The sequence below is a fragment of the uncultured Chloroflexus sp. genome (genome assembly GCF_937951745.1).
Classification (GTDB): domain Bacteria; phylum Chloroflexota; class Chloroflexia; order Chloroflexales; family Chloroflexaceae; genus Chloroflexus.
Map to the genome: position 1 here is coordinate 55,074 of NZ_CALFBQ010000014.1, position 57,671 is coordinate 112,744.

Below are 57,671 nucleotides of genomic sequence, written 5' to 3' on the forward strand. Positions count from 1 at the left end.
CATTTGGTCAGGATCGTCACGGCCCATGGCGGGGATGTGATCAAATTTGCCGGCGATGGCCTGCTGGCCCTCTGGTATGGCGACGAGTCATTGGAACAGCTCACGCGCCGCGCCGTGCAGTGCGGTCTCGCGATCCAGATGATTATGTCACCCGCGGTTTGGAGCACCGCAGTGGTGGATGAAGCGGCGCGGGGGCTACGGGCACGGGTAGGGATTGGGGCTGGCGACGTAACGGTGATGCATCTGGGTGGCATTTTTGACCGCTGGGATCTCTTGATCATCGGTGAGGCCGTGCGTGAGGCCGGCGCAGCTGAAGCGACAGCGCCGCCGGGAGAGGTCGCCTTAACTGCCGCCGCTTGGCAGTTCGTGCAACCATGGTGCAAAGCTGAGCCACTCCCCGGCGGCTACTGGCGGCTCACCGCATTGCTCGATGACGTACCGATGCAGGCGCTTTCGCCACCCCAGATCGACCTCGAACAAATTGAACTCCTACGCTCGTATGTGCCTAAAGCGATTTTGTCCCGCATTGACGCCGGGCAAACCGGGTGGCTCGCCGAACAACGCTATGTGACGGTCTTGTTTGCTCATCTTGGCGATCTAACTGCTGACATCCCATTGCCGGTAGCACAGGCGGCGCTGCGCGCTATCCAGACTTGTATTTACCGGTATGAAGGCAGCATCAACCGGCTTGGCACCGATAATAAAGGACCGACGCTGCTAGTAGCGTTTGGGTTGCCGCCGTTCGCCCATGAAGACGACGCGGAGCGCGGCGTCTTAACTGCCCACGATATTGTCAACACTCTCGCCGATCTGGGGTTTACCTGCACGATCGGCGTCACCAGCGGACAAGCGCTCTGTAGTTCGGTCGGAGGGCAAGAGCGGCGCGAATACACCATGATGGGTTCGGTCGTCAATCGTGCTGCGCGGCTGATGCAAGTGGCTCGGCAGCAAAGCGCGCCCATCTTGTGCGATAGTGAGACAGCGGCAGCTTGCCGCGACCGGATCAGCTTTAACGCCTTACCCCCACTGTACCTGCGCGGGATCGCCGATCCGGTTCATATCTTTCAACCGCTGTTAAGCATCACTGATGGATACGATCGACGGTCGCCGATCACCAACCGCTACACCAACGCCCTCGTTGGGCGGGCCAACGAAATGGCGCTGCTCAATGATCGCTTCGAGCGATTACGGCAGGGCCAAGGCAACGGCATCGTGATTACCGGCGAAGTAGGCATCGGTAAATCGCATCTTGTCCAAGCCTTCATTGCCCAAGCGAGCAACCGTGGCGCAATCGTGCTCGCCGGCACGGCCCGGTTAATCGATCGCAGTCCGTACAATGTGCTACGGGCCGGCCTACCGGGGTTGCTGAATGATCCGCGACTCGGCGATCTGACGGATGCGATTGACACTATCATCCACGAACTCTGGCCAACTACCCTCATTGGCCAGCCACCTAACTTCGCCGCGCTGGCGCCAACCCATGCCGGACGCCTGCGCGACGGTTTGATTACGCTGCTCGTCAATGTGGCCGAACGTGCCTCCTTGGTGATCGCAATCGAAGACACGCAATGGCTCGATGAAACGACATGGACGTTACTGGCCGACCTACTCGATCGCCAGCCGCCCATCTTGCTTATCCTCACGGGGCGACCACCGCTGAATCAGACCGAAGAGCAGCGCCGGCTGCTCTACCATCCATTGATGGATCAGATCAAATTACAGGGACTACCCCCGCTTGCTATTCATGATCTTATTGCCCGGCTCTTTGAAGTTGAGCAAGTCGATGAAGCGATCTGGCGGCTGATTGCCGAGCAGACGCAGGGCCATCCCTTTTTTAGTCTTGAACTAGCCAAAGCCCTGCGCGATGCCGGATTGATTATGCGCCAACGCCAAATCTGTCGCTTCGTGCCGGGGGCAGTTAGCACCGCATTGCGAATGGTTCGTTTACCAGTCACTGTTCAAGGATTAATTACCAGCCGTTTTGACCAATTAACGCTAGAGCAGCAATTGACGTTGAAAGTCGCCAGCGTGATCGGGGTCGAATTTGATCCGGCGACGTTAGCGGCCATTCACCCCGCTCAGATCAATGAACAACAACTGACCAGTCAGCTTTTCGCCATCCAACAAGCCGGCTTGATCACCCTTGAGCGGTTTGAACCAACGTTGTCCTATGCCTTCTGGCCAGCGGCGGTGGCGGAAGTGATCTACAACCTGATGAGTTTTGCCCAGCGGCGACAGGTACATGCCCGCTTAGCCGAGTATCTGGAACAACGCGCCGGCGGCGATCCGCTGCAAGCAACGACCATCGCCTACCACTGGCAAGCTGCCGGTGAGCCGGTACGGGCACAGCCGTATCTCGACCGAGCAGGCGAACTCGCGCTCCACACCGGTGATTACGCGAGCGCGATCGACCTCTTGAGCAAAGCGAACCAGATCAACACCGATCAATCAAGCGTTACTATTGGCCGGCGCGAGCGGATGTTGGCTGAAGCGTTTTATTGCCAAGGCCGTCTTGGCGAAAGCTACCGATTGGTGCAAAACGCCTTTGCCCACCTTGGCCTGCCATTGCCGTCCGATCGCCGGGCCTTGCTCGCCCCAGTGCTGATCGAGAGTGTGCGGCAAATATTGGCGCTGCTTGGCATTCGCCCCCGCACCATACCAGCAGGGATTGATACGATGGAAATTACGCGCGCGGCAAATCTGCTAGTGCAACTCGACTATTACCAGCGCGACCCGCTGACGATGTTGCACAGCTTACTGCGCGCACTGAATCTGGCCGAAGCCGCCGGGTTGCCATTAGCCCGCGCCCGCGCTTATGCGCACATGGAAGTCGCGTTGAACCGGTTGCCAGTCTGCGCCGCGCTATACCGGCGCAAAGCGATGCGGCTAGCGCACGAACTGGGTGATCCCGCCACCATTGCGTGGGCCGCCCAAATGCAGGGTCTCGCCGCCTTGGGCCGAGGAGACTGGCAACGGGCGCAGGCAGCCTTGAATCTCGGCTTGACGATTGCCCAGCAGCATGGTGAAACCCGCCGTTGGGCCGAATGCCGCGCCCTGCTCTGTATGGCACAGGCGCGGACGGGCAATTTCGCGGCGGCGCTGGTCGGTGCTGCCGAAGTCGTTGCTTGCGGCGAGCGAACACGTGACCATCAGGTGCAGGTATGGGGCCGTCTCAGCGCGGTTGAGATTCATCTCGCCGCTGGTGATGTGAATGCAGCGATGGCCGAATGGCAAGCGGCGAGCAACCTGTTTACCGATTCGAGCCGGATCAGCCGCGCCGATCAGATCTGGCATACGCTGTTGGCAGCGCGGATGGCCCAAATCAGCGGCGAGCTGCAACAGGCGCACGAGCTGGCCCTGCAAGCCTTGCACCAGATTCACGGCGCGCCGCCGTTGGCGATTTACTTGCTGCGCAGTTATGAAGCGTTAACCCAGATGCCGTTACCATGGCGGCAACATTGGGAGGCGCGCTTCATTCGTTGGCACGTGGGGTTGATCTTTCCGGTGGTGTTGCGCTCGCGCCAGCAGCGGCGACGATAGCGTGGGATAGATCGTAGGAGGAGAAGCGGTAAGGGCGGGTTGTAAACCCGCCCTTACGCTACCGTTGAGAGGGTGCCGATCAGTTGACCGTATACTCGCCTTCGACGACGCCATCATCCTTGCGACCACCGCTGCTGCCAGCCCCCGGCGCAGCGCCATCACCGTAGGCAGCCTGCGAGATCTTGAACATCGCCTGCTGCAACTCGTTTGAGAGTTGCTGGATGCGGTTGCGATCCTCTTTGGCGATCGCTTCGCGCAGATCCTTGATCAGGCCCTCGATCCGACCGCGCTCGATGCTGTCAATCTTATCGCCCAGCTCGTTGAGCGACTTCTCGGTCTGATAGGCGAGGCTATCAGCCTGATTCTTCAGCTCAACCAGCTCGCGACGCGCCTTGTCTTCGGCGGCATGGAGCTGCGCTTCGCGCACCATACGCTCAACCTCTTCTTTCGAGAGGTTGGTGCTGGCGGTAATCGTGATGCGCTGCTCTTTGCCCGTCGCCTTATCACGCGCGCTCACATTCAAGATGCCGTTCGCGTCAATATCGAACGTCACCTCAATCTGCGGCACACCGCGTGGCGCCGGCGGGATGCCCTCAAGCCGGAAGCGACCGAGCGTGATGTTGTCAGCCGCCATCTCGCGCTCACCCTGCAAGATGTGGATGTCAACCGCCGTCTGGCCATCAGCCGCAGTCGAGAAGATCTCGGTCTTGCGGGTCGGGATGGTCGTGTTACGCTCGATCAGCTTGGTCATCACACCGCCCAGTGTCTCGACACCGAGCGAGAGCGGCGTCACGTCGAGCAGCAGCACATCCTTGACTTCACCGCCGAGCACGGCAGCTTGGATCGCCGCGCCGACCGCCACCACCTCATCGGGGTTGACGCTCTTGTTCGGCTCTTTGCCGAGCATCTTGCGCACCAGCTCTTGCACGACCGGCATACGGGTCGAACCACCGACCAACACCACTTCGTCGATCTGGCTCGGCTGCAAGCCGGCATCTTTCAGCGCACGCAACACCGGATCGCGCAGGCGCTCGGTCAGATGCGTGGTCAACTGCTCGAACTTGGCCCGCGTCAGCTTCATCGCCAAGTGCTTGGGGCCGCTGGCGTCAGCCGTGATAAAGGGCAAGTTGATCTCGGTCTCCATCATCGAGCTGAGCTCCATCTTGGCCTTCTCAGCCGCCTCTTTCAGACGTTGCAGGGCCTGTCGATCCTTGCTCAGGTCGATGCCCTGATCCTTGCGGAACTCATCGATGATCCAGTTGACGATCGCGGCGTCGTAGTCATCACCGCCAAGGTGGGTATCGCCGCTGGTCGCCTTGACCTCGATCACGCCATCGCCGACCTCAAGGATGCTCACGTCGAACGTACCGCCACCAAGGTCGAAAACGAGGATCGTCTCATCTTTCTTCTTGTCAAGGCCATACGCCAGCGCTGCGGCAGTCGGCTCGTTGATAATGCGCAGCACTTCCAAACCAGCAATCTTACCGGCGTCTTTGGTTGCCTGCCGCTGGCTATCGTTGAAGTAAGCGGGCACCGTGATCACCGCCTGCGTCACCGGCTCGCCAAGGAAGGCCTCGGCATCAGCTTTGAGCTTCTGCAACACCATCGCCGAGATCTCTTGCGGCGCATACTCTTTGCCGGTCTGCGGCACGTAAATGCGCACATCGTTGCGCGGGCCCTTCACCACCTTAAACGGCACTCGATTGCGCTCTTCAGTCACTTCATCAAAGTTGCGCCCAATAAAGCGCTTCACCGAGTAGAGGGTGTTTTCAGGGTTGATTGTCGCCTGCCGCTTGGCAGTCTGGCCTACCAGCCGCTCGCCATTCTTGGCAAATGCGACCACTGACGGCGTGGTGCGGTTGCCTTCCGCGTTGGGGATGACGACCACATCACCGCCTTCCATAACTGCAATGCACGAGTTAGTCGTGCCAAGGTCAATTCCTACAATTTTGCCCATAGTGCTGGCCTCCGTTGCAAAATGTTGTTGTACCCATACGGGCATGTTGTATCTGTGTGTAGTGTACCGGTTTTCTAGCAATGATACACTAGCGGGATGTTAGAGGTGTGTTTGAATCTGGCGGTTGCGCAGGAGGATCGTCCGCGCAGCCCGCCGCCCAGTCTCAAGCGCGCCATGCACGGTCGCAATTTCAGCGCCGGTGACGGTGGCTTCGCCAGCGAAGAACAGCGGGCCAACCGGTTCGGCGAGCGCAACTCGCGCCGCTGCCGTGCCGGCGGCACTGTAGGTGTACGCGCCCCGGCTCCACGAATCGTGTGACCAATCGACCAATCGGCCAGCGCGATAAGCGGCTGCCGCATCAACGCCAAATAACGCGTTGAGTTCGCGCAACGCGACTGCAATCGCTTCGGTTGCACCGAGTTCAGCTACCGCGAGCGCCTGCCGGCCACCCATATAGCCCATCAAGGTGGGCACGCGGGCGCTCGTCACCGGCCACCACGTTGCGATCACGCCATCAGTACTGAGCACGGTAAACTCTGGCCAGAATTGGCGATCGAACCAGAGCGCTAGCTTAGTAACATGGCCCCTTGGGATAGCTGCAATGGCGGCTTGCTTGGCCGCTGGGAGCGGCGGATCAAACGCCGGCTGGCCGGCCTGCAAAAGCGAAACCGGCACCGTTATGACAAGCTGGCGCGCTTGGAATCGGCGGCCATCGGCCAGCTCTACGGCAACGTGCTGCTCATCCCAGCGTACCAGCGTGACCGCAGCGTGCAGTTCGATCGCTAACCCGGCACACAGCGGCGCGAGCAGATAGCGATAGCCGCAATCGATATGAAAGTTATCCTCGCCGATCGTGCTCAAGCGCCGTTCGCGGGCCAATGCTACCGCACTGAGCCGGTGCAAGTCGGCCCCTTCAATATTGGCTAGCCAGCGTCCGGCTAGGGTGCGCGCTTCAGATGATGGCGCGAGCCGGTCGAGCAATTCGGCCACTGTCACTTCGGGGCCGCGATACTCGCAGATCTGCTGGTAGAGCGTATGCACGGCTGCCCCAAGCGGATGATCAGCGGCCAATATTCGTCCGCCGAGCGCGAACTGGCGATCGCGCCCCCAACGCGAAGTGGGTAAGCCGGCGCGCCTGACCAATTCCCACGTGGCGGCACGGTGGCCGTGAATAAATTCAGCCCCAAACTCGACCGGGCCATACTGCTCGTCCGTCCAAATACGGCCACCAATCCGATCCCGCGCTTCGAGGACGAGCACCTCATAACCCGCGGCGTGGAGGGCATTTGCCGCCGCTAAGCCGGCTATGCCTGCGCCAATCACTATGACATCGTGCATACAACCTCGGTCATTCTTCAAAAGCCTTGCTTGGCGTAACGACCACCAACCTTAGCCGGGAACCCGGCCCTGAAGGGCTGGGCTATGCTTACGAAGCCCGCTGCGCGAGCTGGTGGCCCTCACCCTCTACCCCCTCTCCCGGTTGGCCCGTACCCCCCCTTAGTCCCACCTCTGCTAAGGGAGGGGTAAGACGGTCCCTCCCGCTGGGGGACGAACGAAAACTTACGAGGCCCGCTGCGCGAGCAAGTGACCTCACCCCCCGGCCCCCTCTCCTGCCGAGCGGGCGGAGAGGGGAAGTCGCGCGGTGAGCAGGTACGGCACGCGCTCCTCTCCCGCACCAGTGAAAGAGGGGCTAGGGGTGAGGGTGAACCGGTGCATTGCAAAGCCATCAACCACACCTACGCTCATGCGTTCTATCCGCCCTTGAACCCCGCTGAGGAGGGGAATGACGGAAGCGCTACGTCGCCAACCCCAACCGCAACAACGTCGATCGGGCCTCGTCACCCAACAATGTCTCGTAGAGCAAATCGACTACGCGGGCCGGCGCTCGTTCGCGCAAGCGGACAAGGTGCCATTCATACGCCAGCGGCTGCCCGGCCAACGTCACGATCCCCATCCGTTCAAGCCGCGCCGGCAACACACTGGCCGGCAAGAAGGCCAACGCCAACCCCGCCTCCACCGCTGACCGCAGCAGCAACGGACTGTCGGCTTCAAGCGTCACGCGCAGATCGGCGGCATTGACGCCCCGGCGACGCAAACCATCCTCGATCACACGCCGCAATGGATGTCCCACCTGCGGTAAAGCCAACGGGTAGTCACGCAAGACGCCGGGAGGCGCCTGCTCTTGCTGCAAGAGCGGATGACCGGCTCCTGCAGCCAGCGCCAGCCGCTCACCGGCCAGCAAGCGCGTCTCAAAACCACGCCGACGCGGCGTATCATTGACAAGCACGACCTCACAGCGCCGCTCGGAGAGGTGTTCCAACAAGCGATCGGCGCTTTGCACCTCGACCTCAACCGTCACCGCCGGGTATTGGCGTTGCACGATAGCGAGCAGCGCCGGTAGAAACGCTTCGGCGCCACCAGCTAGACAACCAATTGTCACCCGCCCGCCAATCTGGCCGCGCAACGCGCTTACCGCTTGCACCGCCCGTTCGGCCATTACTACCAATTCTCGCGCATGGTTCAATAACTGCTCGCCGGCCAACGTGAGCACCATCTGCTGCCCGCTTCGCCGGAACAAGCGTACCCCACCGACCTGCTCTTCCAGCGCCCGGATCTGCTGGCTGACCGCCGGCTGCGACATATGCAACCGCTTAGCTGCCGCCGAGAACGAGCCGGTCTCGACGACGGCGAGAAAGGTTTGCAAATGGACGGTATTGAGCATAGGGGGCTAACGACTTAGTTTCGTCGTATCGTAACGTTGGTGCAACTGCACCGGCTGTCGCGCCTTGGCCTTTGCGGCTACTCGCAGATTGAGTACCTCAACCAGTACCGAGAAGCCCATCGCAAAGTAGATGTAGCCCTTGGGGATGTGCAGCTCAAACCCTTCGGCCACTAGCGAGAAGCCGATCAGCAACAAAAAGCTGAGCGCCAGCATTTTCACCGTTGGGTGATCATTAACAAACTTGGCAATCCCTTCGGCTAAGAAAAGCATGACGCCTACGGCAATGATAACCGCTGTCATCATGACCCACAACTCGTTCGCCATACCAACTGCAGTTATCACCGAATCGAGCGAAAAGACAATATCGAGCAAGATGATCTGCACCACCACCGTTTGCGTTGTCGTTACTGCCGCTGATCGCTCGGTATGCTCAGCACCTTCTAGCTTCTCGTGAATCTCGGTTGTGGCTTTGTAGATCAGGAACAGACCGCCACTGAACATAATCAGGCTGCGCCCGGTGATATGCCACGACCCCAGCTCGAAGAGCGGCTGGGTAAGACTAGCGATCCAACTGATCGAAAAGAGCAGCAACAGGCGTGTGATCAGCGCGAGACTGAGGCCAATCTGCCGAGTCGGACGCTGCTGCGCTAGAGGCAGCTTACCGGCCAGAATGCTGATGAAGATGATGTTGTCAATCCCTAACACGATCTCCATCACCGTTAATGTCACGAGCGCCAGCAGATTCTCGACTGAGAAGATGGCTTCCATAACCGTCTGTATCCCTTTCTGTCGCCGGGAGCGTCACACACAGCGCTAATGGTAGCACTCGCCAGCAAGCCGGTCAATGGGAAGAGAGGAATTGGTATAATGAGCATGGTTCGCCTGCACCTGATGGTGTTTCTATGACATGGCAACTTGCTCACCGCAGTCCTGATCAGCTCACTGTGCGTTTCATTCCATGGCTGACGTGGAGTTTTGCCGCAGTAGTGATGTATGGCGTCGGCACGATTGCGCAGCCATTCCTTACCGGCGTGCAGAGTATGACCACCGGCGAAGTGGTGGCGATTGCACTACTCGCTGGTCTGATGCTGTTTACACTTATCACTGGCGGCCAGCTCGGCGTTTGCCGGATCGACCATCGCAGCGGCAAAATTACCGTCACCTCGTATGGCTTGCTGGGCCGCGCCCGCCAAGAACGCCCGCTGGCCGATGTCAAAGGGCTTGAGGTGCGCGTCTTGCGTCGCGCCCAGTATCGCTTGCTGGTGGCGTTGCGTTCAGGCGAACGCTTGCCGCTAGCGCCGTTTTATTTGGTCAGTTTCAACGATCGCGGTATTCGCCGCATCGCCGAAGCCCTCGGCGTCGAACCAGAAATGATTCAAGAGCAGCGCACGTTCCGCTGAGGGCATTACCGTGCTCCCTTCGCATCGTGACATTCATCGAACCCTATGATTCCACTGCAACTTGCCTTACGCAACTTTATGTGCTATCGCGCCGGCGACGACGGCGCGCCGCTCCGGCTTGACCTCGACGGCCTGCACGTACTCTGCTTGTCGGGCGAAAATGGGGCCGGCAAATCAACCTTGCTCGACGCGATCACGTGGGCCTTGTGGGGTGAAGCGCGCAGCACCGACGATGAGTTGATCGCGCAAGGCGAGACCGAAATGATGGTCGAGCTAGTGTTTGCCCTCGATGGCCGGAAATATCGCGTGATTCGCCAACGCCAACGCGGGCGCAGCACCGGCAAAGGCACGAGTTCCGGCAAGACATGGCTCGATGTGCAGAGTTTCGATGGCGCGGCTTGGCGACCGATCGGCGAAAACACCATCCGCGAGACACAAGCCAAAATTAACGACCTGCTGCGTATGTCATACCGCACCTTCATCAACGCCTCGTTCCTCTTACAAGGCCGGGCCGATGAGTTTACCAGCACGACGGCGGCGGAACGCAAAGAGGTGCTGGCCGAGATTCTCGATCTGGCCGAGTATGCCGCGCTCGAACAACGCGCGCGCGAGCGGGTGCGCAGCCTTGAGGCCGAAGCGATTAAGGTGCGCGGCCAGCTTGAGTCGCTCCAACCCATTGCCGCGAAAGTCCCCTTTTGGCAACAGGCGGTCGCCGACGCCGCACAACGGCGGGAGCAGTTGCAAACGACCCGCGCTGCGCTGGAAGCTGCCTACACCGCTGCCTTCACCCGTCTGCGCGAACTTGAGGCACTGGCCCAGCGCCACCGCGAGCTGCAAAGCCGGCTCACCGCGCTGGCCGGCGAGATTCAGCGCCACGAGCGCGATTTGGCCGAACTTGCTCAGCGGATTGCCCACGCTGAACAGGTGATCGCCAAGCGGCCTGTGATCGAGCAGGGGTTGGCTGCATTGGCCGCTGCCCGCGCCGAACTCGACCGGCTGGAAGGGTTACGCACCCTCTTCGATGAGCTGACGGCGCGCAAAAACGAGCTGCGCGAAGCGTGGCGGACCGAACGCGATCGCTTGAAAGAGGAGCTGGGCCGGGCCGAACAGACCCGTGACCGCCTGCGCGCTGAGGTGGCCCGCTTGGCCGAGCTGCGTGAGCAAGAGGAGGGGTTGCAGCAACGGTTGCGCGAACTGGCGCCGTTGCACGCGCAATTGGTGCGCGTGCAGGAGCAACGCACCGAGCTTGAGCAACAACTGAACCAGATCCGCGATCTGACCACGCGCCAAACCATTCTGCGCAATCAGCTCGAGCAACGTACAACGGCGCTCTCCACCGAATTGACCCGCTGCCAGCACGATCAGCGCCGGTTGGCTGAGCAGCTCGCCAAAGCTGCTCAATGGCGGGCCGAACTCGCTGCCGCCCAAGCCGCCCGCACGATGGCCCGCGAGCTGGAAGAGCAGCAACAGGCGCACCGCATCCAAGAGCAAGCCACTGTTGATACGCTCAGCGCCGCCCGCGCTACCGCCGAGCAGGCCCGGCTCGCAATCGCCAAACTGCGCGAACATCAAGCCCTACTCGCCACTGCCGGCGGCGCATGCCCGGTCTGCCGCCACCAACTCGATCCCGCCGAGACCGAGCACGTCATTGCCCATTACCAAACCGAGCTGGCCGAACTGCTCACGCGCCTTACCCAAGCCGAAGCTACGGCTCAAGCTGCTGAGCAAACGCTGGCCAACCTCCGCGCCGCCATTGCCGCCGGCGAGCAAGAGTTAGCCAAGCTACGCCAGCAGGCCGCCGCCGCCGAAGCGCTTGAACGCCAATTGGCGCACGTCGCCGCGTGGGAAGCCGAGCAATACGAACTGTCCCGCCAGATCGCCCTGCTCACCGAACGGCTGGCTGCCGGCGAGATCGAACCGGCCATCCAAGCCGAACTGGCGGCGCTGGAAGAGCAGCTCGCTGCCCTGAGCGATGAAGCAGGCCTGCGCCGCGATCTCGCGATGGCGCACGACGAAATCAGCGCGCTCGAACGCCACTTGCGCGAACAGAGCCGACTCGAAGGCCAGCTTGAGAGTTGCCGGCGCGAGATGGCCCGCTTGCAAAGCGCGCCAGACGCCTTGCCCGCTGCCGAGGCAGCCGTGGCCGAATTAGCGCGCCAGCTCGCCGAGAACGACTTCGCCCACGAGATTCAGACTGCTGGCCGGCAAATAGCCGCCGAGATTGAGGCACTTGGCTACCAGCCAGAGTTGCTCGAAGCGGCGCGAGCGACGGTACGAGCGCTGGCCCATTGGGAACACGAGGAGCGCGAGCTGCTGCTGGCCGAACAACGCTACGCCAGCGATACCAAGCTCCGTGCACAGACTCAATCCCTGCGTGATCACGCCGAGCGCGAACGGTATACGGTGCAGAGCGAAGCCGATGCGCTGGCCAGCCAAGTCACGGCGCTGCCGACAGTGAAAGCCGAAGCAACCCAATTGGCGCAGCAGCTCAACGACACTGATCGCGCCTTGCAAGCCGCTGAGCGCGATCTCGCCGAAAAGCAGGCCTACCTCCGCCAAGCCGAAGCCGCCGCTGCTGAGTTAGAAACCTTGCATGCGCAAGAACAGCACCTGCGCGAACGCACCGCCCTATTTGCCGAGCTTGTTGAAGCCTTTGGCAAGAAGGGCGTACAGGCGATGTTGATCGAAACTGCCATTCCGCAGCTCGAAGACGAAGCCAACCGCCTGCTCACCCGCTTGACCGACGGCCAAATGCACCTGCGCTTCGAGATGCAGCGCGACACCAAGAAAGGCAATACGGTCGAGTCGTTGGAAGTAAAAGTCTCTGATGCGCGCGGCACACGCGATTATAAAGCGTTTAGCGGCGGTGAGGCAATGCGGATCAATTTCGCAATCCGGATTGCCCTATCGCGCCTGCTAGCCCACCGCGCCGGCGCCCGCCTCGAAACGCTGGTGATCGATGAAGGGTTCGGCACGCTCGACGCCGATGGCCGCGAGCGGATGGTTGAAGCGATCTCGGCGATTCAGCACGACTTCGCCCGGATTATCGTTATCACCCACATCGATGATCTCAAAGATCGCTTCCCGGCGGCGCTCGAAATTCGCAAGACGCCGCTCGGCAGCCGGTGGGAATTGCGGGCATGATGAAAGGCGGTTGGCATGCTCTCGCTGGGGAAGAGGGCGCTGTCTTTTCCCTCCCCCAGAGGAGAAGGACTAGGGTGAGGGCTGTCCCCCTGCTCTCTGCTTGTCATTGCGAGCCGAGCGGTCGGGGCCGAGCAACGCCCGCCCCGCCGTGAGGCGAAGCAATCCCCCACGAGCGCGGGATCGGTTTGCGCAGGCATTGCTGGCGCTAACGTAGGAGATTGCTTCGGTCGGGCGGCCCTAGTGTGGCTAGGGGTCGCCACTTCCTCGCAATGACAAAAGAGGCCGATGCGCGCTATCATGGCATGCGGCAGTGATACTGCCGCACCACATATCAGGACGGCGGTAGTGGAACTGCCGCACTCCACATAGCCAGAAAGGATCAGCCGATGGACATCATCCCCACTGTACTCAAGTACATCTTTGTCGCGGCGGTGGCGGTCGAAGGAATTCTGATCGTGCGCGCCATCATCACTCTCGCCAAAGAGAAGGCGCAGGCCGCCGCGCCGGCTGCTAGCGTAGAGGAGTAACGTCGTGACCTTCCGTATACTCCATATCTCAGACATCCATACCGGCCCGCCCTTTAACCCTGCCGCTGCCGAACACCTAATCACCAATGCGCACGCGCTCAAGCCCGATCTGGTGGTGATTTCAGGCGATTTTGTGCAGCGGGCTGACTTTGCGTCGCAGTGGCGCGCGGCCCGCACTCTGCGCGAGCGCCTGCCCCAACCGCAACTGGTGGTACCCGGCAATCACGATGTCCCTCTCTTTCTCTTGCACGAGCGCCTGTTTGCCCCGTTGCGCCGCTATCGCCAGCAGATCTCGCCCGACCTCAATCCCGTTTTTACCGCCCCCGGCATTGCCGTTGTCGGCGCATGCACGGCCCACGGCCTCACAGTTGACGGCGGCAAGCTGTATCCTTCCCAGATCGCTGCGCTGCGCGAGCGATTAGCCCGCTTCGGCCCCGATGTCTACAAAATCGTGGTCTGGCACCATCCGCCCGCGCTACCGCCTACCTACCGGCGCAAGCGCGTTACCATCACCAACGCTGCCGAAGCAATCGGGCTGCTTGATGAGTTCGCAGTTGATGTGCTGCTCTGCGGCCATCTGCATATCAGTTTCACCGGCAACACCCGCGACATCCTGCCCGATTTACGCCACGGTACCTACATCGTGCAGAGCGGTACCACCACCTCGCGGCGTGGCTATGGCGCCGAGCACGGCGCTAATACGTGCAACCTGATTACGATCGAAGCTAACGGCGCGCGGGTGCAACATCTGCGCCTCGATCAAAACAGCGACGGCTTTCGCTCGGTGGCCGAACATTGGTTGCCGCGGCGGGGTGTGGCGGTGCAGTAATGGCTTCAAGCTACGTGTAAGTGCTCGTTGGCTGCCAGCACGTAGGTGCGCTAAAACTGGCTCAACCCGCGCGCAATCGCCAGTGCCTCTTGGGCAAATCGTTGCACGTTAGCGCCAGCATCCAACTCGCCAACCTGATAACAAATCAGCCGCTGGCCATTGCCTTCGATATACCAACCACGATGATGGGCTAACACATTCAGCTTCTGATGGGTGAAAAACTAGCGCACCTGATCCTCATTGCTCCCCCGCAACAGATATGCCTTCGAGAAATCGGGATGGTGCGGAATATTGGTTTAGAGAAAGAGCTGCTTGATCTGATTGCAGATCCCTTCTGGCCGCAGAAAAAACGCCGGCGAGCGCAGGTGTTCCGCCTCGAACAACAGCACCGTTTGGCGATAAAACCGATCTGTAGAGCGGTAGATTTCTGGATCACGCCACTCTACATGAGGCACCGCGGTATATTCGCAGGTTGTTGCCTGCCCGCCAGCGACCACAAACGATACCCTCGGCCACGAAACCGCGCCGCGATCGCCAATCCGGCTGAGCGCAAATTGCGACAGATCCGGCGCCACTTCCCGATCACGCAGCACAAAGCCCATGTGCATCACCGCCTGCCGGATCTCCTGCCGCCGCTTCCGATCGCGCTGCTGTGACCACCGCCTCATGCCAATGCCGATCACCACCGCCAGCGCCAAACCTCCCAACGTCCACACCAGTTCGTTGCTGCCCATAACCCCCTCTGCTACGCATTGTGGCTCGACTCTCGGTTCGATTGCAGCGCAGCAGCGGGTCAAGCAACGAGTCTGTTTCTTTATTCAGTGTAAAAAATGGTCTATCGTTTACCACTGCACCCCGGCAAACAGATCATCTTCGCGCACATCACCCTCCACCGGCGGGTAGGCGCGCATAAAGGTGTCGGCGCTGCCAAGCAGGCCCAACACCTTGCTGAGTGGGCCACGGGCTAGCGGCCCACCTGCGCCCTGACTCACATGGGCTAGCGCCGCCGCCCGCGCCTGCTCGCGCACGGCGGTGGTGTCAATGCGGGCATGGGTGGGAAACTCGACCTCGGCCAGATTGGTCAGATCGATGTCGCGATTGCGGCCAAAGGCGCGTGGATCGCGGCCAAAAAGCGGCATTAACCGCACCAGCCAGCGCAATAACTGGCGCGAGAAGGTGGTGTAGTAGAGTTTTTGCGGCGCATACGGTGGCCCTGCTTCCGGCCATGCCGCCGGATCGCCGGCGGCATGAAAGGCGGCGACCGTCGCTTCATGGATCGCAATGTGGTCAGGATGGCGGTAGCCGCCGATTGGATCGAAAGTGATCACCACCTGCGGGCGCAAGCGCCGGATGTGACGCACCACCTGCACCACCACCTGTTCACGCGGTTGGTTGATCAACGCCGCCGGATGGCGGTTCGCTTCGGTGCCGGGCATACCCGAATCGCGATAGCCTAGCAGGGTCACGCTGCTCAACCCCAACGCCTCAGCGGCGCGCAGTAACTCGGCGCGGCGCAGCGCCACCACCGACTGGTAACCGTTGAGCAAGGCCGCATCGACGGTGCCCTCTTCGCCGCCAGTTGCGCAAATTAAATGGACTGCCACCCCCGACCACGCATAGCGGGCCAAGGTGCCTCCCGGCCCAAAGCTCTCGTCGTCAGGGTGGGCAAAAACCGCCAGCAGCACCGGGCGCGCGCCGGGCACCGCCGTGGGGCGGAGGATGATGGTTTCTTCGTTTGGTACCATAGTGTGGTGTTTCTCTCTCTATGACACGTCGTTGTTATTGCCTAGGGGCGCACCCCTATTGTCATTGTTGCGGGGGGGCTACGCCTCCGCAGCAATTCCCGCTTTGGCGCAGATGATGCCTCAGCGGGCTTCTTTCGTGCTCGCAGGGGATGATGTCGCCTCGCTCCGCTCGGCTCGCTCTGCCCCCGCTGCTTGCACGACTCCCGCCGCAATCTTGTCATCCTCTATGGTATCATACCGCACAGAACCGTTTATGTTGCCGGTCGCGCGATGGAACCGTGACCGGTTGCTTGCACAGGTGAGATCTATGCTCTCTGACTTGCCAATTGCCGTGATCGGCGCCGGTGCGATGGGTGAAGCCATTATCGGTGGTTTATTGCGCAACGAGTTGGTCGCCGCCGATCAGATTCTCGCTAGCCACCCCCGCGAAGAGCGGCGGCGCGACCTCGCGCACCGCTACCACATTCACACTACCCACGACAATCTCGAAGCGGCCAAGTGGGGCCGGGTGGTGATCTTTGCCGTCAAACCCCAGCAGTTGCGGCGGGTGTTGCCGCCGCTGCGCGGTGCGATCCGCGATGAGGATTTGGTGATTTCGGTGATCGCTGGCGCGACGATCGCCGCCTTCGCCGAGGCGCTCGACCACTTGGCAGTGGTGCGCAGTATGCCGAATACCCCTGCCCAGATTGGCTGCGGCATGACAGTATGGACGGCGGCGCCTGCTGTGACTGAACGCCAGCGCAGTTGGGCGGCGACGGTGCTGGGTGCGTTGGGACGCGAGCTGTACGTCGATAACGAGACCTATCTCGATATGGCGACGGCCATTAACGGCACCGGCCCGGCTTATGTCTTTTTGATGATGGAAGCAATGATCGACGCTGGCGTCCATCTCGGTTTGTCGCGCCGCATTGCCGAAGAGCTGGTGCAACAGACAATGCTCGGCTCGGTGCAGTATGCAATACAGAGCGGGATGCATCCGGCCCAATTGCGCAATGCAGTGACGTCTCCCGGCGGCACCAGCGCCGCTGCACTGAGCGAACTCGAACGCGGCGGCTTGCGCACCGTGCTGGCCGATGCGATCTGGGCCGCGTATCGCCGTTCGGTGGAACTAGGAAGGCAGGGGTAGATGGCGATCAGGTATGCGCGCGCACGGTTGACGACCGAAGACGACCGTCGTTACCAAGCTCACGTCGAGAAGTTTAAGCTGCAACGCAAGAACCAGAAGGCGATCCGTCCGCCACGCCAGCGCGATATCTTTGGCGGGCAGGCCGAAGCGGTGTTACGCGATTGGCTGGCGGGCCAGTTGCCGCTCGACGAGCGGCGCATTCTCGAATACGAAGAGCGTCGCCACCGCACGGCGCAGATCAAGTATCGCGAACTCGACGCTTTGGCGATTACCGATGGCGTGGCGTGGGTGTTTGAGATTAAAGCTAGTCGCACCGCCAGCGCCATTCGCCGTGCCGTCGCCCAACTCAACGAAACGCGCCAGATTCTGCACCTGCTCTTCCACCACGTCGGGGTGACGATTTTGCTGGTGGATACTGGCATTCCCGCCGATAGCGCCGCCGCCGACGCGCTGATGGTCAGCGACCGCCCGCCACCTCGCCGACCCGAACCGCTTGAGGAAGTGTTGACGGCGTTGCCGCAAGTGCAGCGGATTGAAGATTTGGCTGCGCGTTCAGCGAGTGACGATCGGGTGAATCTGATGCTGTTTCGCGTTGATGACATCATTGCACTGGCCGGCGCCGAGAATCTGGCGCTCAATTGGGAAGAGGACGATCTCTACGACGAGGCAGATGATGAACCGCCGCCGGAGGCGACCCTGTTTGCCAGCAGCGGCGATGATGAAGACGATGATAACCCGCTCGCTGCCGCGTTGCACAAGGCCGGGTTGAAGTAACGGCGTCGTAGAGCCGGACGACTGTCCGGTGCCACAGAGACGCAGAGGATTCAAACGCAAAGACGCGAAGGACGCAGAGGGTTTGGGGAATGTCGTCCCTACCCCAGCCTTCTCCTGCTGGATGAGGGAGTCTTCCACCTCTCACCAGCGGGGGAGGCCGCGAGGGGGCAATTGCAAGAAAGATACGCAGCCAGCAAACAACATCCAATCTATGCTGATTAACTCCCCACCGAACCTATGAACCAACTCCGCACCACTGCCGCCATCACCCTAGCCCGCGCCGCCGGCACTCTCTCGCGCCGTCTGCGGCTCGGCGGCGGCACCACCCTGCCCGGCCAAGTCGCCCGCTCGCTCGACCCGGCCATCTTGACCACAATCTGCGCCGCGTTGCCCGCCGGCGTCATCCTCGTCGCCGGCACGAATGGCAAGACCACCACCAGCCGCATGCTAGCAGCCATGCTTGAGCAGACCGGCGAACCGCTCTTGCACAATCGCGCCGGCGCCAACCTGCTGCCCGGCTTAACCACGGTTGCGATTGCCGGCGCTGATTGGCGTGGCCGCCCGCGCGCACGCCGCGCCCTGTTCGAGACCGATGAGGCAGCCCTGCCGCAAGCGATTGCCGAGACCCGACCCCGCCTCGTCGTGTTGCTCAATCTGTTCCGCGACCAGCTCGATCGCTACGGCGAGATCGACACCATCGCCAGCCACTGGCGCACAGCCTTGCAAACTCTGCCCACCACAACCACCGTGGTCTTTAATGCCGACGATCCGGCGATGGCCGCGATTGCCCGCAACCTGACCGCTCGCACCCTCGCGTTTGGATTGGAAGATAGCCGTCACGCCGCCGCCGCCGCTACCCACATCGCCGATTCGCAGTTCTGCCACGCCTGCGGCCATCGTTACGAATACCAGCATCTCTTCTACGCCCACATCGGCCACTACGCCTGCCCGCAGTGCGGCCAGCGCCGGCCTGATCCGCAGGTGGCGTTAACAGTGTTGGAACCAAAGGGGTTGGACGGCAGCGAACTGCAAATCGACCACCCTACCGGCAAGTTGAGTGTGCAGCTCCCGCTACCCGGCCTCTACAATGCGCAGAATGCGCTGGCCGCCACTGCTGCTGCCTTGGCGCTCGGCGTTGCACCGGCTGCGATCAGCGCCGCCCTCGCCGCCTTCCGGGCCGCCTTTGGCCGCATCGAGCGGATCAGCGCCGGCCCCGGCGGCCCGCCGATGCTGATTGCGCTGATTAAAAATCCGGTGGGAGCCTCAGAGACGGTGCGCATGCTGACAACAGCGACAACGAAACCGTTGCATGTGCTGATCGCGATTAACGACCGCTTTGCCGATGGCACCGATGTGTCGTGGCTATGGGATGCCGATTTCGAGCCGTTGGCCGGAAAGGTGGCCCGTGTCACGGTTAGCGGCACCCGTGCTGCCGATATGGCGCTGCGCCTTGATTACGCCGGCGTTGCTGCCGAGACTATGACCGTGATCGACGATCTCTCGGCAGCGCTCGATGCGGCGTTAGCGGCATTGCCCACTGGCGAAACCCTCGCCATTCTGCCGACTTACACCGCGATGCTCGACCTGCGAGCCGAGATCACCCGCCGCGGTTGGGCCAAACCGTTCTGGGAATCCTGAAGACCCACTAGAGCCGGACGGCTATCCGGCTCCGTAGAGAACGCTAAGGTTTTTGGAACGTGGCACAAACGAGCTAGCGGCCATCACAACAAAATTTGACTGCCCTTGGCGTTCTTCGCGCCTTGGCGTTTAAGAATCTGCGCGCCTTGGCCCCCGCTACGCCTTGGCGTTGATCACTCGCCCTCGCGCCATTCGCTGATGTTCCACGTAAACGGCGCCGTCGGATTCAGCCGCCAGCCTGCCAACCCCTGCCGGGCCACCAGCGCATCAACCCGTTGGAATAGCGGCAACACCGGCAACTCTTGCGTAAACAGTTGCTGTTGCCGGAGGTACGCACTCTTCTGCTCTTCGGGATCGAGCGAGGTGGTCGCCATATTGATCGCCTCATTCGCCTCGAAGAAACACCAGCCGGCAAAATTATTTCCCGTCCAATTGTTCGCTTCACTCGGCACACCTGCGCAACTCCACAACTCCCAGCCACGTGGGTGCGGCCCAGCGATCCAGCCAAACAAGGCCAATTGGAAGGTGCGCTGGTAGAGCGGGCCATCAGTGCTGTACAATTCGCTCGACGATAATTGCGCCACCTCAACCTGCACGCCCACCTGCTCCAGATCAGCCGCAATTCGTTGCGCGACCGCTTCACGCAACGGTGAATTGGCGCTCGTCACCAACGACAACAAAATCGGCAACCCATCGTACTCGCGCCAACCATCGCCATCGGTATCGATCAGGTTCGCTTCATCGAACAAACGGCGCGCCTCGTCGGGGTTATAGGGGTAGCGGGTAATCTGATCGAGCGGCGGGTAGCCAAGTTGACCCGGCAACACCCAACTCTCCAACACCGTACTCTTGTTACCCAACAACTGCTCGACCAATTGGGGCCGGTTAATCGCATACGCAATCGCTCGCCGTACTCGAATATCCTGTAACAGCGGCACATCAAGATTAAAGTCGAGATGCTCCCAGATCGTATTTGGCGAGGTGCTAAGCTGAATCTCTCCCCGTGCAGCGCTCTGCACAAGCTGCAAGAGCAATTCGGGCACCGGCTGTTCGATAAAGGCCAGATCAATCCCGCCGCCGCGCACCAATTCGACCAATTGCTGCGGATCTTTGCGAAAGGCCACAATAATCCGTTCAAACGGTGCCGCCGGCCCTGCGTAATGCGGATTGCGCACCAACTCGAGCGAACCGCCGTCAAAGGCGCTGACCATATACGGCCCATAGCTGACCGGCTTGCGGATAAATTCACTCTGCATCACCTGCTGCGAATCCATCTCTGCCAACACATGGCGCGGCAACGGCGTCCAAAAACTGGTCAGATAAGACGGATCGGTCACATCAGGCCGGAGCACTACCCGCGTGGTATGCTCATCGATCTGCTCGTAGCGTTCGATCATTGCCAGCCGGGTATTAGCCGCTTGACCAAGATCGATCTGCTGGGCGAGTTCGTAAGCAAACACCGAGTCGGCTGCCGTAACCGGCGTACCATCAGACCAGCGCAACGCAGGATTCCAGTGGAAAGTGACGCTCACCTGCGTCACCTCATCGGTCGTCTCGGTCGGCGTTTCACTGATTTGCCCCAACGCATCGCGGAAGACGGTGACCGTCGCCGTCACCACATCGCCGTTGGCAAAATCAGGCACCCGCGTCAACACGCCGGTCGTTTGCAAAGTGAAATCAACCGGCAACAACGGCGCGGGAAAGAGTAATTCAGTTAATGCGCCGGTGATGCGTTCGTCAGTCGGGGTGCTGTGGTAAGGGAACAGATCGGGTGGCTCATTCACCAACCCGATACGTAACACCTGTTCGCGTACAGTGGTGGGAGTAGTTTGGAGAATGGACATCGCTGCTGGGGCAGTTGGCGTCGGTTCATTAACCCGCACTTCACAGCCAGCAACGAGCACAAATGCAAACAGGGCCGTGAGGAAGAATATGAAACGCTTCATGGCGAGTACTTTACGGTTGATTGATAAGCTAACGTGTAGTAAAAGGCAAGGCCTCAGCGGGTTCCTCCCGCGCTCGCGGGGGATTGCTGCGCCGCCGCAGCCGACTCGCAACGACAAGCGGAGCGTGGTATGGCGTGCGGACATTCCACTGCCGCCGTCCAGCGCCTTCGTGATATGCGGCAGTATAACTGCCGCACTCCACAGATTGGGCGTATCGCACCTGTGCAGTCATTGTTTCGGCGCAAGCTATCCTGCAAAGCTGTTCCGCCTGCCCTCGCGGGGGATTGCTGCGCCTCGCTATGCTCGGCTCGCAATGACAAGCGAACAACGATGGCGCTCCCACCTTTTCATTGCGAGGGGGCGCAGTCCCCGAAGCAATCTCTCGCTTCAACGCGGGCCATGCCTCAGCGGGATCCTTCGCACAGGAAGTTGTTTCGCCGCTAAGGGTGAGTTCACAATGACTGGCGGAGCATTGTATAAAGTGTGAACGCTCCACTGCTGCCATCCAGAGCTATGGTGCTATGCGGGAGTATGACTGCCGCACTCCATAGATTGCACCAGCCTGTGATACAAACGAGCGTACCTTTTTACGCGCAATTTCATGGCATTGCTACATCGCGCGCCGCCGGAATGCCAGCCACGGCAGTGGCCATCTGCACAGCCCGTGCGATCGCGGTCGCCAACACATCTGCCGCCACCGCGCCAAGCGTAACCAACGGCGGCGCGTCGTAGACGCCGGTTGCCAGCGCAAACACGGTATCGCCATCGAACGGCGAGTGAGCCGGGCGAATAGCACGAGCCAAGCCATCTTGGGCCATCATCGCCAGCCGGGTCGCGGCAGCCTTATCGAGGCGAGCATCAGTAGCAACCACGGCAATAGTTGTGTTCTGGCCGGCGGCATCGGCAAACGACTGCCGGGCCACGCCACTGCGCAAAAGCGCGCCGGTGCCGATCAGTGACTGGCCGGGACCGCGCGCACCGGCCACCAACCTGCCTTGCCCGTCAACCACGTCACCGAAGGCATTAACGACCACCAAAGCGCCCACCGTCACCCCATTCGCCAGCGTCTCACTCCACGTGCCGACGCCGCCGCGCATCGCGGTGGCCATACCACCCACTTTACCGACCGTTGCGCCGATCCCGGCTCCAACACTACCCTCGGCCACATTGGTCTCGGCAGCCATACAGGCCGCATACCCCATCGTTGCATCGGGCCATACATCGGCCCGACCCACACCCAGATCGAAGATCACCGCCGCCGGCACAATCGGCACCTTGGTCAGGCCCACATCGAAGCCATAGCCACGCTCGTGCAGCCACGACACCACACCAGTGGCAGCAGCCAAGCCAAACGCGCTGCCGCCGGTCAAGACGACCGCATGAACCTGCTGCACCAGATTCACCGGATCGAGCAGATCGGTCTCGCGGGTACCGGGAGCGCCGCCGCGCACATCCACGCCGGCGGTAGCACCATCTGGCGTCAGCACAACCGTCACGCCCGTCAGCGCCTCTGCATCGGCGGCGTGGCCGACGACGACCCCTTGCACATCCGTAATTGCGGGAACTTTCATTGCCGGCTAACCTCTACCGGCGGCGCGATCGGGTACGCATCAGCGCGCACCGTCGGCACACTGCCGGCGTGGGAATGACCACAGTACGGACAAATCCGCCACGTCAGATCGATCACCTTCTGGCACGAGTCGCAGCGCCGGCGCAACTGAGTATGGCAGTGCGGGCACAGGATGAAATCAGGTTCGATGGGACGCTGGCATTCGGGGCAGACGAATTGCTCTTCGAGATCGCGGCGCAGGAACTCTTCTTCCAAGGTGCGTTCGTATTTCTCGGCCAGCGTTTGCGGCGGGCGCAAGATCAGATGCAGCGGAATACCGAGGAAGGGCAGCAACAGCACGATACCCACTGCGAGCACCTGCACCGAGATGTCTTCAGTGCGACGGCGAATATCGCGGTAAGCCCACAACACCGACGCTGCCCAGAGCAATACTGCATATGCGCCCAAAAAGATGGCGCCAAGGCGTACCAGCGGCAGAATATTCGCTAAAAATTCCTGTATTACTTCCATACGTTACAACTTGCGCGTCTGTGCGCGCAAGACAAACACTGTCGCCCCGCCCACCTGCACTTCTAACGGCGCCGGCGGGTAAAACTCACCCGACTCGGCGATCGGCGGCATCGGCGAGACGTAGCGCGTGCGCGTCGAACAATGCTCACGAATGATGTTGATCACCGGATTAACCTGCTGATCCTCGACGCTCAACAGCAAGGTCACGTTTCCTTCCCGCAAAAACCCACCTTGGCTACTCAGGCGCGTCACCCGATAGCCATGCTCGGTCAGCGCTTCGACGAGATTCGTCGCATCTTGGGACTGGACGACAGCCAGAATTAGGCGCATGCTCTTCACCCTAACGATGTCAATCCGCGCTTCCTTGCGCGGCAATCGGCATAATCCGAGCCAAGCGCGGCGTCACCGCTTGCCAGATCTGTTCGGCCAACACTTCGACCGGCTGGTCGGCATCGAGCGCATACCATCGCTCTGGCTCTTGGGCCATCAGCTCAGCGAACCCTTGGGCTACCCGCTGATGATAGGCCAGATCGCGCGCATCGAGCCGGTTCCATTCCAACGGCTGGCCGCTGCTAGTTTCCGGCCGCTCACGCCCGGCGCGCTTGCGCTGCAATCCGACTTCTACATCGATCTGCAAATAAAAGGTCAGATCAGGCTTCAGCCCGCCGGTTGCCACTGCTGTAATCGTGCGCAGCTCATCGAGATCGCGGCCAAGGCCGTACCCCTGATAAGCAAACGTCGAGTCGGCATAGCGGTCACAGACCACAATCCCGCCGGTGGCGAGATAGGGCCGGATCAGCTCACTCACCAATTGCGCACGCGCCGCCGAAAACAACAAGGTCTCAGTGGTAGGGGCCATTTCAGTATGGCGCAGATCAATCAAAATCCGGCGGATCAACTCACCGATCCGCGTCCCGCCCGGTTCACGGGTAAGAATCACCGGATAGCCCGCCGCTTGCAGGCGTTCATACAGACGGCGAGCTTGGGTGCTCTTGCCAGCCCCCTCTGTCCCTTCAAATGTAATAAACAGACCTTGATGCATGACAGCGCCACCAGCAATCTCGGTTTATCCTTCGCTAAGGATAGCCGATCTTTGCCAATCTGTCGATGAGCCATCGCATATTGGAACGGCGTTGTCCGCAATGCTGCTACCGATACCACTTACCGGAAGATCTTCACCCGCCGGTTCGGATCGTCGCCGCGGCTCTCTGAGCGCAAATTGTAGCGGTCGGCCATCTGATGCTGCAAGCGACGAATATAACTACTGCGCGGGGCCAATTCTACTGCATTGCGCTCACCGCTGATCACTTGGGTAATCGCCTGCTCAGTCTCTAGTAACGCCTCTTCGATCGTCGAATCGCCACGCAGCGGTTCGGGTTCCTCATCCACCACCTCGCGCAACTGGAAGACCTGCGCCAGTTGCCGTTCCATCTGGGTAATCGTGTTGTTGCGCAACACGTAGACCGGCACGCCCTGCTCTTCGGCTTGCCGCAGTTGTTGCGAGCTTTGCCGGTAGTAGTTCTTGAGCGTCATGACCAAGGTGGCGTCTTTCATATCACGCACAATCACTGCCGGCACCCGCAACCGTTCGATCGCGTTCTGCAACCGGTTCCGGCTGACGCCAAACGGGAAGATGCGCTGCGGCGGCATCGTAGTCGCTGCCGCGGCATTGCCGTTGCGGTCGCGCAAGCGCGGGCCGCTTGCCCCCATCTGCGCCTGATCGCGCCCACCGCGCCCCCGTCGCCCGCCAAACGCCGGCGCATCGATCGGCGTCCGCCGCACCGGTTCGCGCCGCACCGTTCCGTTCGGCTCGCGGAAGCGTTGCTCGCACGGCGGCTCTTCGCCGCGCAAGATCGCATCAACCGCCGCTGCCACATCCGGGTAGACGGTCACGCTATCCCACGATTGAATCTCAACCAGAATGCTAAAGGTCGGCGGCGCTTTTCGTTCCAGCACCGTCTTTTGCGTCCCGCGCCGGCGCGCCTCTTCGTCACCCAACGTCACCGCCTGAATCCCACCCACCAGATCGGAGAGGGTTGGGTTGACCATGAGGTTATCGAGGGTATTGCCATGGGCCGTACCCACCAACTGCACGCCGCGCTCGGCGATGGTGCGCGCTGCCGCCGCTTCCAGCTCGGTGCCGATTTCGTCAATCACAATCACTTCGGGCATGTGATTCTCGACCGCCTCGATCATCACATTATGCTGCTCGGCGGGACGCGGCACCTGCATCCGGCGCGCCCGCCCGATGCCGGGATGGGGAATATCGCCATCACCGGCAATCTCGTTCGAGGTATCAACGATCACCACTCGCTTGCGCAACTCGTCACCCAGCACCCGCGCCGTCTCGCGCAAGAGCGTCGTCTTGCCGGTACCCGGCTTACCCAGTAACAGAATGCTTTGCCCGGTTTCCACCAGATCGCGAATAATATCAACCGTGCCATACACGGCGCGACCCACGCGGCACGTCAACCCAATCACCACGCCGCGACGATTGCGAATGCCGGAAATGCGGTGGAGGGTGCGGGGAATACCAGCGCGGTTGTCCTCGCCAAACTCGCCGATACGCGCGATTACGTAATTGATGTCTTCGGCCGTCACTTCCCGATCGCTCAAGAACAACTCATGACCACGATAGCGCGCTTCCGGCAACCGGCCGAGATCCATCACGATTTCGAGCAGATTATCTTGATCGTTGGCTTTCTGGATCGCCTCCCGGATTGCCGGCGGCAGTGTCGCTAACAAAAGTTGAATATCGTTGGTCGTATCCGTCACAGCCATAACCGCTTAGCGCTCCTCCCGCACTGTTGGGGGCCATGCATACCGGCGCACCGACACCCGCGGCTCGAGTCCCACTTCCAACGAGGGGGCCAGTACCGTGCGGCGGATTGGCACAACGGTATGCTTAACAAGTAAGATTTGCTCACCCACTGGTTGAAAACCCAACCGCATCGCCGGTTCAAACAACTCTTGCTGGTACTCGCGCAAGATTAAATAGACAGGCCGGCTGTCACTGAGCTGGGCCAGACCGAACCGCAACACATCTACCGCCTGCTCGCGCGCATCAGGCCGGATCAGCACTGAAAAGACGTGACCGCTCGGCCCGCTGAGCAAGCGCAAGTAGGCAGCCAGATCATCATCCGGCCCCAGCACCCACGCCTGCCGGCGCACGAGCGAATAGGGCTGGTAGAGCGTCCAATAGCGCGCGTTACGCACTTCCGCCTGTTGCACGAGATGCGGCGCCACGATACCATAGAGCTTGTGGATCGCCCAATGGTCGCGCCGCGATTGCGCCCGCATCGGCGCCAATCGGGTACCTTGATCCCAATCCGGCCCCGAGAGGTGCAAAATCTGGCGATGGGTGTAGGCTTGAAAGCCGACTTGGCGAAAGATTTCGCGCAACTCGTTGTGTTGGCTCGGCAACGCCGCGTAGAGGCGCTGCACCGAATGCTGCGCCGCATCGGCACAGAGCCGGTGCAACAGGTGAAACCAGAGTTCGTAATCGCTAGGAGTCTGCTCGCTGCGCGTGCCGTTGGTCGCCAGATAGATCACATCTTGCTCGGGCCGGCCCAGCCGGCCCATCGCCTGCGCCAACGCAAACCCGCCCCGTTCGGCCAGCACCAGCGTCATCCGTTCGCGATGGTTGCCGGCCAGCATGCTCTGCAACGCAAACCAGAGCGGCCGGTGGCTATACGCCAACAGTCGTTCGGTATAGAGTACCTGTTGGTAGCGAGGTTTCCGCCGAAGCGACCAGAGATCGCTCGGCGTCACGGTTCGTATCATAATTCCAGAAAGAGCCGGTGAACCCGATCATCACCGGTCAACTCAGGATGAAACGTGGTCGCCAGCAAACGACCTTGGCGGGCAGCCACCACGCTGCCGTCCTCTAACCAACCAACCGCCTCGCACCCCTGACCGAGTGCCACGATGCGCGGCGCGCGGATGAAGACGCCGGGGAGCGGCGCTTCACCGATGATCGGCATCGTGATCGGCGCTTCAAAGCTATCGAGCTGGCTGCCGTAGGCATTGCGCTGAATCGTTAGATTCATTGCGCCAATCGCCGGCTGACCGCCCTGCTTTTGGCCAACCACCTCGTTGGCCAGCAAAATGGCGCCAGCGCAGGTGCCCCAAATCGCCAGATCGCGACCAGCCCGCTCGCGGATCGGTTCCAACATCTGGTACATCACCAACAGCCGCCCGATCGTCGTGCTTTCGCCACCGGGAATGATCAATCGTTCGACAAGGGCAAGTTGGTGCGGCAACCGCACCTCGACCGGCTCGACGCCGATCCGGCGCAAGACCGCGCAGTGTTCACGAAAGTCGCCCTGTAGGGCCAACACGCCAACTGTCATACGGTTTTGTACGCGGGCAGGCATAGCCCGCCCGCCTCCTGCTACCACCCACGCCGCGCCATCAACTGCTCGGCGGGAATCTGATCGATGTTGATGCCAACCATAGCCTCGCCAAGGCCCTTGCTCACCTCGGCGATGATCTCTGGATCGTTATAGTGCGTGGTCGCTTCGACAATCGCTCGCGCCCGCTTGACCGGATCGCCGCTCTTGAAGATGCCCGAACCGACAAAGATGCCATCTACCCCTAACTGCATCAGCAGGGCCGCGTCAGCCGGCGTGGCAATACCGCCTGCCGCAAAGTTGACGACCGGCAGCTTGCCTTCGGCGGCCACCTGCTTCACCAGCTCATAGGGCGCCTGAATCTGCTTGGCGTAGGTAAACAGCTCGTCTTCGTTCATCGACTGCAAGCGGCGGATTTCGCTGTACACTGCGCGGGCATGGCGCACCGCCTCGACCACGTTGCCGGTACCGGCTTCGCCCTTGGTGCGTAGCATCGCCGCGCCTTCGGCCACCCGGCGCAGCGCCTCACCTAGATTGCGGCAGCCGCACACAAACGGCACCCGGAATTTGTGCTTGTTAATGTGATGCTCTTCGTCGGCCGGCGTCAGCACTTCGCTCTCGTCAATATAATCGACGCCAATCGCCTCCAACACTTGCGCCTCGACGAAGTGACCGATCCGCGCTTTCGCCATCACCGGAATGGTGACAGCCTGCTTGATCGCCAGAATTAGCTCCGGATCGCTCATACGGGCGACGCCGCCCTGCGCGCGAATGTCAGCCGGCACCCGTTCGAGCGCCATCACCGCCACTGCGCCGGCCTCTTCGGCGATGCGCGCTTGCTCAGGGGTGACCACATCCATAATCACGCCACCCTTCAGCATCTGCGCCAGCCCTACCTTCGTCGTCCACGTCGATTTTTCCATACTGCCTCACTCAAGGTATGAAAGGTATGAATGTATTTCCTGATCTCGTCGAATCATTGTACCACGCTGTGACATGGCGGGCAATGCGTCGCATGGCGGAGACGGCTGCCGCCACCGAGCAGAGGCGCACATCTGTGCGTCTCTCCGCACGCCATTTGGTATGTTCAGAGGCGTTACCAACCGCTCCCGACCACCTTGGCCACCGCGCGCAGTTTCGGCATCAGGTTCATGAAGTTCTCGTGATTGAGCGATTGGCCGCCATCCGATTTGGCCCGATCGGGATCGGGATGCACTTCGATGATCACGCCATCGGCCCCTGATGCGATAGCGGCCAGCGTCAACGGCGGCACCAGATACCATTTGCCGGTACCGTGGCTGGGATCGACGATCACCGGCAGATGCGAGCGTTTCTTGACCACCGCGACCGCGTTGAGGTCGAGCGTGTTGCGCGTCGCCGTCTCGAAGGTGCGGATGCCGCGTTCGCAGAGGATGATGTTGGGATTGCCCTGCGCAATGATGTATTCCGCCGAGAGCAGCCACTCTTCAATTGTGGCCGATAAGCCGCGCTTGAGCAGCACCGGCATGCCGCTCCGTCCGGCCTCTTCCAACAATTGGTAGTTTTGCATGTTGCGCGCGCCAATCTGTAAGACGTCGGCGTATTTCGCCACCAGTTCGACATCAGCCGGCGTCATGACTTCGGTCACGATTGGCAGGCCAGTCTCGGCGCGGGCTTGGGCCAGCAACTGCAAGCCATACTCACCCAAACCGCGGAAGCTGTACGGTGAAGAGCGCGGCTTGAACGCGCCGCCACGCAACATGTTGGCGCCGGCTTCGCGCACCGCCCGCGCCGTCGCCATAATCTGCTCTTCGCTCTCGACCGAGCAGGGGCCGGCGATAATCGCCAGATGGCCGCCACCGACCTTCACATCCCCCACCTGCACGATGGTATCACTCGGTTTGACTTCACGCGACACCAGTTTGTAGGGCTGCGTGATTCGCACCGTCTCTTTCACGCCATCGAAATGCTCTAACTCTTCGCGCAGCGTCGGCGGGATGGCTGCTCCCACCACCGCCACTACCGTCCGCTCCTCGCCAATAGTTAAATGGCCGCGCAAGTTATGCTCGCGCAGCCGGGCCAACACCGCTTCGATTTGGCTCTGGTTCGAGCCAGTCTCCATCACGACAATCATGGAACGATCCTCCTCAGTGGTACAGGAATCTGAAGACGAAACGGGCAGAGGAAGCCCGGCGTCACAACGAGAAGAGCATTCGGTCACATCACCCAACGCCAGCGCGCGATGCGGCATCGCAAGCAGCTCAGTGACATCGGGCACGGTGCCTCGTTGCACCGGTTCGATCGCGTGCCGGCGGCTCATCGCCGATCCTCCGACGGCAGCGGCGTCGCGACGCGGAAGGCGTTCATCGCGGCGGCTCGTTCAGGGCGTAAGCCGCGCGCTTCGCGGATGTAGACGTGGACGATTTCATCGGCGCGTTTGGCGGTATTCCAGTGGATTAAGACGCGAATACAGCGCGGCAGGCTGCCCGGCACGGCCATTTCGTGGCCGCAGAGCAGGGCGGTGTCGATCCACCCAATCGCCCGTGCTGCCACTGCGGGGAATTCGGCATTGAGGTCGGGGGTAGTGGTGAAAATGGCGCTGGCGATGTCTTCCGGTTTGATGTCGTTGGCTTCGATTAACAACGTGAGCAATTCATGGGTCGCTTCCAGAATCGCTTCGCGTGTGTTCTCGGCACAGGTGGTCGCTCCTCGTACTCCGCGACAACGAACGTTCATTGCCTCTCCTCCGCGGCAATAACAGAGGGGGCGCGAGGTTTGTTCGCCTCGCGCCCCCTTGTGCTTGCTCTGTGCTTGCGTGCGTCTTCAGGAAATGCGAAGCGACCAGTCCAATTGTGGGCTGGTAAAGTAAAAAAAGTAGGTGTAAAAGCGCACACTATGCATGAGATCGCTTACCTTACTTTTGTCCCGCTTCGACGAGGGAAATATACCATGGTTGCAGCGGTTCGTCAAGCAGACGCAGAGGGGATTGGTAACCCCCACCTCAGCCCCTCTCCCACTGGTTAGTAGCCCCACCCCTGCTAGGGGCGGGGGGCATGATCCCTTTGCGATCTGTGCGTCCTCTGCGCCCTTGCGTTTGAATTGTTAGCGATCTTTGCGGAACCGAACAGCCGTCCGGCGCTACAACACTTTCCGATCACGAGCCAAGCAACTCTTCGGCCTCGATAATCGCCTGCGCAATATCCTTCATCTTGGTACGCTTATCACGAGCGCGCTGGCGGAGCCGCTCATACGCATCGCGCTCGCTCAGGCCAAGGCGCTGCATCAAAATCCCCTTCGCCCGCTCGATCAACTTGCGCGCCTCCAACGCCTCTTGCAATTCAAGATTTTCATTGCGCAGATTTTGCAACTCGCGGTGGCGGGCCAACGCAATCGAAATCGCCGGTGGCAACTCCTGCTCATTGATCGGCTTGACCAAATAGGCCAGCGCACCGGCTGCCTCGGCCCGCCGGACGGTATCCTTATCGGCAAATGCCGTCAACATCACCACCGGAATGCCGGTCTGATCACGGATACGGGCCGTCGCCTCGGTACCGTCCATCTCCGGCATGCGAATATCCATAATCACCAGATCAGGCTTCAGGCGGGTGGCAAGCATCACCGCCTCGGCGCCGGTACGGGCAATGCCAACCACCTCGTAGCCCAGCCCCTTCAACTGCTCTTCGAGAGTGAGCGATACGAGATCATTATCCTCGGCAATCAGGATGCGAATCGCGGCCACGGCTGCCTCCCGCTGCAAGCTTATGCGCCTAATGTGATGAGCTAGATCATACCACAAGATGGGCAAGGGTGTGATACAATTTAGTATGAGATGAAGTGTTTGCGTATGCAACTGACGCCATTGGGGCGACAGCCGCACACACCACCGCCAACATCGGGGTGAGGAGGGCGTGATGCGCTACGACATCACGAATATTGCAATCGAAGACTATCTGCACGATCTCATGCCACCGCGCAACGAGGTATTAGCCAACCTCGAAGCGCGCGCCAAACAGCAGGGTTTGTCGCTGGTCGGGCCGGTGCAGGGACAATTTCTCTATTTACAGGCGCTGATGATGAATGCCCGCAACGCGCTTGAAGTGGGCATCACCACCGGCTATGCTGCCACCTTCATTATGAAGGCGCTCCGCCAGACTGGCGGCAAAATGACGGCAATTGAGCGCAATCCAGAACGGGTCAAGCTCGCTAACGAAGTGATCGAAGCCGCCGGCTACCGCGATCTGATTACGATCCATTTCGGCGATTGGCGCGAGATCCTGCCCTCGCTCAATCAGGAATTCGACCTCATCTTCCTCGACGTCCTGCGTAATTCCTCCGACGACGAACAGGCAATGCAGGCACTTGAGCTGTGCGTTCCACTGCTCAGCCCCGGCGGCGTGCTCATCGCCGATAACGTGCTGTGCAGCGCGCAAGTGCTCGAAGAAGACGCCTCACCGCTCGTGCGCGGCATCCAGCGTTTCAACCGCGCCATCATGGAGCATCCGCAGCTCGAGTCGGTGATCATCCCGCTGCGCGATGGCGTCTCGATCAGCCGCAAAAAGCGTTAAAGAACGGCTGTTTATCAACGAATAGTCCTAGGTGAGGATGTGAGGAGCCGCACAGCCGGGCGGCTCCCTTAAACAACTCATTATCCCATTCATTGTCCTATGCCGCCTTCTGATCGGCGCCATAACCTCGCCGAATGGGCTGCGTTACGCGCATTCGCCCAAATCCTCAACCAAACGCTTGACCTGCGCACGGCGCTGGAAGCGGCGCTTAGCCATATTCTGGCGTTGACCGGCCTAGAGGCCGGCTGGATCTACTTGCACGATGAAGGCGATCAGTTTACACTCGCCGCGCGCCAGCACCTCCCTCCGGCGCTCAATTATCCCGGTTTGGCATGGCAAGGCGAATGCACTTGTCAAGAAACCTGCCGTGAGGGCCACCTGCGTGAACCAACCTTAATGGCATGTTCACGGCTCCGCAGCGCCGTCGGCGACAAGCGCGGCCTATCGCATCACGTCTCGATCGCATTACGCGACAACTCCCGCGTGGTAGGCATCCTCAATCTAGCCACCAGCCAGTGGGTGCGGCTCAAGACGCCCGATCAACACCTCATGGCCGCGATCGGCGATCTGCTCGGCATTGCCATCGCCCGTGCTCACCTCTACGAAGAGTTCAGCGTGCGCCGAGTGCAAGAACGGCGCGCCTTGCTGTCGCTCTCACAAGAACTGTTGGTCAGCGATAGTCTCGAACCGGCTTTGCAACGATTAGTGCGCGTCGGTGCGCGCCTGCTCGATGCCGATGCCTGCGCGTTCGTCGAAGCCGATGAAGAAGGCGGGAGAGCAGTGCTGCGTGCCTGTTATGGCTGGGCCTTGCCTGCCGGCAGTGCATGGCCGCTAACGCTCGACGAAGATCACCCGCACCTGTGGTACTTGCCCGAACGCAGCAACCAACTGCCTGCCGATACGTTGATGCGCCTGCCGCCGCTTTTGCGCCGGCAGAACTTTCAAGGCCACCTCGCCGTTCCGATTGAACTCGGCGGCGCGCAGCTTGGCTTGCTCTTGGTGAACACCATCACCCCCCGCGCATTTCTCGACAGCGAAACCGAGCTGCTCGGTCTGCTCGCTAGCCAACTGGCTCAGATGATCGACCGCGAGCGGCTCAACCAAGAGGCGCTCGCCCGCCAACGGCTCGAACGCGAACTCGATCTGGCCAGTGAGATACAGGCTAGTTTCTTGCCTAACTGTTGTCCCTTTGTGCCCGGCTTGCAGATCGAAGCCTTCTACCGCGCCGCCCGCCAAGTCGGCGGCGATTTCTACGATTTTATCGAATTGCCGCCGGCAACCCCCGCCAGTGCGCCCCGCCTCGGTGTCGTCATCGCCGACGTGACCGACAAAGGCGTGCCGGCAGCTCTGTTTATGGCCCTCTCGCGCACCTTGCTCCGCGCCAGCGCCATTGATGGCCGCCCGCCGGTCGCCGTGCTGCAACGCGCCAACCGGCTCATTCTGGCCGATTCACGGGCCGGCCTGTTCGTGACCTGCTTCTATGCCCAAATCGATCCAGTCACCGGCCAGATCACGTTTGCCAACGGCGGTCACAACTACCCGCTCCTGTACCGCCACGCGACCGGTCAAGTAATACCGCTTGCCGCACAAGGGATCGTACTCGGCATCATCCCCGATCCGCACTTTGCGCCGGGAGACCTCGCGTTCGAACCGGGTGACGTGCTGCTCTTCTACACTGATGGTATCACCGAGGCAATGAACGCGGAACGCGAACTGTTCGGCGACGACCGGCTCGCGGCTGTCCTCCGCGCTACCCATCATCAAACCCCCGCCGAGATCGTGGCCGCCGTGCTCGCCGCCGTCAATGCCTTCGCCGGCGATGCGCCCCAAGCCGACGATATGACGATGGTGGTGATTAAGCGGATGTAGTGTGAGACTGCTTGCTCGATCACAGACTGCGATTTAATACTTATCCTCAACAATAGTCATATGAAAGAAATGTTCGCGCAAAATATCTGCACCGGGAGCCTCTGGATCAAAGATCACGATGTAATCGAGATCAAGTGACTGCACGTAGGCAACGAAGTCAGCCGGGTTTGTGAAATTGGGGCCGTGATCAAGCAAATAATCTTGATAGTGCAGTTGAATCAACTGGTTAGTAAGGCGGCGATCGTACAACGTGGCAATAAACGCCATACGACCACTCAAGTAGCCAATGCGCAAATTTCCCTGTTCAAAAATATCAAAAGAGACGATGTCAGAACGGCGATGCTCACGTAAGATGGAAATTGCTTCTTGGGTAAAGGTTCTGTAGTTGCCGCTGCCGATAATATTGGCGGCAATGTAGATAATACTGATGACCATTACCCCCGCATAACTATACAAAGAAAGCCGGTAGCTACTGGGATTCGTCGCTACCAGCATCGCCGGCCATAAAGCCGCCACTGCCGGCAGAAACAACACATACCGCGGCACGCTGAGATGAAACGGCAAAACAACAACGATTGCAACCGAAACCGCAAGCACAAACCAAAATGCTCGGCGTTGCAACGCTGGCATGCAATGAGAACGCAAAGCCACTAGCCCGATCATGAATAATGAAATCGGAAACATCAATCCAAACGCATCATTCGTGATGTGAGGCACAAGGTGATAGACAACGGGTGATTTGGGAATGAGCGGATGGGGCAAGACGGCCTGCGGCGATAAGTTTGGAAACAGTATCCCTTGGTAGGGAAAACCAAGATTGGTTAAGATCGTAGATAGCGGTTGCGGCAAAGCTAACGGATAGATCGGATTGCCTTTCAACCACAGATTGCGCAAATACCACCCCGATGTAAATAATCCACTGCCAACCACGAACATCAAGGATCGCCACGAGGGCTTGTACGACCTGATCGCGACCATCACTGCAATTGCCGCCAACATCAACACCGTGCCAAATAACAACCCATGATATTTCACACTTGCTGACAGGATTGCCGCACCAATTCCATACCAAGCATAATCAACCTGCCGTTGAATAAACGCCAGCGTGAGCAAGTACAAACTCAGATACACTAACCAGTTGATATGAATATCAACATAAAAGGCTACCGTCTGCGCGAACAGTACCGGAATAACCCCACACAGAGCCACAGATAACAAACGAATGTGACAAGCTGCCGTCCAAATCCCGGCAAACTGGTAACTCACCACCAAAAACAAGACGTAAAACAGCGCACCTGACAGATTGGTGCTATTGATATCGCGAGTGATGGCAACGATCAGGCCAACCAATGCCTCTGCACCAGCCGGAAACCAGAATGAGGTAAACGCGGCATCTATATCAACGTAGTAGGGATTAGCATGACGAGCAATTTCCACCGCCATCGGAATATGATATGCGGTATCGTCAATAAAATGGCGCACATACGCGACACTATTGAGGCATACTGCAACGATGAGCGCTAGTACGACGCAACTTACTGAAACATACCAGATGAGCGCAGCAGCACGTTGGAGATTATGTGTGGCAGATATCCAATGGTGCTTCAGTTTTACCATTTGCCTAATCCAGTCACTTTCTACCGCGTAGCGCATCATTGAATTATATAGAGCCATAATATTATACAAACGACTCGTCCACTTGCACAGATCAACCCATCTCGCTATAATATGATGGCGACGCGGCACGGGGAGATGACGGAGTGGTTGAACGTGCCCGTCTCGAAAACGGGTAGGGCCTCATAAGCCCTCGTGAGTTCGAATCTCACTCTCCCCGCCAAACACATTGCGCCCGACCTGCGATCAGGTTGGGCGCGCCGATTCTTGAGGTAGCCTATGACGTCGGCAGAACAGCGATTGCGCGAACAGTTAGAGGAACAGTTGCGGCTTAATGAGTGGCTTTATGAACAGCTTGAGCGCCAGCGCGCTATGAACGCCGAGTTACGACGGGCAGTCGCCGATTTGGCCCGCGCCTTCCAAGAATCACTCGCCGCCGCAGTCGAAGCCGGTGAAGCCGGCGATCTCGCTGCCATTCGCCGCCTCACCCGCGCCAATCAACAACATTGGCAGCACTACCTGCAACAGATTGTCGCCGCTGCTGGCCGCCCTACCGGCACCGACACGCCACCCCCCACCCCCTAAGGACGCCGCATGCGTTGCCCTATGACCGCAGCCGGCCCTGCTCGACATCATACTTACCGGCCAAATCATCCTGCACCGTCTGCGGCGCACGCTTGACGCCGGTCAGGTAGGCAGCTCGATCCAGCATATGCGCCGCAACCGGCGCCGTCAACCAAAAGAAAGCGATCAGGGCAATCATCTTCGCTGCGGCAATCAGATCACCATGATGCACTGCCACGGCCAACAGCACCCCCATGATCCCCAACGTGCCTGTTTTGCCGCTCGCATGGATACGAGTATAGAGATCGGGCAATTTGACAATCCCGACCGATGAAATCAGTACAAATGCCACCCCAATCGTCGCCAATGTCAGGGTCACAATCTCTTTCAGATCCATCAACTCCGCCCCTCCTCAATATAGCGGGCCACCGCCACCGTACCCAAAAAGCCAAGCACAGCGACGATCAGAATCGCATCGACAAGCGCCAACTGATCGGTAATCACCACATAGAGCGCCACCAATGCCACCACGTGATTCATAATCGCGTCAAACGCCATCGCGCGATCAGGAATGCTCGGCCCAATCAGTAAACGCGCCATAGAGATCACCATCGAAATGGCGAGAATTCCCATCAACCCAGCGATCAGCATTTCAAACAACGTCATGGTGATTGACCCCTACGGTAACAGTTCCATCACCCGCCGCTCGAAGTTCTGCTTTATGTCATTACGCACCGCATCGGCGTCCTGTACATCAATACAGTGAATATAGATCGTGCGCCGATCGGTCGAAATATCGAGCGAGACGGTGCCCGGCGTCAGCGTTATCAGATTCGCCAAGACGGTAATCCCGGCATCGCTCTTAACATCGAGGGGAATGGCGATAATGCCGGGGCGAATATCGGCAACGCGCCGAAAGAGCACGATGCGCGCCATATCGATATTCGCCTTCAAGATGCTCCAAACCGCAAAACCGATAAACGCAATCCACTTGACCGTCAGGTGAGCATACTTGCGCGAATCCATACGCGGACGGCCCAACCCGCCGTTGACAAAGGGAATGCTCAAGAACCGACTCGCTAGCGCGACGATAGCATAACTGACCGCCAAGCCAACGATCAGGTCGGGAAGCGTAAAGCTGCTTTGCAGCGCCATCCACGTGAGGGTAAGAATGAGTATCAATACAATCATACACCCCCCTTTACTTCAGCGCCGCCCGATATACCGCTTCGCAACCATCGGCGCCACAGACCGCGGTAATGTAGACGTTGCGGTCAAACGCCTGTTGGCCGGCTATCGCGTTGTAGTCAACCAACGGTCCAGCCAATAAGCCGAGCGCCACGCTAAGGATAACCAGCGCCGCTCCCGGCGCCAACAGGCCAAACGGTACTCGCGGCAAGCGATTGACATCGTCGTAAGACTTCTTCCAGAAGACCTCATTCCAGATTTTGAGCATCGAGAAGAAGGTCAAAATACTGGTACCAGCAGCCACTGCGGTGATCAGATACGCTTGCTGACTGACGCCTACCTGTAAGAGGATCAGCTTGCCGATAAATCCGCTGAGCGGCGGGATACCGGCCAGCGACAGGATGCCAAGGAACCAAAACAAGGCCAACAGGGGTTCGCGACGGGCCAAACCTCCCATCTTCTTCAGATCGCCGGTGCCGTAAATCTGCTCGGCTGCACCACCAATAAAGAACAGCGCCATCTTGACGATCATCACATGCGCGGTAAAGACTAAACCGGCGGCCAAACCGGCGGCGCTCGCCAATCCCAATCCCATCACGCTATAGCCAATCTGGCTGATAATGTGAAAACTGAGGATACGGCGCACGTTCATCTGTGCCACCGCTCCCAACACCCCGATCACCATCGTCAAACCGGCGAGCAAGAGGATCCACGGCCCATACGTAGCCAATTCATTCTGAAACAGCAGCCCAAACGTCCGGTAAAGCGCGTACACCCCCACCTTCGTCATTAACCCGCTAAAGATAGCGGTGACGGCGACCGGTGGTGTGTGGTAGCTAGAAGGCAGCCAAAAGAAGAGCGGTACAATCGCGGCTTTACTGCCAAAGGCAAACAGCAGGATTCCGGCCAACACCGTCTGCAAGCCGGGATTCGCTAATGTTGCCATCCGCTCGGCGATATGAGCCATATTGAGCGTACCGGCAAACCCGTACACCAAGCCGCAGCCGGCGAGAAAAGCGGTGCTGCCAAGCAAATTGAGCACCACATATTTAAGGCCGCCTTCAAGCTGATCGCGGCTGCCGCCAAGCGTAATCAAGCCAAATGATGCCACCAGCAACACTTCAAACCAGACATACAAGTTGAAGAGATCACCGGTGAGAAAGGCACCGCTGACTCCAAGGAGCAAGAGCAGCAACAGCGGGTAATAAAAGTGATCTTCCCGTTGTTCGTCAATCGAATAGAAGCTATAGATAATCGTCGTCAGCATGAGCAAGGCTGCCAACATCACCATCAGCGCGCTCATACCATCGACCACCAGCGAGATACCGAACGGCGCAAACCAACCCGATGCTTGCGCTACTAACGGCCCGGTTGCCGGCACAACGCTCATCAACCACAGACCATACCCCAAATTGATCAGCACACTGATCAACGCAATTGCTCGCGCCACAAGACGCTGCTGGTTGAACAACACGGCTAATGCGCCCCCGATCATTGGCGTAATGATCGGAATAAAGAGATGAAAGACCATATCTATATTCCTATGCAAACGTTATAGCCGGTCGGTCGTCGAGAGATCATCCAGATCGTCGCTGCCTGCGGCCTGATTCGAGCGATAGGCCAGTGCCAACACAAACGCAGTAAACCCAAAGCTAATCACAATCGCCGTCAAGATCAACGCCTGCACTAACGGATCAGCAACACCGGCAGGTGGTTGGCCGCTCGCATCGATCAACGGCGGCGCGCCACGGCGCACACCATCACCCATAGTAAAAATGAGTAAGTTGACGCCATGGCTTAGCAAGATCAACCCGAGGATCAATTTCACTACCGAGCGACGCAACACCAGATAGGTCGCACCACCAAAGAGCGCGCCAATCGCAATTGCGAGCAGAATGATCATACGCCATCCTCCGTCTCTACCGGCGATGGTTTCATGGCCGGTAATGGGAAGAGGATCGGTTCCTCTACCAGTAACAGCGCGATTTTGGTCGTCACTCCAATGACGGTCAAGTAGACGCCGATATCAAACAATACTGGCGTGCCAAGTTTACCCACGCCGGGGATCGGTTCGGGCAGCCAGAAGGCTTGCATATACGGCAGGCCGGCAACCATTGCCGGCAGACCCCAGATCGCGCCGAAGAAAACGCCAAACGCTGCCAATAGCAGATAATTGACCGGCAAAATACGCCGGGCCGTTTTAGGGCCAAACGCGACCATTTGCAGAATGATCGCGCTTGCTGCCAGCAACCCACCGATAAATCCGCCACCGGGCAGATTGTGCCCGCGCAGCAGCATATAGATCGAGAGCAGCAACAGCAGCGGCATCATCAGCCGGCTGACGGTGCGCAGAATGAGCGAGTCGTACAGCGCGCTATCTCTTGGTGTCGACCGGCTCGGCAGCCGGTTCGGTGGTGGTAACTCGTTCCGGTGCAACATTGTCTTTCCCCTGTCGTAAACGGAGCAAGCCATAAATGCCTAGCAAAGCGATGAACAAAACTGTAATCTCGCCCAAGGTATCAAATCCGCGGAAGTCAACCAAAATGACGTTGACCACATTCGCGCCTTTACCCTTTTCAAGGCTATTTTCGAGGAAGAAGGGAGCCAAGGGCGCAAACGCATCATTCGTTGCGGTAGCCAACACGAGGCCGCCCATCAAGAACCCCATCGCCGTCGCAATGATCGCATCACGCCGTCGCACCCATGCAGCCGAGAAATTCTCAAAGCGCACCGGCAAGACCGAGAAGACGAGCAAGAGAAACACGGTTGACAGCACTTCGATCAGCAACTGCGTCAATGAAAGATCGGGCGCCGAGAAGAGCACGAACAGCAACGCCACCATTGCCCCAACCACGCTAACCGCAATAATTGCGCCTAATCGTGTGCGTGCGTTGATGGTTGCAATGACGCCAACCGGAATAAGTGCTGCGGCCAATATTTCGTAGAACTGCAACTGCGGATCGAGGTCAAATCGGATTGAACTAATCCCAAAGCCGACAAACGGCACTCCAACAAAAACCAGCAGTGCCAGTGCCGTCAGCAAAATGTACCGGCGTAACCGGCCTTCTTGGATCGTGCGGGTCAGGGTAGTCGCACCGGTCAGTGTGCGTTCGATCAAGCGGTCGAAGATCATATCGCCACGCATCCATGCCGGCCACCCGCGCAGATTGGCCAACTGCTCGCCAAAGCGAGCCAAGACTGCACCTGCCGCAATCGCGCCGAGACTCACGAGCAGCGCCGTATTGACTCCATGCCAGAGGGCCAATTTAACCTCAAGCGGCTTGCCATAGATCGCCGCGCTCGCTGGCCCGATCAAGCTGCTGATCGGCCCGAGGAAGGCCAACGGGATGATCAGCGACAGCACTGCCGGCACGCCGGGGCCGATCAGCATACCCGGCGTTGGGTCGGTAATATGCTGCTGCATCGCCGCCACACTACGCTGGCCAAGGAAGGTATTGCTGAATAACCGCCAACCAGTTATCAAATAGGCCCCTGCCGTGACAGCAATCGCAGCAACCGCCAGCGTGCTCAACATCGCACCAAGTTCCGTCTCTAATGCTGCTTCCAGCATCAGCTCCTTAGCCACAAAACCAAACATCACCGGAATGCCGCCAAATGAGAGCAGAGCGAGCGCGGTAATGACCATTGTCCGCGGCATATAGGCGCGCAACCCGCCCAACCGGCGCAGATCGCGGGTACCACACTCGTGATCGATCACGCCGGCCAACATAAACAGGGCCGACTTGTACAGCGCGTGCGCCAAAATGTTGGTCGCTACCCCTTCGGCGCCATACTTACCGCCCAGCCCAATCTGCATCGTCAGCGCGCCGAGCATACTGATGGTGGTGTAGGCTAGCATCGCCTTGAGATCAAATTGGCGCATAGCCACAATCGCGGCAAACGTCATCGTCGCACCGCCAACCACGGCCAGCGTCACATCCCACAGCGCCGTGCCGCCCAGCGCCGGGCTGAGCCGCGCCATCAGATAGACGCCGGCCTTGACCATTGTCGCCGAGTGCAGAAAGGCGCTAGCCGGGGTGGGAGCTTGCATCGCTCCCGGTAACCAAAAGTGGAACGGAATTTGAGCTGATTTGGTGAAACAACCGAGCAAAATTAAGACAACTGCCGCCGGGTATAGCGCATGCGCGCGTAAGACATCACCGGCAGCCAGAATATCGCTCAACTCGTAACTACCTGCTGCCTGCCCCAGTAGCAACAAGCCAACTAACAGCGCCAGCCCGCCACCTGCGGTTACGAGCAACGAATGCAATGCGCCACGCCGCGCATCGGCATAATCGTGCTTGTAGCCGATTAGCAAATACGACGTGACCGAGGTCAATTCCCAAAAGACGAACATGGTCAGCACGTTACCGGCCAGTACCAGACCGAGCATCGCGCCCATAAACAGCATCATGTAGGCCAGAAACCGGCCAAGACCGTTATCAGTGGCGAGATAGTGACCGGCATAACCGACAATCAACGTACCAATGCCGGTAATGATCAGTGCAAAGAGCAGGCTCAACCCATCGAGGGTAAAACTCAGATCAAGCCCAAGGGCCGGCACCCACGCAATCCGTTCAACAACTTGACCGCCTTCCCACACTGACCCGGCCTGCGCCAACGTCAAGCCAAAGATCGCCAACGGAATGAGGGCCAGCCCCCACGCAATCCGGTCACGACCGGCAAAGCGCGCCACCAACGCAAATGGCGCAGCCGCTAGCGCAATCAACACAAGTGGATAGAGCATGCTTCCCTCGATCAACAGCTAAACGTGCGTAGTAATAACTGACACTTGCAGATGAGACCTACCACTATCAGTACGGCGACAAAGCTATATAGCAAGCCAGCCTTATTATCTGATGATAGACAGGGTTGCGTGGCTTGCATTCACAGGTTTAACATTCCACAATACTCTGGGTTTGCTGCCATTGTACCCGAAAATAGAGAAGCTGTCACAATGCGCGACGACTGCCATCACTTAGCATATTTCTGGTACAGTGATAATGATGCAGTCGCTGTACTCTCTATCTGTAGTCACAAGCCTATGAATATGGTTACCCGACTTCTCGCTCATCGAATGTTGTTCGTTGTCGGAGCGATCCTCCTCGTACTAGCAATGCTCAGTGCCTGCGGTGAACCGCTGCGCGAGCGCTCAATTGAGATCATCGCCACTGAAATGCGCTTCGATCCCGATCGGGTAGAAGCTCACACTGGTGAACAGATTTTTCTGCGCCTACGCAATCGTGGTCAAGTTGCGCATAGCTTGACTATCGAATTACCTGCTGGTGACCGTACTGTTTCGGCTGATCCGGGAGTTGATGCGATTCTCGCCTTCCGCGCGCCGGCCCCGGGCGAATACCGGTTTTATTGCCGTATTCCCGGCCACGAAGCCCAACAGGGGGTATTGGTGGTATTACCGTAATGACGGATGTGACGCCACCCAATCGCGGCGGCGTACCGCGTTGACCATCAATACCAACAACGTCAGTGCAGTTATCGGCAACACGAACAGCGCCATCACGCTGCTAAAAGCTGGTAGGGCATCGTGGTGGGTCGCAGCCAAAATCAGATACGCAGTGTACGCTACGTAATACCCTAAGAAGAGCAACCCTTCCCAGCGATTGATGCTGAGTCTGCTCACAAAAATGGGGAGTGCGGCAAACGCAACCGCGATCATCACCGGTATATCAAAGGTACTCAGTGCAGGAACAACCGTTAATCCGTTAGGGGTGACCAAGGCTGCGATACCAAGAATGCCGAGAATGTTAAAGATATTGCTGCCGATAGCATTTCCGATGGCAATATCGCGCTCTTGCTTAAGCGTAGCAATGATCGAAGCCACTACTTCTGGCAACGACGTTCCAGCCGCTACGATGGTCAGACCAATAATGACATCGCTCACGCCAAAAGCACGTGCTAACACGACTGCCCCCTCAACTAACCAGTGTGAGCCGAGGGCCAACAAGCCTAAGCCGATCACAATGAAACCAATAGAACCAAACCAAACTTTTGTTCCACTCCGATTCGGTAGCATTGTTGGCCCAAACTCTTGCTCATATTCAGCCTGCACTTCAACTCCTTCTTTGCGACTAGCGTATATCGACCAAACAATATACCCTATCAGTAAACCAAACAAGAGTACTCCGTCCAGCCGGCCGATCCTCCCATCGAGTGCTAAACCGGCCAGCAACAGCGAGACGGCAATCATAAACGGCACTTCACGCCGGATGAGCTGCACCGCCACGATCAACGGGCTAATCACCGCACATGCGCCGAGAATGAAGAGAATGTTGAAAATGTTGCTGCCCACCACATTGCCGACCGCAATATCGCTCTTGCCGGCCAACCCGGCTTGAATGCTCACCGCCAGTTCAGGCGAACTAGTGCCAAACGACACGACTGTCAACCCAATCACCAGCGGTGAGATACGGGCCAACGCTGCCAACTGGCTTGATCCGCGCACCAATAACTCGCCGCCAACCGTGAGGAGCGTGAGACCGCCAACGAGCAACCCGATCGTGATCACATCCATACAGCATGTCCATTGTTCATTCCTAAAGCAATATACACAATTGTTTAGTATATCGGTAAAGAACGCGCTCGGCGAGGGCGGTTCTTCGCCATTATGGCTACCGCCTACCCGTAGCGTGGGCGGGAAATTTTCCCCTATCAGAAATGGCAAAAATACGCTATAGTGCGAACTGTTGGGGAGTAGCCGCCCGCATAGATGCGGGTCGATGCAATCGTCAAGACGGAATTCGGACATTCCCGGTTGCATCAAGTACTGGTTGACCAGACTGGCGAGACCGACGCAGTGGTGAGCTGCGATCGGCTCGCCTTTTTATTGTGATGAGCATATCACATTGTCGGGAGCAATCAGCCATGTTCGACGCACTGTGGGTCTGGATCGGGTTCAACCTCTTTGTATTGGCCCTGCTAGCAATTGATTTAGGCGTCTTTCACCGGGAAGCGCACGAAGTTTCACTGCGTGAAGCAGCTATCTGGAGCGTCGTTTGGATTTCATTGGCCTTGCTCTTTAATCTCGGCTTGTATCTCTTTTGGGATACGATTATGCCAAACAGCTCGCTCAGCGCGAGTGATGCCGGGCTTGCCTTCCTAACCGGTTATCTGATTGAAAAAGCGTTGAGCGTTGATAACATCTTTGTCTTCGTGCTAATCTTCTCATACTTTGCGGTACCAGCGAAATATCAGCACCGGGTGCTCTTCTGGGGCATTCTCGGCGCGCTGATCATGCGCGGCACGATGATTTTGGCCGGTGCGGCGCTGATCAAGCAATTCCACTGGATTATCTGGATCTTCGGTGCGTTCCTGATCTTTACCGGCATCCGTATGGCAACAGCCCAAGACGAACAGATCGAGCCAGAGAAAAACCCAGTCGTTCGGCTCTTCCGCCGCTTTATGCCAATTAGCGACCGTTACGATGGTCAGAAGTTTTTCACGCGCCAGAACGGTGTCCTGATGGCAACACCATTGTTACTCGTCCTCGTGATGGTGGAAACAACCGACCTCATCTTCGCCATCGACTCTATTCCAGCCATCTTTGCGGTGACGCAAGACCCGTTCATCGTCTATACATCGAACGTTTGCGCTATTCTAGGGTTGCGCGCGCTGTACTTTGTGTTGGCCGGCGTTGTCCATCTGTTCCATTACCTCAAACTGGGGCTGTCAGTTGTATTGGCTTTTGTGGGCATCAAGATGCTCTTGCCCGATCTTAGTGCAGCACTGATTGGGGTGAGCTGGAAGATTCCTACTGGGGTGTCACTCGGCGTTGTCGCAACCATTATAGTAGTATCTATTACCGCCTCGCTTGTGCGGGCACGTATGCTAGAGACCAGCGAACACCCCGCCTCCTCGTAGCGTTGCCTAGCCATCAGAATGTTCGTTGCGCCAATTAGGTTCACCATCGCGCCTAGCAGGAACGAGCTCGGCGATCAACTCACAAATGAGCGTGGGCTGTTCCTGCTGCGGCATATGACCACATCGCTCAAGATGAATGTATTGTCCTCGACCCTCCAGCACAACCGCCATTGCTTCGATGCTTTCGCCATCGACGATCAGATCGTGTTCACCGCTCATGAGAATAGTAGGCGTAGGACATTCGCTCACCAAATCGAGATATTGATGGGAGCGGAAGAGAGTATCAACTGCTAACCAGCGCAGCGCCGAGAGGGTTGCCCGGCGTTGGCGCTTTTGGTGCAGCCGTACCCACACCCGCTGGCGCAAAAATCGTCGCTCGCGCACTGGTAATTCGTACAAATGATAGTAAAACGGGCGCAAGCTTTGGAAGGCTAGCTCGCGCGAGCGTTGGAGGCCGGCCAACATCAACTCGCCCACCCCCGGTAGCAAGAGCGGCCACAGCCGGCGGGGCGGAAATTGGCGTTTGATTGGCAAACAGCCGCTGATCAGAATTTGTTGTTGGATGAGCCGAGGTAAGCCAATGCTCAGACGCTGGGCGATCATTGCCCCCAGTGAATGGCCGACGAGGGTTACCTGCTGTAAACCGAGCGTGGTGATAAATTCGGCCATGGCACGGGCAAAGAAAGTCAGACTGTAACCGCCCTTAGGACCGAAACTGCGGCCAAAACCGGGGAGATCGGGCGCAATCACCCGATAAGATTGGGCAAGCAACGGAATAACCGCACGCCACGTATCAGCTTCATCACCTAAACCGTGGATCAGGAAGAGGATCGGGTTTTCGGTAACGCCGGCATCGTAATAGAAGAGTTCCAGATCACGGAGCGCAATCCGACGAGCATACGGGACCAAAGCGGGGGGGATATCCATCGTGGAATGTCTCTGCATAGCATTGGCTCTATGGTCAAGCGATGTCACTACATTTTATGCCACCTCTTCTGGTACGTCAAACATTTAGAGAACTAGGCACTAAATAACTATAAAAATTGTTAACAATTTTTAAAGAATAAACAACCAAGCACTGTGAAAATCACCTCATTAGTTTGATTCATGAAAAGTTGTATGGACTTTAGAGACCAGCCCGATCACGCAAGTAACAAAAATAGCACCATGGAACAAATCATACACACTTATACCATATTTAAACATAGTATCATTATGGTTTAACCCTGCACTGTCACCAAACACTGTTCTGACCCTGCACTCGCTACCGCCCTCTTCACTATTCCGTGCTACAATCGGGCATGCCGGAATGACCGGCAATGAATGACTAGCAAGAGGAGCCGGCAATGCGCACAACCATTCGTGATATTCAGCAGATGCACGATCGCGGCGAGCGGATCCCGATGGTGACCGCGTATGACTATACTTCGGCGCAGATTGCCGATCGCGCTGGCATTCCTATGATTTTAGTCGGCGATTCGCTAGGGATGGTGGTACTAGGTCACGAATCGACGGTACCGGTAACACTCGATGAGATGCTGCATCACACCCGCGCCGTTGTGCGCGGTGCGCGCAAGGCGCTGGTGATCGGCGATCTCCCGTTTTTGACGTATGCATCGCCTGAACAGGCCGTAATCAGCGCCGGACGTATGTTGCAAGAGGCTGGCGCCCAAGCGGTGAAGCTTGAAGGTGGCATGCATATTGCACCAACGATCGCTCGACTTGTGCATTTAGGAATTCCAGTGATGGGGCACATTGGTTTTACCCCGCAAGCGGTCAACCAAATTGGGTTACGGGTGCAAGGCAAACGCGCCGCCGAAGCACAACAGTTGCTAGCCGACGCGCTCGCCGTGCAAGAAGCCGGCGCCTTTGCGATTGTACTCGAACTGGTGCCCGCCGAACTCGCGCAAGCAATCACTGAACGACTACGCATTCCCACTATCGGCATTGGTGCCGGCGCCGGTTGCAGTGGACAGGTGCAGGTCTGGCACGATATGCTTGGCTTGTACAGCGATTTTCTGCCGCGTCATGCCCGTCGTTACGCCGATCTAGCTACGATCATCGGCGAAGCGCTGGTGCAATACGCCAACGATGTGCGTAGCGGCACATTCCCCGGCCCAGAGCACAGCAGTCGGATGGACCCCAATGAATTAGCGGCAGCGCTGGCCAGTCTTAATCCTACTGAGCCATCAGAGTAACGAAAAGAGTTACGAGTTTTCCGATCAACGTTGATCGAGGTCACTGAGGAACAGGTATGAACGTTCTCGCTACAATTGCCGACGTTCGCCGCGCGCGCGCGGCCTTTGGCGAATTAGGCTTTGTCCCTACGATGGGCTATCTCCATCAAGGCCATCTTGCACTCGTCGAACGAGCGCGCGCCGAGTGCCCAGCGGTCGCGGTTAGCATTTTTGTCAACCCAACGCAATTTGGCCCTCACGAAGATTTTGCCCGTTACCCGCGCGATACCGAGCGCGATCTGGCAATGCTTGCCGAAGCTGGCGTTGATCTCGTCTTTATACCACCGGTCGAAGAGATGTATCCGCCCGACTTCGGCACCTATGTGATTCAACCAACAGCCGATGAGGTGTTGGAAGGCGCGGCTCGGCCCGGTCATTTTCGCGGCGTGGCCACCGTCGTGTGCAAGCTTTTCAATATCGTGCAGCCGACGAAGAGTTATTTTGGCCAAAAAGATGCCCAACAGACAGTTGTGATCCGCCGAATGGTGCGAGACCTCAATATTCCGGTTGAGATCGTGATCGTCCCGACAGTGCGTGAGCCGGATGGGTTGGCGCTGAGCAGCCGGAATGTGTACCTCAACCCTACGCAACGCGCTGCGGCGCCGGTGCTCTACCGCGCCTTACGGGCCGCTGCTGAACGGTATGAGGCTGGTGAACGCAGCGGTGAGGCGTTGCGCGCACTGATGCGCGAGGTGCTGGCGGCTGAACCATTGGCGAAGCCGGAGTATGTGAGTGTGGCGCACCCACTGACACTACGTGAGCTGGATCAGATTGGGCCGGAAGGGGCATTACTGTCACTAGCAGTACGGTTTGGCGAAGTACGGTTAATTGACAATTGGGTGATAGCGCCAGCGTAGAGGTCGGTGTCAATAACACACGGCTGCGCGTCACGAGGCCGCAGCCGTATACCGTGTGGCGTTCATTTACCGTGGAGAGTTACAGTGCTCTGCCCCAAGAGAAGGGCAGAGCGGCATCAATTATTGTTTGACTGTTGCTTCAATTGCATCAGCAATAATGGCAACGATCTGATCGATCTGCTCGTAGGTCGTGACCAATGGCGGAGCGAGACAAATAGTATCGCCCACCACGCGCGTAAAGAGGCCGCGCGCGGTCATCTCTTTCTGCACCCGCGCGCCGACGTTGGCGCTGGCCGGGAAGGGTTCTTTGGTGGCGGTATCGGCCACTAATTCAACACCAGCCATCATTCCCTTGCCGCGCACATTACCCACGTGCGGCAGTGCGTACAGCTCTTGCAGCCGACGCTGCATATAATCGCCTACTTCGGCGGCGCGCTGCACCAACCCTTCGCGCTCGATAATGGCGATATTGGCCAACGCCACTGCGCAGGCGGTCGGGTGCCCTGAATAGGTGAAGGCGTGCATCCAACGCTTCTCAGGCGGAACCGACTCGATGACTTCGTAGATCCGATCGCTGACGCCAATACCGCCGAGCGGGATATAGCCCGATGTAATCCCCTTGGCGAACTGGGCAATGTCAGGTTCGATGCCATAGTGCTCAAGCCCAAACCAACGCCCGGTACGACCAAAACCGGTAATCACCTCGTCGCTAATCAAGAGCACCTCGTAGTAATCACAAATCTCGCGAATCCGCTGGAAATAGTCGTCTTGGGGCGGAATAACGCCACCAGCGCCTTGCACCGGCTCGGCAATAAAGGCAGCGACCGTCTCTGGGCCTTCGCGCAGAATTGCCTCTTCGAGCAGATTAGCAGCAGCAACGCCATCGCTAAGATGCGGGGTTGGATTCACGAAACGGTACGGATACGGCGACTCGATATGAATGAAACCGGGCACGCGCGGCTCGAACATGGGCCAGTAGGCCGGCAAGCCGGTGGCACTCATAGCCGCCATTGTTACCCCGTGGTACCCCTTCATACGTGAAATGAACTTAACCTTTTCGGGCTTACCAACCGCTTTCCAGTAGAAGCGCGCCGTCTTAAACGAACTTTCGGTGCTCTCGGCGCCGCCAGAGGTAAAGAAAAAGTGATTGATGCTCGGATAGAAGAGTTGGCTCAGTTTCTGCCCCAACTGAATAGCGGGTAGATTGGTGGAACCGACATACGATGAGTAGTACGCCAACTGCTTCATCTGCGCACAGGCGGCTTCAGCCAGCTCTTCGCGCCCGTGGCCGACATTGACATTCCACAGCCCACTGAGACCATCGATGTATTCGCGTCCTTCGGCATCAATGATGATCGACCCGCGTCCGGCCACCCAGATTTTGGGGTTCTGGTGTGCAGTTGGATGGGCCAGCGGATGAATTAAGTAGTCGTGGTCGGCCTGAATCTGTTCTTGCAAGTTGTACACGCGCGCCTCCTCGTGGGAAATACTGGTGCTGATGGTTGGATTGTAGCGGAGAAGGGCAGAGACGGCAAGCGGAGAGTGAGCGAAGGGAAAGAACGCAGTACAATAGAGAACAATCATTCCGACGATGGAGAGCGTTATGCATTGGCGCACACAGATTGAATTGATCCGGCAGGCGCTGGCTGGGCCGCAGCCATCGCTCGAAGAGATGCTGGTATTGCGTCGGCTTGATGGCGCACCGTTGCGGCCATTTACGCCGCCACCGGGAGTCACGCCACGCCAATCGGCGGCGTTGCTGCTCCTCTTTCCACACGACGATCAATTGTACTTGCCGTTAACGGTGCGTTCGAGCCGCGTCACCACCCATCGCGGCGAGGTCTCGTTGCCGGGAGGCGGGATCGATCCCGGCGACGGCGGCGCTACCGGCGCGGCGCTGCGCGAGGCGCACGAAGAGATTGGGGTTGATCCGGGGCGGGTGGAAGTGCTTGGCGCGCTCACCACTTTCTACATCCCGCCGAGCAACAACTACCTGACGCCAATCGTGGGCGCGTACTCAACCTCGTTTGAGCCGAACCACGACCCGGAAGAGGTCGAGAGCGTGTTTACGGTACCGCTCGTTGCGCTGTTTGATCTGGCGACAGTACGTGAGGAGATTTGGGAACGGAGCGGTACCCGGATGCGGGTGCCGTTTTTTGCCCTCAACGGGTACAAGGTATGGGGAGCGACCGCCCTGCTGTTGAGCGAATTTGTTGCCCGGTTGCGGCGAGCGGGATGGGGGCAGTAAACCGGTTGCCATACCGATGCATGATAACCGGTGACGGCATTGGGTTGGAGCCGCACCGCCGGGCGGCTCCAAAAGGATTTTACCGCAGATTACTCGGTCGTTCGCCCAACGTTACCGTCACATTCTGTTCTTGGCCGTCGCGCAGGATGGTCAATTCGACCGTATCGCCGGGGCGATATTGCAGTAGCAATTGGCGCAGCGAGGTATTGGCATCGAGGCGTTGGCCGTTCACGGCAGTAATAATATCACCCTCGCGTAAGCCAGCTTGTGCAGCGGCCGTGTTGGGCAGTACAGCCGATTGACCATTGATTCCGGGATTGATAAATGCACCGTTCTGCACCGGCAAATTGTACTGCGCCGCCACTTCACCGTCAATCATCAGATAGGTAATGCCGAGGAACGGATAGCGCACTTGACCGGTACGGATGATCTGATCGGCCACATTCGAGAAGATGCTGCTCGGCACAGCAAAGCCTAAACCTTCTACCGGCGCACTTGTGCCGAAGCCAAAATCGTTGCGCACAACCAAGGTATTGATACCAACGACTTCACCCTTGAGATTAATAAGCGGGCCACCACTATTGCCACTATTGATAGCAGCGTCGGTCTGGATCAACCCCTCCATCCCACTACCGGGGACCGAACGGTTGAGCGCGCTGACCACGCCAGCAGTGACCGTATTGCGGAAATTACCGAGCGGGCTACCAATCGCTAGCACCGTCTCACCGGGTTGTAACGCTGCCGAATCGCCAATCACCGCCACACCGGGCACTTCACCGTCAACCTTCAGCACTGCAATGTCGTTGAGCGAGTCGGTGCCAACTAACGTAGCTTGCCGGCGCGTACCATCAGCAAAGAGAATAAAGTAGCGACGACCACCCTCGACGACGTGGTTGTTGGTAATGATGTACCCATCATTGCTAATGATTACGCCACTGCCACTCCCACGACCGGTACTACTCTCGACAGTCACCGTCACCACTGCTGGAGCGACCCGCTTCACCGCTTCAACCATTGCATCCGACAGACTGACGACCACTGTATCAGATACTGCCGGAGATTGGGTGGGCGCAGCGGCGCTGTTGGTTGTCGCCACGACCGGTTGATTCCGCAAAGAGGTCACCGTCGCCGAGACCTGCGCGACGGTTTGGCGCGAGACGAGGTATCCAACGACACCGCCAGCCGCGCCGCTACCGGCGACACCGATAAAGATGCCAAGCAAAAAGACAAAGATCAATGCCAACCGATTGACATTCATAATGAAACCTCCTCTGCTTCAGGCGACACCCATCGCCATCGCTGAGGGTATCATGGTGCGCCGATTTTAATCTTGGGTTAGAAGCATGTAAGAAGTTGATGAGATTCGATCGGGATGTCCGCTATAACGCACAGACACCCCTCGATTGTCTGTGCATTACAATCTCAATGCGGTATATTCAGCAGATCGCGCAAGGCCGGTTCGAGGGTAGGAAATTGGAACTGATAGCCAAGATCAAGCGCCTTGCGCGGCACAGCGTTTTGGCCATTGACCACCAGATCGGCCATCTCGCCGAGGGCGAGGCGCAGGCTAAACTCAGGCACCGGCAACCATGACGGCGAACCGAGCACTTTACCGAGCACGGCGGCAAAATCGCGATTGGCCAGCGCATTCGGCGCAGCAGCATTAAGCGGCCCGCGCACGCGCTCATTTTCAAGTGCAAAACGGATCAAGCCAACCTCGTCAGCCGGATGGATCCACGGATAGACCTGCGTGCCGGGCAAAATCGGGCCGCCAATGAGGAGCTTAAACGGGAGCATAATCTGCGGTAACGCACCTGAATTTGGATCTAGCACCAAACCGGTGCGGATCATAACGGTGCGCACTCCCAACGCCTCGGCCTTAGCCGCTTCGGCTTCCCACGCCACACACACCTGCGCCAGAAAATCACGCCCTGCTGGCGCACTCTCGTCGAGCGGGGTACTATCGCGATAAAAGCCGTAGTAGCCGACTGCCGAGGCACTGACAAACACGGTAGGACGCTGCTGCGCCGCGGCCATCGCATTGACGATCCCGCGTGTGCCGATCACACGACTATTGAGGATCTCGGCCTTGTACTGGGGTGTCCAACGCATACCGAGCAGACCCGACGAAATCGGCGCACCGGCCAAATGGATAACACCCCAAGCACCGTTGATGTTGGCAAACCACGGCCCCTGCTCAGCAGGTTGCCATGCCACGTATTCAGCAGCGCCGGGCAGTGCAGAACGGGCACGTGCCGGATCGCGGCTAAAGATGACCAGTTCGTAATCGTTGCGGAGTTCGGCGACCAATTTGCGACCGATTAAGCCAGTCGCTCCGGTAATGACAATGCGTTTAGTGCTCATACTAGCATCGTACCATGTTCAGCAAGCCTGTCAATGCTGGGTTATGAGTTATGCAGAGCAGCAGAGAGGGTGCATGCCCGCAACCTGTTGTTAGCGAGCCATAGCCTGCGCTCCGTTGAGAAGAGAACCCGACCCTGAACTTCCACGCCGAAGCCCGCTGCGCGGGCTGATGACCTACCCCCGGCCACCGCTCCCTCTTGACAGCGGGAGAGGGGGACTGCGTGGTGGGCAACCACGACATTGCTCAAGCGGAACGCAGCAGCGTCTCGTACCCGCCCCAGCGAGCGCGAAGACGAGGGTGAGGGTGAAAGGGTAGGGTTATGGCCCTCCCGGCCCCCCTGCTGCAAGCGTAAGAAACCGCGCTACGCACAAGTATGGAGTGTGGTAGTTAGACTGCCGTACTCCATAGCAGGGATTGCCACCGCTGAAGCAGAAGCGTGCTGTGAGAGATACGCCCCGCGCCTTTCCAAACCTGTACATCTGTCCTGATCAGTGGCGTCCGTGTCCCCTTTGCCCTGTGTCAGCCGATCGATCCCTCTGAAGCGGGAGATTGCTTCGAGCGCTCCGCGCTCGCGCAAAAGGATAGGTGAGGACGGCATTGCGAGCCGCCAGAGGCGGCGAAGCAATCCCCGGCGCGGATTGAACTCACCCGCTCAGCCAATCCTGTCGCGCGAGCAGGAGCTTGCTTCGGGCGCTCGGCGCTCGCGCAAGGACAAACGGACAAAATAGGTTTGGCAAATCACGGCTTCCCTCTTATGATGTAAAGACAACACAGATTGGACGTTCATCACAATAAAGAGCTGATTCGCACGTAGAAATTCCTCGCACCGGCATGGCACAAATCTTACGCCCGCAACATCGCTTCTGGACTGAGCTGGCAGAGCAGGCAACCGCTCAGATCAACCAGCGTGGCGTCCTCTACCAAAACCTGCAACGCCGGCTAGCTAATCAGCCGGACGGCGAAGGCGGCGTATGGAGTATGTTGCGCCAGCGCGCCGACCCGGCCCAATACCGGCCCCAGCGGATCGAGGGGGTGATCGAAGAGACGCTCAACGAAGGCGGCCAGCAAGTGACGGTGTTGCGCAGTCCGAGCGGGCATTACCTGCGCCTGAGCGCTGCCGAGCGCGAGATTTGGCAAGCGATGGACGGTAGCCGCACTATTGCCCAACTAGCGACGATGGGCTTTCTGCGTTTCAAGCAATTGCTGCCCATCGCCGGCTTGGTCGAGACGCTGCGCGCGCAGGGATTTCTAAGCGACACGCCAACCGGCATCTACCGGCGTCTGCGCACCCAACTCGAACAGCGGACAGCAGAGGGCTTGGGCCAACGCCTCCTTAGCCTTACTCATGGACGCAGTTTTTCATTTAGCGGCGCCGATACGCTGTTTGACACACTTTACCGCTGGGTTGGGCGCTGGCTCTTCAATCGCTTCTTTGCCGGGTTGCTCGGTATCATCACCGTGATCGGCGTGATCTGCTACTTTTTGCCGGGCGTGAGCGGCAGCGACCTCATCAGCGGCGAACAGTTTGCGCTCGACTTTCTGATGTTGGGCATCGCGCTGTTCATCACGCTCACCTTGCACGAAATCGCCCACGGCTTGGCGGTGAAACACTTTGGCCGGCATGTGCCGCGAGCAGGGATTATGCTCTATTTCGGCATGCCGGCGGCATTTGTCGATACGAGTGACATTTGGCTTGCGCCGCGCTATGCCCGCATTCTGGTATCGCTAGCTGGCCCGCTCTGCGATTTGTTGATCGGATCGATTGCCGCGATCATCGCATGGGCCGCGCCAGACACCATGGGCGGCCTGTGGATGCGCCGGATTGCCACGGCTTCGTATCTGACCGCACTATTTAACTTCAACCCGCTGCTCGAACTCGATGGCTATTTCATTCTGGTTGACGCCTTACGCTTGCCGAATCTACGCAACCGGGCGCTCGCCTTTATCGGCGGCCCATTTTGGCAAAAGCTGCGCGCCGGTACGACACTGAACCGTGAAGAGCGGATCTTTGCCGGATACGGTCTGTTGAGCGCGACCTATACCGGCATTGCAATTGTGATGGCAACACTCTTCTGGCAACGCCAATTTGCAAGTATGGCGAGCGAACTCTGGTCAGGCGGCTGGATTGGGCAACTGCTCGCTATTGGGCTCTTCGGACTGGTCATTGCCCCATTGATGATCGGGATAGCACTGGCCGGTTGGGGCCTAGTCAAAGCTACCGCGACGTGGTTAGCGCGACGGGGGTATGCACGGAATCCGGTAATTGTTGCTAGCGCATTCGGAATGTTGGCACTTGCCGTGAGTTTGTTGCCACTCCGCTTCGGCCTAAGCTTAGAAACCGGCGTATTGCTAACGGCGCTGTGGGTAGCAGCAGTGATTGCACAGTGGTACTTGCAACGCGATTATGAAGGCGCATGGATCGGGCGGGCATTAGCGAGCTTCTTGATCATCAGTGTCATCGAATTGATTGCACAAGCTGGGTATCTCATCGCACCCGATGCGGCACGCCTCTGGTCGGGCATAGAAATCGTTGGCTACGCACTGTTACTCTTCGCCGGTTTTGTTGCTCTGCTCGATGTTGATCTCCACCAACAGCGCAGCAGTGCATTGATCGCGAGCGCCCTCCTACTCACCCTTGCCTTTCCTGCTGGCGCCATTGCCGCCGAGATCATCCGCGTAGCGCACCCCGAATATAGCCCGTTGTGGGCCTTGATCGCCGCTGTCCCGATCTACAGCGGCGTGATCGGGCAGGCGTTGCTCTTGCCGCTGCTCATCAGTCTGCGCGATGCCCGGCTCTTTTGGAGCTGGTTATTGCTCTGGTTCGGCATTCTCGCCCAGATTAGCAGTTATTTGCTCGAACTGTTACCCACATGGCGCAACACGCCGCTCACGCTCACACTTCTCGTATTGGCAGCCGGACTATGGGCAGCAGCGTGGGCAACGCACCTTGTAACCTTGCGCGGAATCAGCCTCAGTGGGCTGAATTGGCCCTTGCAACCTGCCCTAGGTGAAACCGTGCGCTTACAGGATGCCTTTCGCCATATGTACATCGGGCTATATCGCTTATTACGCGGGAATTACGGCACCCAACGCACCAGAGCCCTCGATAATCGGATGGACGTGCTCGCAGCCACTGCCAACTGGGAAATTACCTTTGACCGCGATCAGGTACGGATCAGCCCGACCGTACTAGCGCTCCCGCTCAATGTTCAAGCAGCGCGTTACGCCGAAATCTTGCGCTACGCCGTGGCAACCCTTGAACAACTTGCCGGACGCACGTTTACCCAGCGTGCCTTGCTGGCAGCGTATGATGCACTGCCGTGGCCAGAGCGTGAAGCGCTCGATCGGCATTGTCTGGCACAAATGCCATGGGCACACGACATTTCGCGCGCGTTTGGTGATGCCCGTGAAGCCCGCGTGCGCTTGCTCCGCCAAATTGAGTTGTTTACCACCTGCGACGACCAAGAGTTGCACGAGCTAGCAGCGGCGTTTATACCACAACGAGTAGCTGCTGGTGAACTCTTGCTACGGGCCGGTGAACCGCCGCGTGGGATTTGGGTGATTGAAGCGGGTGAAATTCTCGAACGGAATGGAGAAGTGGTTCGTGAGCTTCACCGCGGCGATTACTTTGGTGAGCTGCAAGGGCAAGAGGTAACCGACTGCGAGTATCGCGCAAGCATTGAAAGCGATCTTCTATACTTACCATCGAATGAACTGCAGCGCATGCTGCGCGAAGCAGCGCCACACACTGCTGAAGGCGCTGAACTGCTCGCTCGGATGCGGCTGCTCGAACGGGTACCGCTGCTAGCCGACGTGCCGCGCGCCAGACTGCGCGAGCTGGCTCGTTCTGCCGAGCACATCACCGTTGCAGCACGGCAGGTTATCATCCGACAGGGACGCCCCGGCGGGAAACTTTACGTCATTGTCAACGGTCAAGCGGCAGTCCTACGCCAAGAAGAGAGCGAGCACGGGCCAAAAGGGCCAGCGCGATTAGTGGCTCGCTTAGGTCCGGCTGAATTTTTCGGCGAGATGGAGCTGCTGCGTGGCACCTTGCCAATCGCTAGCGTCGTCGCCATCACCCCGCTTGAGCTGATTGCGATTCCACATCAGGCACTGGTACAACTCATCCTAGGTGGCGACCGCCTCACCCGCAAGCTCGAACAGATTAGTAGCGGACGATTGTTGGAGTTGCGAGAGCGGGCAAAGGCGTGATGGGTGCATAGCCCGGCGTGCGACCGTTTTTCACCACAGAGGGTACCGGGCGTTTTACCGCAGAGGGCGCGAAGGACGCGGAGGGTAAACAGGGCACCCCACTCGCCCCTCCTCGTCCGTCCCCACCACGTGCTTTACGCCCTTTGCGGCGTTGCGTTGAGCATCCTACGACTTTGCCTCCTTCTGAGCATTGACGATGCCCCCAATCCCTCCCCCACTGGGGAAGGGCGCGGCGGTTTTTGACCGCAGAGGGCGCGGAGAACGAAAAGGTTTCTGACCACAGCGGGCGCTAAAGGCGCAGGAATGGCTCAGCCC

49 protein-coding genes and 1 tRNA gene (1 of these 50 only partly in view) are annotated in these 57,671 nt (G+C 58.8%); 18 read left to right on the forward strand and 32 right to left on the reverse strand.

All coding sequences use genetic code 11. From position 1 onward, the window contains the following. On the forward strand, positions 1-3,540 hold the 3' portion of the coding sequence (locus tag Q1A59_RS04665) for an AAA family ATPase (RefSeq protein ID WP_298405916.1). The gene continues 228 nt to the left of window position 1, outside the view; the window shows 3,540 of its 3,768 coding nt (coding positions 229-3,768); its start codon lies beyond the left edge, outside the window; the stop codon is at positions 3,538-3,540. A 79-nt stretch (positions 3,541-3,619) separates the two neighbouring features. Here the strand turns inward: Q1A59_RS04665 and dnaK are convergent, their stop codons facing one another. The 4 genes from dnaK to Q1A59_RS04685 all read right to left on the reverse strand — a co-directional run bounded on the left by dnaK (position 3,620) and on the right by Q1A59_RS04685 (position 8,987). Further along, a complete protein-coding gene (gene dnaK, locus Q1A59_RS04670; RefSeq protein WP_298405918.1) occupies positions 3,620-5,497 on the reverse strand; it encodes a molecular chaperone DnaK in 1,878 nt (625 codons plus the stop codon). 99 nt (positions 5,498-5,596) lie between these two features. Further along, complete coding sequence (locus Q1A59_RS04675; protein WP_299644077.1) at positions 5,597-6,835, reverse strand: NAD(P)/FAD-dependent oxidoreductase; 1,239 nt, start codon at positions 6,833-6,835, stop codon at positions 5,597-5,599. Between the two features lie 457 nt (positions 6,836-7,292). Further along, the gene (locus Q1A59_RS04680; RefSeq protein ID WP_298405920.1) at positions 7,293-8,219 is read right to left on the reverse strand and encodes a LysR family transcriptional regulator; all 927 of its coding nucleotides are present in this window, start codon (positions 8,217-8,219) and stop codon (positions 7,293-7,295) included. Between the two features lie 6 nt (positions 8,220-8,225). Further along, on the reverse strand, positions 8,226-8,987 hold the full coding sequence (locus Q1A59_RS04685; protein WP_299644080.1) for a TerC family protein: 762 nt from the start codon (positions 8,985-8,987) through the stop codon (positions 8,226-8,228). Between the two features lie 134 nt (positions 8,988-9,121). Between Q1A59_RS04685 and Q1A59_RS04690 the strand changes: the two genes are divergently transcribed. The 4 genes from Q1A59_RS04690 (at position 9,122) to Q1A59_RS04705 (ending at position 14,119) form a co-directional block, all read left to right on the forward strand. Continuing rightward, complete coding sequence (locus Q1A59_RS04690; RefSeq protein WP_298405923.1) at positions 9,122-9,619, forward strand: hypothetical protein; 498 nt, start codon at positions 9,122-9,124, stop codon at positions 9,617-9,619. A gap of 45 nt (positions 9,620-9,664) precedes the next feature. Further along, complete coding sequence (locus Q1A59_RS04695) at positions 9,665-12,763, forward strand: SMC family ATPase (protein ID WP_298405925.1); 3,099 nt, start codon at positions 9,665-9,667, stop codon at positions 12,761-12,763. 386 nt (positions 12,764-13,149) lie between these two features. Continuing rightward, a complete protein-coding gene (locus Q1A59_RS04700; protein ID WP_298405927.1) occupies positions 13,150-13,290 on the forward strand; it encodes a hypothetical protein in 141 nt (46 codons plus the stop codon). A 4-nt stretch (positions 13,291-13,294) separates the two neighbouring features. Then, entirely contained in the window at positions 13,295-14,119 is an 825-nt protein-coding gene (locus tag Q1A59_RS04705; RefSeq protein WP_298405928.1) for a metallophosphoesterase, read from the forward strand. Positions 14,120-14,169: 50 nt separating this feature from the next. On the opposite strand, the gene Q1A59_RS04710 is transcribed toward Q1A59_RS04705, so the two are convergent. From Q1A59_RS04710 to Q1A59_RS04720, 3 genes are all read right to left on the reverse strand, one after another. Next, on the reverse strand, positions 14,170-14,316 hold the full coding sequence (locus tag Q1A59_RS04710) for a hypothetical protein (protein ID WP_298405930.1): 147 nt from the start codon (positions 14,314-14,316) through the stop codon (positions 14,170-14,172). Between the two features lie 99 nt (positions 14,317-14,415). Next, a complete protein-coding gene (locus tag Q1A59_RS04715) occupies positions 14,416-14,853 on the reverse strand; it encodes a hypothetical protein (RefSeq protein ID WP_298405932.1) in 438 nt (145 codons plus the stop codon). A gap of 108 nt (positions 14,854-14,961) precedes the next feature. Continuing rightward, positions 14,962-15,864 carry a PIG-L deacetylase family protein gene (locus Q1A59_RS04720; RefSeq protein ID WP_298405933.1) on the reverse strand — a complete coding sequence of 301 codons (903 nt, stop codon included), beginning with the start codon at positions 15,862-15,864 and terminating at the stop codon, positions 14,962-14,964. A 307-nt stretch (positions 15,865-16,171) separates the two neighbouring features. On the opposite strand from Q1A59_RS04720, the gene proC reads away from it, so the two are divergent. The 3 genes from proC to Q1A59_RS04735 all read left to right on the forward strand — a co-directional run bounded on the left by proC (position 16,172) and on the right by Q1A59_RS04735 (position 19,402). Beyond that, complete coding sequence (proC, locus tag Q1A59_RS04725) at positions 16,172-16,990, forward strand: pyrroline-5-carboxylate reductase (protein WP_298405934.1); 819 nt, start codon at positions 16,172-16,174, stop codon at positions 16,988-16,990. Next, a complete protein-coding gene (locus tag Q1A59_RS04730; protein ID WP_299644085.1) occupies positions 16,991-17,764 on the forward strand; it encodes a hypothetical protein in 774 nt (257 codons plus the stop codon). Positions 17,765-18,001: 237 nt separating this feature from the next. Further along, a complete protein-coding gene (locus Q1A59_RS04735; RefSeq protein ID WP_298405936.1) occupies positions 18,002-19,402 on the forward strand; it encodes a MurT ligase domain-containing protein in 1,401 nt (466 codons plus the stop codon). Between the two features lie 173 nt (positions 19,403-19,575). On the opposite strand, the gene Q1A59_RS04740 is transcribed toward Q1A59_RS04735, so the two are convergent. From Q1A59_RS04740 to Q1A59_RS04795, 12 genes are all read right to left on the reverse strand, one after another. After that, positions 19,576-21,348 carry a peptide ABC transporter substrate-binding protein gene (locus Q1A59_RS04740; protein WP_298405938.1) on the reverse strand — a complete coding sequence of 591 codons (1,773 nt, stop codon included), beginning with the start codon at positions 21,346-21,348 and terminating at the stop codon, positions 19,576-19,578. A 599-nt stretch (positions 21,349-21,947) separates the two neighbouring features. Beyond that, complete coding sequence (locus tag Q1A59_RS04745) at positions 21,948-22,919, reverse strand: P1 family peptidase (protein WP_298405940.1); 972 nt, start codon at positions 22,917-22,919, stop codon at positions 21,948-21,950. Further along, positions 22,916-23,428, reverse strand: coding sequence for a zinc ribbon domain-containing protein (locus Q1A59_RS04750; RefSeq protein ID WP_298405941.1), 513 nt, complete (start codon positions 23,426-23,428; stop codon positions 22,916-22,918). Before Q1A59_RS04750 ends, Q1A59_RS04745 begins: the two co-directional genes overlap by 4 nt. A 3-nt stretch (positions 23,429-23,431) precedes the next feature. Further along, positions 23,432-23,758 (reverse strand): cyclic-di-AMP receptor, encoded by a 327-nt coding sequence (locus Q1A59_RS04755; protein WP_015941657.1) that lies wholly within the window; start codon positions 23,756-23,758, stop codon positions 23,432-23,434. Between the two features lie 19 nt (positions 23,759-23,777). Next, positions 23,778-24,470: a dTMP kinase gene (gene tmk / locus Q1A59_RS04760; protein ID WP_298405943.1), complete on the reverse strand. Its 693-nt coding sequence runs from the start codon at positions 24,468-24,470 to the stop codon at positions 23,778-23,780. 119 nt (positions 24,471-24,589) lie between these two features. Continuing rightward, on the reverse strand, positions 24,590-26,209 hold the full coding sequence (locus Q1A59_RS04765) for a R3H domain-containing nucleic acid-binding protein (protein WP_298405945.1): 1,620 nt from the start codon (positions 26,207-26,209) through the stop codon (positions 24,590-24,592). 6 nt (positions 26,210-26,215) lie between these two features. Next, positions 26,216-27,211, reverse strand: coding sequence for a hypothetical protein (locus tag Q1A59_RS04770; RefSeq protein WP_298405946.1), 996 nt, complete (start codon positions 27,209-27,211; stop codon positions 26,216-26,218). After that, on the reverse strand, positions 27,208-27,780 hold the full coding sequence (gene pdxT / locus Q1A59_RS04775) for a pyridoxal 5'-phosphate synthase glutaminase subunit PdxT (protein WP_298405962.1): 573 nt from the start codon (positions 27,778-27,780) through the stop codon (positions 27,208-27,210). The genes Q1A59_RS04770 and pdxT overlap by 4 nt, the downstream gene beginning before the upstream one ends. A gap of 41 nt (positions 27,781-27,821) precedes the next feature. Beyond that, the gene (gene pdxS, locus Q1A59_RS04780) at positions 27,822-28,703 is read right to left on the reverse strand and encodes a pyridoxal 5'-phosphate synthase lyase subunit PdxS (RefSeq protein ID WP_066790144.1); all 882 of its coding nucleotides are present in this window, start codon (positions 28,701-28,703) and stop codon (positions 27,822-27,824) included. Positions 28,704-28,876: 173 nt separating this feature from the next. After that, positions 28,877-29,893 carry a 3-deoxy-7-phosphoheptulonate synthase gene (aroF, locus tag Q1A59_RS04785; RefSeq protein ID WP_366144836.1) on the reverse strand — a complete coding sequence of 339 codons (1,017 nt, stop codon included), beginning with the start codon at positions 29,891-29,893 and terminating at the stop codon, positions 28,877-28,879. A 182-nt stretch (positions 29,894-30,075) separates the two neighbouring features. Then, positions 30,076-30,495: a chorismate mutase gene (aroH, locus tag Q1A59_RS04790; protein ID WP_298405951.1), complete on the reverse strand. Its 420-nt coding sequence runs from the start codon at positions 30,493-30,495 to the stop codon at positions 30,076-30,078. Between the two features lie 418 nt (positions 30,496-30,913). Next, on the reverse strand, positions 30,914-31,498 hold the full coding sequence (locus Q1A59_RS04795) for an ANTAR domain-containing response regulator (protein ID WP_298405953.1): 585 nt from the start codon (positions 31,496-31,498) through the stop codon (positions 30,914-30,916). 172 nt (positions 31,499-31,670) lie between these two features. On the opposite strand from Q1A59_RS04795, the gene Q1A59_RS04800 reads away from it, so the two are divergent. Then, positions 31,671-32,324, forward strand: coding sequence for an O-methyltransferase (locus tag Q1A59_RS04800; protein ID WP_298405954.1), 654 nt, complete (start codon positions 31,671-31,673; stop codon positions 32,322-32,324). 99 nt (positions 32,325-32,423) lie between these two features. Further along, positions 32,424-34,193 carry a GAF domain-containing SpoIIE family protein phosphatase gene (locus tag Q1A59_RS04805; RefSeq protein WP_299644095.1) on the forward strand — a complete coding sequence of 590 codons (1,770 nt, stop codon included), beginning with the start codon at positions 32,424-32,426 and terminating at the stop codon, positions 34,191-34,193. Positions 34,194-34,226: 33 nt separating this feature from the next. Here the strand turns inward: Q1A59_RS04805 and Q1A59_RS04810 are convergent, their stop codons facing one another. Next, a complete protein-coding gene (locus Q1A59_RS04810) occupies positions 34,227-35,939 on the reverse strand; it encodes a hypothetical protein (protein ID WP_299644097.1) in 1,713 nt (570 codons plus the stop codon). Between Q1A59_RS04810 and Q1A59_RS04815 the strand changes: the two genes are divergently transcribed. Then, positions 35,940-36,030: transfer RNA gene (locus Q1A59_RS04815), tRNA-Ser, on the forward strand. Positions 36,031-36,086: 56 nt separating this feature from the next. After that, positions 36,087-36,392 carry a DUF2203 domain-containing protein gene (locus Q1A59_RS04820; RefSeq protein ID WP_298406597.1) on the forward strand — a complete coding sequence of 102 codons (306 nt, stop codon included), beginning with the start codon at positions 36,087-36,089 and terminating at the stop codon, positions 36,390-36,392. A 19-nt stretch (positions 36,393-36,411) separates the two neighbouring features. Here the strand turns inward: Q1A59_RS04820 and mnhG are convergent, their stop codons facing one another. The 7 genes from mnhG to mbhE are packed head-to-tail and all read right to left on the reverse strand — an operon-like array spanning position 36,412 to position 42,306. After that, positions 36,412-36,768, reverse strand: a complete 357-nt coding sequence (gene mnhG, locus Q1A59_RS04825) for a monovalent cation/H(+) antiporter subunit G (RefSeq protein WP_298406595.1) — start codon at positions 36,766-36,768, stop codon at positions 36,412-36,414. Beyond that, complete coding sequence (locus Q1A59_RS04830) at positions 36,768-37,037, reverse strand: monovalent cation/H+ antiporter complex subunit F (RefSeq protein ID WP_298406593.1); 270 nt, start codon at positions 37,035-37,037, stop codon at positions 36,768-36,770. The genes mnhG and Q1A59_RS04830 overlap by 1 nt, the downstream gene beginning before the upstream one ends. 12 nt (positions 37,038-37,049) lie before the next feature. After that, on the reverse strand, positions 37,050-37,562 hold the full coding sequence (locus Q1A59_RS04835; RefSeq protein ID WP_298406591.1) for a Na+/H+ antiporter subunit E: 513 nt from the start codon (positions 37,560-37,562) through the stop codon (positions 37,050-37,052). A 10-nt stretch (positions 37,563-37,572) separates the two neighbouring features. Continuing rightward, on the reverse strand, positions 37,573-39,090 hold the full coding sequence (locus tag Q1A59_RS04840) for a proton-conducting transporter membrane subunit (protein ID WP_298406589.1): 1,518 nt from the start codon (positions 39,088-39,090) through the stop codon (positions 37,573-37,575). Between the two features lie 21 nt (positions 39,091-39,111). After that, positions 39,112-39,462 carry a Na+/H+ antiporter subunit C gene (locus tag Q1A59_RS04845; protein ID WP_298406587.1) on the reverse strand — a complete coding sequence of 117 codons (351 nt, stop codon included), beginning with the start codon at positions 39,460-39,462 and terminating at the stop codon, positions 39,112-39,114. Then, positions 39,459-39,998 (reverse strand): Na+/H+ antiporter subunit B, encoded by a 540-nt coding sequence (locus Q1A59_RS04850; RefSeq protein ID WP_298406585.1) that lies wholly within the window; start codon positions 39,996-39,998, stop codon positions 39,459-39,461. Before Q1A59_RS04850 ends, Q1A59_RS04845 begins: the two co-directional genes overlap by 4 nt. Continuing rightward, positions 39,934-42,306 (reverse strand): hydrogen gas-evolving membrane-bound hydrogenase subunit E, encoded by a 2,373-nt coding sequence (gene mbhE / locus Q1A59_RS04855; protein ID WP_298406583.1) that lies wholly within the window; start codon positions 42,304-42,306, stop codon positions 39,934-39,936. The genes Q1A59_RS04850 and mbhE overlap by 65 nt, the downstream gene beginning before the upstream one ends. A gap of 303 nt (positions 42,307-42,609) precedes the next feature. Here mbhE and Q1A59_RS04860 point away from each other — a divergent pair, with 303 nt between their 5' ends. Continuing rightward, positions 42,610-42,981, forward strand: coding sequence for a cupredoxin domain-containing protein (locus Q1A59_RS04860; RefSeq protein ID WP_298406581.1), 372 nt, complete (start codon positions 42,610-42,612; stop codon positions 42,979-42,981). Here Q1A59_RS04860 and Q1A59_RS04865 read toward each other — a convergent pair. Further along, the gene (locus Q1A59_RS04865; RefSeq protein ID WP_298406579.1) at positions 42,973-44,091 is read right to left on the reverse strand and encodes a calcium/sodium antiporter; all 1,119 of its coding nucleotides are present in this window, start codon (positions 44,089-44,091) and stop codon (positions 42,973-42,975) included. The two genes, Q1A59_RS04860 and Q1A59_RS04865, sit on opposite strands and share 9 nt — an antisense overlap. Positions 44,092-44,441: 350 nt before the next feature. Between Q1A59_RS04865 and Q1A59_RS04870 the strand changes: the two genes are divergently transcribed. Then, a complete protein-coding gene (locus Q1A59_RS04870; protein ID WP_298406577.1) occupies positions 44,442-45,437 on the forward strand; it encodes a TerC family protein in 996 nt (331 codons plus the stop codon). Between the two features lie 6 nt (positions 45,438-45,443). Here the strand turns inward: Q1A59_RS04870 and Q1A59_RS04875 are convergent, their stop codons facing one another. After that, complete coding sequence (locus Q1A59_RS04875; RefSeq protein WP_298482024.1) at positions 45,444-46,382, reverse strand: alpha/beta fold hydrolase; 939 nt, start codon at positions 46,380-46,382, stop codon at positions 45,444-45,446. Between the two features lie 401 nt (positions 46,383-46,783). Here Q1A59_RS04875 and panB point away from each other — a divergent pair, with 401 nt between their 5' ends. Both panB and panC read left to right on the forward strand, forming a co-directional pair. Then, positions 46,784-47,635, forward strand: a complete 852-nt coding sequence (gene panB, locus Q1A59_RS04880) for a 3-methyl-2-oxobutanoate hydroxymethyltransferase (protein ID WP_298406573.1) — start codon at positions 46,784-46,786, stop codon at positions 47,633-47,635. Between the two features lie 56 nt (positions 47,636-47,691). Further along, the gene (gene panC, locus Q1A59_RS04885) at positions 47,692-48,531 is read left to right on the forward strand and encodes a pantoate--beta-alanine ligase (RefSeq protein ID WP_298406571.1); all 840 of its coding nucleotides are present in this window, start codon (positions 47,692-47,694) and stop codon (positions 48,529-48,531) included. A gap of 120 nt (positions 48,532-48,651) precedes the next feature. Here the strand turns inward: panC and Q1A59_RS04890 are convergent, their stop codons facing one another. Further along, a complete protein-coding gene (locus tag Q1A59_RS04890; protein ID WP_298406569.1) occupies positions 48,652-49,998 on the reverse strand; it encodes an aspartate aminotransferase family protein in 1,347 nt (448 codons plus the stop codon). A 136-nt stretch (positions 49,999-50,134) separates the two neighbouring features. On the opposite strand from Q1A59_RS04890, the gene Q1A59_RS04895 reads away from it, so the two are divergent. Beyond that, positions 50,135-50,779 (forward strand): CoA pyrophosphatase, encoded by a 645-nt coding sequence (locus Q1A59_RS04895; RefSeq protein ID WP_298406567.1) that lies wholly within the window; start codon positions 50,135-50,137, stop codon positions 50,777-50,779. A gap of 79 nt (positions 50,780-50,858) precedes the next feature. Here Q1A59_RS04895 and Q1A59_RS04900 read toward each other — a convergent pair whose 3' ends face one another. Both Q1A59_RS04900 and Q1A59_RS04905 read right to left on the reverse strand, forming a co-directional pair. Further along, complete coding sequence (locus tag Q1A59_RS04900; protein ID WP_299644141.1) at positions 50,859-52,037, reverse strand: S1C family serine protease; 1,179 nt, start codon at positions 52,035-52,037, stop codon at positions 50,859-50,861. Between the two features lie 164 nt (positions 52,038-52,201). Next, the gene (locus Q1A59_RS04905; RefSeq protein ID WP_298406563.1) at positions 52,202-53,143 is read right to left on the reverse strand and encodes a TIGR01777 family oxidoreductase; all 942 of its coding nucleotides are present in this window, start codon (positions 53,141-53,143) and stop codon (positions 52,202-52,204) included. 832 nt (positions 53,144-53,975) lie between these two features. On the opposite strand from Q1A59_RS04905, the gene Q1A59_RS04910 reads away from it, so the two are divergent. After that, entirely contained in the window at positions 53,976-57,356 is a 3,381-nt protein-coding gene (locus Q1A59_RS04910) for a cyclic nucleotide-binding domain-containing protein (RefSeq protein WP_298482021.1), read from the forward strand. Positions 57,357-57,671 lie beyond the last annotated feature (315 nt).

What these genes read in the sequence shown, in the direction of transcription:
- dnaK (WP_298405918.1), bottom strand. Translation starts at nt 5,497, where the DNA reads ATGGGCAAAATTGTAGGAATTGACCTTGGCACGACTAACTCGTGCATT.
- Q1A59_RS04675 (WP_299644077.1), bottom strand. Translation starts at nt 6,835, where the DNA reads ATGCACGATGTCATAGTGATTGGCGCAGGCATAGCCGGCTTAGCGGCG.
- Q1A59_RS04680 (WP_298405920.1), bottom strand. Translation starts at nt 8,219, where the DNA reads ATGCTCAATACCGTCCATTTGCAAACCTTTCTCGCCGTCGTCGAGACC.
- Q1A59_RS04685 (WP_299644080.1), bottom strand. Translation starts at nt 8,987, where the DNA reads ATGGAAGCCATCTTCTCAGTCGAGAATCTGCTGGCGCTCGTGACATTA.
- Q1A59_RS04690 (WP_298405923.1), top strand. Translation starts at nt 9,122, where the DNA reads ATGACATGGCAACTTGCTCACCGCAGTCCTGATCAGCTCACTGTGCGT.
- Q1A59_RS04695 (WP_298405925.1), top strand. Translation starts at nt 9,665, where the DNA reads ATGATTCCACTGCAACTTGCCTTACGCAACTTTATGTGCTATCGCGCC.
- Q1A59_RS04700 (WP_298405927.1), top strand. Translation starts at nt 13,150, where the DNA reads ATGGACATCATCCCCACTGTACTCAAGTACATCTTTGTCGCGGCGGTG.
- Q1A59_RS04715 (WP_298405932.1), bottom strand. Translation starts at nt 14,853, where the DNA reads ATGGGCAGCAACGAACTGGTGTGGACGTTGGGAGGTTTGGCGCTGGCG.
- Q1A59_RS04720 (WP_298405933.1), bottom strand. Translation starts at nt 15,864, where the DNA reads ATGGTACCAAACGAAGAAACCATCATCCTCCGCCCCACGGCGGTGCCC.
- proC (WP_298405934.1), top strand. Translation starts at nt 16,172, where the DNA reads ATGCTCTCTGACTTGCCAATTGCCGTGATCGGCGCCGGTGCGATGGGT.
- Q1A59_RS04730 (WP_299644085.1), top strand. Translation starts at nt 16,991, where the DNA reads ATGGCGATCAGGTATGCGCGCGCACGGTTGACGACCGAAGACGACCGT.
- Q1A59_RS04735 (WP_298405936.1), top strand. Translation starts at nt 18,002, where the DNA reads ATGAACCAACTCCGCACCACTGCCGCCATCACCCTAGCCCGCGCCGCC.
- Q1A59_RS04740 (WP_298405938.1), bottom strand. Translation starts at nt 21,348, where the DNA reads ATGAAGCGTTTCATATTCTTCCTCACGGCCCTGTTTGCATTTGTGCTC.
- Q1A59_RS04745 (WP_298405940.1), bottom strand. Translation starts at nt 22,919, where the DNA reads ATGAAAGTTCCCGCAATTACGGATGTGCAAGGGGTCGTCGTCGGCCAC.
- Q1A59_RS04750 (WP_298405941.1), bottom strand. Translation starts at nt 23,428, where the DNA reads ATGGAAGTAATACAGGAATTTTTAGCGAATATTCTGCCGCTGGTACGC.
- Q1A59_RS04755 (WP_015941657.1), bottom strand. Translation starts at nt 23,758, where the DNA reads ATGCGCCTAATTCTGGCTGTCGTCCAGTCCCAAGATGCGACGAATCTC.
- tmk (WP_298405943.1), bottom strand. Translation starts at nt 24,470, where the DNA reads ATGCATCAAGGTCTGTTTATTACATTTGAAGGGACAGAGGGGGCTGGC.
- Q1A59_RS04765 (WP_298405945.1), bottom strand. Translation starts at nt 26,209, where the DNA reads ATGGCTGTGACGGATACGACCAACGATATTCAACTTTTGTTAGCGACA.
- Q1A59_RS04770 (WP_298405946.1), bottom strand. Translation starts at nt 27,211, where the DNA reads ATGATACGAACCGTGACGCCGAGCGATCTCTGGTCGCTTCGGCGGAAA.
- pdxT (WP_298405962.1), bottom strand. Translation starts at nt 27,780, where the DNA reads ATGACAGTTGGCGTGTTGGCCCTACAGGGCGACTTTCGTGAACACTGC.
- pdxS (WP_066790144.1), bottom strand. Translation starts at nt 28,703, where the DNA reads ATGGAAAAATCGACGTGGACGACGAAGGTAGGGCTGGCGCAGATGCTG.
- aroF (WP_366144836.1), bottom strand. Translation starts at nt 29,893, where the DNA reads ATGATTGTCGTGATGGAGACTGGCTCGAACCAGAGCCAAATCGAAGCG.
- aroH (WP_298405951.1), bottom strand. Translation starts at nt 30,495, where the DNA reads ATGAACGTTCGTTGTCGCGGAGTACGAGGAGCGACCACCTGTGCCGAG.
- Q1A59_RS04800 (WP_298405954.1), top strand. Translation starts at nt 31,671, where the DNA reads ATGCGCTACGACATCACGAATATTGCAATCGAAGACTATCTGCACGAT.
- Q1A59_RS04805 (WP_299644095.1), top strand. Translation starts at nt 32,424, where the DNA reads ATGCCGCCTTCTGATCGGCGCCATAACCTCGCCGAATGGGCTGCGTTA.
- Q1A59_RS04820 (WP_298406597.1), top strand. Translation starts at nt 36,087, where the DNA reads ATGACGTCGGCAGAACAGCGATTGCGCGAACAGTTAGAGGAACAGTTG.
- mnhG (WP_298406595.1), bottom strand. Translation starts at nt 36,768, where the DNA reads ATGGATCTGAAAGAGATTGTGACCCTGACATTGGCGACGATTGGGGTG.
- Q1A59_RS04830 (WP_298406593.1), bottom strand. Translation starts at nt 37,037, where the DNA reads ATGACGTTGTTTGAAATGCTGATCGCTGGGTTGATGGGAATTCTCGCC.
- Q1A59_RS04835 (WP_298406591.1), bottom strand. Translation starts at nt 37,562, where the DNA reads ATGATTGTATTGATACTCATTCTTACCCTCACGTGGATGGCGCTGCAA.
- Q1A59_RS04840 (WP_298406589.1), bottom strand. Translation starts at nt 39,090, where the DNA reads ATGGTCTTTCATCTCTTTATTCCGATCATTACGCCAATGATCGGGGGC.
- Q1A59_RS04845 (WP_298406587.1), bottom strand. Translation starts at nt 39,462, where the DNA reads ATGATCATTCTGCTCGCAATTGCGATTGGCGCGCTCTTTGGTGGTGCG.
- Q1A59_RS04850 (WP_298406585.1), bottom strand. Translation starts at nt 39,998, where the DNA reads ATGTTGCACCGGAACGAGTTACCACCACCGAACCGGCTGCCGAGCCGG.
- mbhE (WP_298406583.1), bottom strand. Translation starts at nt 42,306, where the DNA reads ATGCTCTATCCACTTGTGTTGATTGCGCTAGCGGCTGCGCCATTTGCG.
- Q1A59_RS04860 (WP_298406581.1), top strand. Translation starts at nt 42,610, where the DNA reads ATGGTTACCCGACTTCTCGCTCATCGAATGTTGTTCGTTGTCGGAGCG.
- Q1A59_RS04865 (WP_298406579.1), bottom strand. Translation starts at nt 44,091, where the DNA reads ATGGATGTGATCACGATCGGGTTGCTCGTTGGCGGTCTCACGCTCCTC.
- Q1A59_RS04870 (WP_298406577.1), top strand. Translation starts at nt 44,442, where the DNA reads ATGTTCGACGCACTGTGGGTCTGGATCGGGTTCAACCTCTTTGTATTG.
- Q1A59_RS04875 (WP_298482024.1), bottom strand. Translation starts at nt 46,382, where the DNA reads ATGCAGAGACATTCCACGATGGATATCCCCCCCGCTTTGGTCCCGTAT.
- panB (WP_298406573.1), top strand. Translation starts at nt 46,784, where the DNA reads ATGCGCACAACCATTCGTGATATTCAGCAGATGCACGATCGCGGCGAG.
- panC (WP_298406571.1), top strand. Translation starts at nt 47,692, where the DNA reads ATGAACGTTCTCGCTACAATTGCCGACGTTCGCCGCGCGCGCGCGGCC.
- Q1A59_RS04895 (WP_298406567.1), top strand. Translation starts at nt 50,135, where the DNA reads ATGCATTGGCGCACACAGATTGAATTGATCCGGCAGGCGCTGGCTGGG.
- Q1A59_RS04900 (WP_299644141.1), bottom strand. Translation starts at nt 52,037, where the DNA reads ATGAATGTCAATCGGTTGGCATTGATCTTTGTCTTTTTGCTTGGCATC.
- Q1A59_RS04905 (WP_298406563.1), bottom strand. Translation starts at nt 53,143, where the DNA reads ATGAGCACTAAACGCATTGTCATTACCGGAGCGACTGGCTTAATCGGT.
- Q1A59_RS04910 (WP_298482021.1), top strand. Translation starts at nt 53,976, where the DNA reads ATGGCACAAATCTTACGCCCGCAACATCGCTTCTGGACTGAGCTGGCA.